Source organism: Rhizobium sp. P1_E6 (assembly GCF_056405875.1).
On sequence record NZ_JBFUBG010000031.1, the window covers coordinates 1 to 57,671 of the forward strand.

The 57,671-nt window shown below is 61.0% G+C and carries 44 protein-coding genes (1 of these 44 running past the window's edge); 24 read left to right on the top strand and 20 right to left on the bottom strand.

Features of this window, described 5'->3' with window-relative positions; translation table 11 throughout:
• Window positions 1–47 precede the first annotated feature (47 nt).
• Genes AC1D35_RS16940 through AC1D35_RS16950 form a run of 3 tightly spaced genes read left to right on the top strand, consistent with a single transcriptional unit; the run spans window position 48 to window position 3,032 of the window.
• Complete coding sequence (locus AC1D35_RS16940; RefSeq protein WP_477939151.1) at window positions 48–1,571, top strand: sugar ABC transporter ATP-binding protein; 1,524 nt, start codon at window positions 48–50, stop codon at window positions 1,569–1,571.
• Window positions 1,572–1,579: 8 nt separating this feature from the next.
• Entirely contained in the window at window positions 1,580–2,698 is a 1,119-nt protein-coding gene (locus AC1D35_RS16945; RefSeq protein WP_477939152.1) for a mandelate racemase/muconate lactonizing enzyme family protein, read from the top strand.
• Window positions 2,699–2,702: 4 nt separating this feature from the next.
• Window positions 2,703–3,032, top strand: coding sequence for an L-rhamnose mutarotase (locus AC1D35_RS16950; protein ID WP_477939154.1), 330 nt, complete (start codon window positions 2,703–2,705; stop codon window positions 3,030–3,032).
• A 104-nt stretch (window positions 3,033–3,136) separates the two neighbouring features.
• On the opposite strand, the gene AC1D35_RS16955 is transcribed toward AC1D35_RS16950, so the two are convergent.
• Entirely contained in the window at window positions 3,137–3,577 is a 441-nt protein-coding gene (locus AC1D35_RS16955) for a hypothetical protein (protein ID WP_477939156.1), read from the bottom strand.
• A gap of 8 nt (window positions 3,578–3,585) precedes the next feature.
• Window positions 3,586–10,992, bottom strand: a complete 7,407-nt coding sequence (locus AC1D35_RS16960) for a hemagglutinin repeat-containing protein (protein WP_477939157.1) — start codon at window positions 10,990–10,992, stop codon at window positions 3,586–3,588.
• 478 nt (window positions 10,993–11,470) lie between these two features.
• Between AC1D35_RS16960 and AC1D35_RS16965 the strand changes: the two genes are divergently transcribed.
• The gene (locus AC1D35_RS16965; RefSeq protein ID WP_477939159.1) at window positions 11,471–13,207 is read left to right on the top strand and encodes a ShlB/FhaC/HecB family hemolysin secretion/activation protein; all 1,737 of its coding nucleotides are present in this window, start codon (window positions 11,471–11,473) and stop codon (window positions 13,205–13,207) included.
• Between the two features lie 64 nt (window positions 13,208–13,271).
• Here the strand turns inward: AC1D35_RS16965 and AC1D35_RS16970 are convergent, their stop codons facing one another.
• From AC1D35_RS16970 to AC1D35_RS16990, 5 genes are all read right to left on the bottom strand, one after another.
• Window positions 13,272–14,135 (bottom strand): efflux RND transporter periplasmic adaptor subunit, encoded by an 864-nt coding sequence (locus AC1D35_RS16970; RefSeq protein ID WP_477939161.1) that lies wholly within the window; start codon window positions 14,133–14,135, stop codon window positions 13,272–13,274.
• Window positions 14,132–14,341: a DUF1656 domain-containing protein gene (locus tag AC1D35_RS16975; protein WP_113297344.1), complete on the bottom strand. Its 210-nt coding sequence runs from the start codon at window positions 14,339–14,341 to the stop codon at window positions 14,132–14,134. Before AC1D35_RS16975 ends, AC1D35_RS16970 begins: the two co-directional genes overlap by 4 nt.
• Before the next feature lie 5 nt (window positions 14,342–14,346).
• Window positions 14,347–16,416 (bottom strand): FUSC family protein, encoded by a 2,070-nt coding sequence (locus AC1D35_RS16980; RefSeq protein WP_477939162.1) that lies wholly within the window; start codon window positions 16,414–16,416, stop codon window positions 14,347–14,349.
• Entirely contained in the window at window positions 16,413–16,889 is a 477-nt protein-coding gene (locus AC1D35_RS16985) for a MarR family transcriptional regulator (RefSeq protein WP_113508762.1), read from the bottom strand. Before AC1D35_RS16985 ends, AC1D35_RS16980 begins: the two co-directional genes overlap by 4 nt.
• A 119-nt stretch (window positions 16,890–17,008) precedes the next feature.
• Window positions 17,009–17,929, bottom strand: a complete 921-nt coding sequence (locus tag AC1D35_RS16990; RefSeq protein ID WP_477939164.1) for a LysR substrate-binding domain-containing protein — start codon at window positions 17,927–17,929, stop codon at window positions 17,009–17,011.
• 122 nt (window positions 17,930–18,051) lie between these two features.
• On the opposite strand from AC1D35_RS16990, the gene AC1D35_RS16995 reads away from it, so the two are divergent.
• The 3 genes from AC1D35_RS16995 (at window position 18,052) to AC1D35_RS17005 (ending at window position 20,338) form a co-directional block, all read left to right on the top strand.
• Window positions 18,052–18,597 carry a carboxymuconolactone decarboxylase family protein gene (locus tag AC1D35_RS16995; protein ID WP_477939165.1) on the top strand — a complete coding sequence of 182 codons (546 nt, stop codon included), beginning with the start codon at window positions 18,052–18,054 and terminating at the stop codon, window positions 18,595–18,597.
• Between the two features lie 53 nt (window positions 18,598–18,650).
• The gene (locus AC1D35_RS17000; protein ID WP_477939167.1) at window positions 18,651–19,283 is read left to right on the top strand and encodes a pyridoxamine 5'-phosphate oxidase family protein; all 633 of its coding nucleotides are present in this window, start codon (window positions 18,651–18,653) and stop codon (window positions 19,281–19,283) included.
• 311 nt (window positions 19,284–19,594) lie between these two features.
• On the top strand, window positions 19,595–20,338 hold the full coding sequence (locus tag AC1D35_RS17005; protein WP_477939169.1) for an SDR family NAD(P)-dependent oxidoreductase: 744 nt from the start codon (window positions 19,595–19,597) through the stop codon (window positions 20,336–20,338).
• 54 nt (window positions 20,339–20,392) lie between these two features.
• Here the strand turns inward: AC1D35_RS17005 and AC1D35_RS17010 are convergent, their stop codons facing one another.
• Window positions 20,393–21,097, bottom strand: a complete 705-nt coding sequence (locus tag AC1D35_RS17010) for a transcriptional regulator NanR (RefSeq protein ID WP_477939171.1) — start codon at window positions 21,095–21,097, stop codon at window positions 20,393–20,395.
• Window positions 21,098–21,279: 182 nt separating this feature from the next.
• Between AC1D35_RS17010 and oiaX the strand changes: the two genes are divergently transcribed.
• The 14 genes from oiaX (at window position 21,280) to AC1D35_RS17080 (ending at window position 38,072) form a co-directional block, all read left to right on the top strand.
• A complete protein-coding gene (gene oiaX / locus AC1D35_RS17015) occupies window positions 21,280–22,536 on the top strand; it encodes a 3-oxo-isoapionate-4-phosphate decarboxylase OiaX (protein ID WP_477939173.1) in 1,257 nt (418 codons plus the stop codon).
• Between the two features lie 5 nt (window positions 22,537–22,541).
• Entirely contained in the window at window positions 22,542–23,876 is a 1,335-nt protein-coding gene (locus tag AC1D35_RS17020; RefSeq protein ID WP_477939174.1) for a four-carbon acid sugar kinase family protein, read from the top strand.
• 100 nt (window positions 23,877–23,976) lie between these two features.
• Window positions 23,977–24,804, top strand: coding sequence for a phosphogluconate dehydrogenase C-terminal domain-containing protein (locus tag AC1D35_RS17025; RefSeq protein WP_477939176.1), 828 nt, complete (start codon window positions 23,977–23,979; stop codon window positions 24,802–24,804).
• 138 nt (window positions 24,805–24,942) lie between these two features.
• Complete coding sequence (locus AC1D35_RS17030; RefSeq protein WP_113297337.1) at window positions 24,943–25,884, top strand: D-ribose ABC transporter substrate-binding protein; 942 nt, start codon at window positions 24,943–24,945, stop codon at window positions 25,882–25,884.
• Window positions 25,885–25,961: 77 nt separating this feature from the next.
• Window positions 25,962–26,606, top strand: coding sequence for a DUF2291 domain-containing protein (locus tag AC1D35_RS17035; RefSeq protein WP_113297336.1), 645 nt, complete (start codon window positions 25,962–25,964; stop codon window positions 26,604–26,606).
• Window positions 26,603–28,153: a sugar ABC transporter ATP-binding protein gene (locus tag AC1D35_RS17040; RefSeq protein ID WP_113297335.1), complete on the top strand. Its 1,551-nt coding sequence runs from the start codon at window positions 26,603–26,605 to the stop codon at window positions 28,151–28,153. Before AC1D35_RS17035 ends, AC1D35_RS17040 begins: the two co-directional genes overlap by 4 nt.
• Window positions 28,150–29,214: an ABC transporter permease gene (locus tag AC1D35_RS17045; protein ID WP_113297334.1), complete on the top strand. Its 1,065-nt coding sequence runs from the start codon at window positions 28,150–28,152 to the stop codon at window positions 29,212–29,214. Before AC1D35_RS17040 ends, AC1D35_RS17045 begins: the two co-directional genes overlap by 4 nt.
• 1 nt (window position 29,215) lies before the next feature.
• Complete coding sequence (locus AC1D35_RS17050; protein ID WP_477939180.1) at window positions 29,216–30,250, top strand: Gfo/Idh/MocA family protein; 1,035 nt, start codon at window positions 29,216–29,218, stop codon at window positions 30,248–30,250.
• Window positions 30,247–32,106 (top strand): D-apionate lactonase, encoded by a 1,860-nt coding sequence (gene apnL, locus AC1D35_RS17055; protein ID WP_477939184.1) that lies wholly within the window; start codon window positions 30,247–30,249, stop codon window positions 32,104–32,106. The genes AC1D35_RS17050 and apnL overlap by 4 nt, the downstream gene beginning before the upstream one ends.
• Window positions 32,107–32,303: 197 nt before the next feature.
• Window positions 32,304–33,557, top strand: coding sequence for an extracellular solute-binding protein (locus AC1D35_RS17060; protein ID WP_477939186.1), 1,254 nt, complete (start codon window positions 32,304–32,306; stop codon window positions 33,555–33,557).
• A 94-nt stretch (window positions 33,558–33,651) separates the two neighbouring features.
• On the top strand, window positions 33,652–34,551 hold the full coding sequence (locus AC1D35_RS17065; protein WP_477939187.1) for a carbohydrate ABC transporter permease: 900 nt from the start codon (window positions 33,652–33,654) through the stop codon (window positions 34,549–34,551).
• Between the two features lie 38 nt (window positions 34,552–34,589).
• Window positions 34,590–35,432 (top strand): carbohydrate ABC transporter permease, encoded by an 843-nt coding sequence (locus AC1D35_RS17070; protein WP_477939208.1) that lies wholly within the window; start codon window positions 34,590–34,592, stop codon window positions 35,430–35,432.
• Window positions 35,433–35,463: 31 nt separating this feature from the next.
• Window positions 35,464–36,984: a DUF5060 domain-containing protein gene (locus AC1D35_RS17075; RefSeq protein WP_477939189.1), complete on the top strand. Its 1,521-nt coding sequence runs from the start codon at window positions 35,464–35,466 to the stop codon at window positions 36,982–36,984.
• Window positions 36,985–37,001: 17 nt separating this feature from the next.
• Window positions 37,002–38,072: an ABC transporter ATP-binding protein gene (locus AC1D35_RS17080; RefSeq protein ID WP_477939191.1), complete on the top strand. Its 1,071-nt coding sequence runs from the start codon at window positions 37,002–37,004 to the stop codon at window positions 38,070–38,072.
• A gap of 143 nt (window positions 38,073–38,215) precedes the next feature.
• Here the strand turns inward: AC1D35_RS17080 and glpK are convergent, their stop codons facing one another.
• The 9 genes from glpK to AC1D35_RS17125 form a co-directional block, all read right to left on the bottom strand.
• Window positions 38,216–39,712, bottom strand: a complete 1,497-nt coding sequence (gene glpK, locus AC1D35_RS17085; protein WP_477939192.1) for a glycerol kinase GlpK — start codon at window positions 39,710–39,712, stop codon at window positions 38,216–38,218.
• A gap of 152 nt (window positions 39,713–39,864) precedes the next feature.
• Entirely contained in the window at window positions 39,865–41,595 is a 1,731-nt protein-coding gene (locus tag AC1D35_RS17090) for an ABC transporter substrate-binding protein (RefSeq protein ID WP_477939194.1), read from the bottom strand.
• 79 nt (window positions 41,596–41,674) lie between these two features.
• Window positions 41,675–41,956 (bottom strand): DUF2160 family membrane protein, encoded by a 282-nt coding sequence (locus tag AC1D35_RS17095; protein ID WP_113298011.1) that lies wholly within the window; start codon window positions 41,954–41,956, stop codon window positions 41,675–41,677.
• A 12-nt stretch (window positions 41,957–41,968) separates the two neighbouring features.
• Window positions 41,969–42,790: a carbohydrate ABC transporter permease gene (locus tag AC1D35_RS17100; protein ID WP_113298012.1), complete on the bottom strand. Its 822-nt coding sequence runs from the start codon at window positions 42,788–42,790 to the stop codon at window positions 41,969–41,971.
• 15 nt (window positions 42,791–42,805) lie between these two features.
• Window positions 42,806–43,672: a carbohydrate ABC transporter permease gene (locus AC1D35_RS17105; RefSeq protein ID WP_113298013.1), complete on the bottom strand. Its 867-nt coding sequence runs from the start codon at window positions 43,670–43,672 to the stop codon at window positions 42,806–42,808.
• A 3-nt stretch (window positions 43,673–43,675) separates the two neighbouring features.
• Complete coding sequence (locus AC1D35_RS17110; RefSeq protein WP_113298014.1) at window positions 43,676–44,746, bottom strand: ABC transporter ATP-binding protein; 1,071 nt, start codon at window positions 44,744–44,746, stop codon at window positions 43,676–43,678.
• A 9-nt stretch (window positions 44,747–44,755) separates the two neighbouring features.
• Window positions 44,756–45,832, bottom strand: a complete 1,077-nt coding sequence (locus AC1D35_RS17115) for an ABC transporter ATP-binding protein (RefSeq protein ID WP_477939197.1) — start codon at window positions 45,830–45,832, stop codon at window positions 44,756–44,758.
• A 42-nt stretch (window positions 45,833–45,874) separates the two neighbouring features.
• Window positions 45,875–47,404 carry a glycerol-3-phosphate dehydrogenase gene (glpD, locus tag AC1D35_RS17120; RefSeq protein ID WP_477854326.1) on the bottom strand — a complete coding sequence of 510 codons (1,530 nt, stop codon included), beginning with the start codon at window positions 47,402–47,404 and terminating at the stop codon, window positions 45,875–45,877.
• Window positions 47,405–47,516: 112 nt separating this feature from the next.
• Window positions 47,517–48,290: a DeoR/GlpR family DNA-binding transcription regulator gene (locus AC1D35_RS17125; protein WP_477854325.1), complete on the bottom strand. Its 774-nt coding sequence runs from the start codon at window positions 48,288–48,290 to the stop codon at window positions 47,517–47,519.
• A gap of 210 nt (window positions 48,291–48,500) precedes the next feature.
• On the opposite strand from AC1D35_RS17125, the gene ftsZ reads away from it, so the two are divergent.
• Complete coding sequence (gene ftsZ / locus AC1D35_RS17130; RefSeq protein ID WP_477854324.1) at window positions 48,501–49,523, top strand: cell division protein FtsZ; 1,023 nt, start codon at window positions 48,501–48,503, stop codon at window positions 49,521–49,523.
• A 352-nt stretch (window positions 49,524–49,875) separates the two neighbouring features.
• On the opposite strand, the gene AC1D35_RS17135 is transcribed toward ftsZ, so the two are convergent.
• Entirely contained in the window at window positions 49,876–51,099 is a 1,224-nt protein-coding gene (locus AC1D35_RS17135) for a flavin monoamine oxidase family protein (protein ID WP_477939199.1), read from the bottom strand.
• 104 nt (window positions 51,100–51,203) lie between these two features.
• On the opposite strand from AC1D35_RS17135, the gene AC1D35_RS17140 reads away from it, so the two are divergent.
• Entirely contained in the window at window positions 51,204–52,745 is a 1,542-nt protein-coding gene (locus tag AC1D35_RS17140; RefSeq protein ID WP_477939210.1) for a cation:proton antiporter, read from the top strand.
• A gap of 30 nt (window positions 52,746–52,775) precedes the next feature.
• On the opposite strand, the gene AC1D35_RS17145 is transcribed toward AC1D35_RS17140, so the two are convergent.
• Window positions 52,776–53,582: a transporter substrate-binding domain-containing protein gene (locus tag AC1D35_RS17145; RefSeq protein WP_477939201.1), complete on the bottom strand. Its 807-nt coding sequence runs from the start codon at window positions 53,580–53,582 to the stop codon at window positions 52,776–52,778.
• A gap of 180 nt (window positions 53,583–53,762) precedes the next feature.
• On the opposite strand from AC1D35_RS17145, the gene AC1D35_RS17150 reads away from it, so the two are divergent.
• Complete coding sequence (locus AC1D35_RS17150) at window positions 53,763–56,090, top strand: putative bifunctional diguanylate cyclase/phosphodiesterase (protein ID WP_477939203.1); 2,328 nt, start codon at window positions 53,763–53,765, stop codon at window positions 56,088–56,090.
• Window positions 56,091–56,110: 20 nt separating this feature from the next.
• Here the strand turns inward: AC1D35_RS17150 and fhuB are convergent, their stop codons facing one another.
• Window positions 56,111–57,671 carry the 3' portion of a Fe(3+)-hydroxamate ABC transporter permease FhuB gene (fhuB, locus tag AC1D35_RS17155; protein WP_477939212.1) on the bottom strand. 404 nt of this gene lie beyond the right edge of the window, so 1,561 of the gene's 1,965 nt are visible here — the last part of the coding sequence; the start codon falls outside the window, past its right edge; it ends in the stop codon at window positions 56,111–56,113.

Below are 57,671 nucleotides of genomic sequence, written 5' to 3' on the forward strand. Positions count from 1 at the left end.
CGTCTGGATCAACCGCTACCGCGCAGTCCGGGTCGGGGAGGATTGAGATGGCACTCATTCTGGACCGGATCGGCAAGTCGTTCCCCGGTGTCCGGGCGCTCAACAATGCGTCGCTGAGCCTCAATGGCGGCGAGATCCACGCGCTGATGGGCGAAAACGGCGCCGGCAAATCAACGCTGATCAAGATCATCACCGGCGTCCATCGGCCAGACAGCGGGACAGTGACGCTGGACGGCGCGCCTCTATCCCTTTCCTCGCCCCGCGATGCAATCGCCCTCGGCATTTCGGCGGTACATCAGGAGCGTAACCTGATCCCTCGCTTCTCGGTGGCCGAAAACATTCTCCTGGAAGGGTTGCCGGTTCGAAACGGCCTCGTCGATTTTCGCCGCGCTAACGATAAGGCGCGCCAACACCTTCGCAAGGTCGGGCTCGATGTCGATCCGGCAACCGAAGTGCGGCGCCTTAGCGTCGCCCAGATGCAGATGGTGGAAATTGCCAAGGCGCTGAGCCACCAGGCCAAGCTTCTGCTGCTCGACGAGCCGACCGCCTCGATCACCGATGCTGAGACCGAAATCCTCTTCAGGCTCGTGCGGCAGTTGCGCGATCAGGGAACGGCGATCCTCTTCGTCAGCCACAAGCTTGAAGAGGTCTTGAGCCTTTGCGACCGGGTCACGGTTCTGCGCGACGGCGAAACGACGCTGCGTGGCGCGCCGATGGCCGGCATGACAAGGCAGACGCTGATCGAGGCGATGATTGGCCGCGCGGAGCGGCCGATGATTGCCCGCTCCGGCAAGCCGCAGGAGGGCGCGCCGAAGATCGAGCTTCGCGATGTCGCGACAGCTGCCGGCCACGGCGACATCTCGTTTTCGCTTCGCCGCGGTGAAATCCTCGGCCTCTACGGCCTCGTCGGTGCCGGCCGCACCGAGCTGATCCGCGCTATTATCGGCAAGGACAAACTTAAGTCAGGCACAGTCCTGATCGACGGCAAGCCGGTGCGCATCCGCTCGGTCGAAGAGGCGATCAAGCGCTTCCGTATGGGCTATGTCAGCGAGGACCGGAAACACGAAGGCGTCATCCTCGCCCATCCCATCCGTTCGAATATCGCGATGACGGTCTGGGGCAGGATCGCTTCGACCTTCGGCCTGATCGGCGCCGGCCAGGAGCGCAAGACCGCCGCACCGCTTGCCCGGCAGCTGGAAATCCGCACGCCCAATCTGGAACAGCTCGTCGGCAATCTCTCAGGCGGCAACCAGCAGAAGGTGTCGCTCGCCAAGTGGCTCGCCGCCGATGTCGATATCCTCTTCATCGACGAGCCGACCGTCGGCATCGATATCAAGGCGAAGGCCTATATCCACGAGCTGATCAACGGGCTTGCCGACAAGGGCATGGCGATCCTGCTGATCTCGAGCGACATGCCGGAAATGGTGGCGCTCGCCGATCGCATCCTCGTCATGCACGATTTCAGGATCGTCCACGAATATGAAAACGACCGCAAATATGAGACGGCAAGCCGCGCCATCATGTCGGCAATCCACGCGGCCGAACCCGCTCAAACCCGCACGGCACGCTAGGAGGAACCATGGCCCGCATTGAAAAGATCGAATTGCGCATGGTGGACCTGCCGCCGAAGGTGAAGCGCACCGATGCGATCCAGAGCTTCGTCAGCCAGGAAACGCCAATCGTCACCATCACCGATTCCGACGGTGCCTCCGGCACCGGCTATTCCTATACGATCGGTACCGGCGGCTCCTCCGTCATGCGGCTTCTGTCGGACCATCTGGCGCCGCTCTTAATCGGCGAGGATGCCGATTGCATCGAGGCGATCTGGCACAAGATGGAATTTGCCACGCATGCAACGACGATCGGCGCGATCACGGCGCTGGCGCTCGCGGCCGTCGATACCGCACTCTGGGATCTGAGAACCAAGAAGCAGGGCCTGCCGCTCTGGAAGCTTGCCGGCGGTGCCAAGGAAAGCTGCCCGCTCTACACGACCGAAGGCGGCTGGCTGCATATCGAGAAGGAGGCGCTCGTCGAAGACGCCCTGCAGGCGAAGGCCAAGGGTTTTTCCGGCTCGAAGGTGAAGATCGGCAAGCCGCATGGCGCCGAGGACTACGACCGGCTGTCTGCGATGCGCGCCGCCCTCGGCGACGGTTTCGAGATCATGACCGACTGCAACCAAGGCTTTACCGTCGATGAAGTCATCCGCAGGGCAGCACGGCTGAAGGAGCTCGATCTCGCCTGGATCGAGGAGCCGCTGCCGGCCGACGACCTCGACGGACATATCCGGCTTTCGCGCTCCTCGCCGACGCCGATCGCCGTCGGCGAATCCATCTACTCGATCCGGCATTTCCGCGAATATATGCAGAAGGGCGCCTGCTCGATCGTGCAGGTCGATGTTGCCCGCATCGGCGGCATCACACCCTGGCTGAAGGTTGCGCATGCGGCCGAAGCCTTCGATATCCCCGTCTGCCCCCATTTTCTGATGGAGCTGCATGTCAGCCTGGTCTGCGCCATCCAAAACGGCAAATATGTCGAATACATTCCGCAGCTCGACGATCTGACCATCAAGGGCATGGAAACCCGCAACGGCCGCGCCATCGCCCCATCCGAACCCGGCATCGGCATCGAATGGGACTGGGATGCCGTCAAGAAACGCAGCATCGCCGAATTCACGACAGAAATTACCCAAGGGCGGTAGCAACATGCAGCGCATGGGCATGGTGATCGGCCTGGAGCCGGACAAGGTCGCAGACTACAAGGCGCTACATGGCGCCGTCTGGCCGGAGATCCTGTCACTGATCTCGGCCTGCAACATCACCAACTATTCGATCTTCCTCAAGGAGCCGGAAAACCTGCTCTTCGGCTACTGGGAATATGTCGGCGAGGATTTCGAGGCCGATATGGCGAAGATGGCGGCCGACCCGCGCAACCAGGCGTGGTGGGCCGCCTGCATGCCCTGCCAGAAGCCGTTTGCGACGCGCAAGGAGGGTGAGTGGTGGGCGATGATGCCGGAGGTGTTTCACCTTAATTGAGACTCGATGGCGCCGGGCGGCCGGATATCGGCCCCTTCATGGCAACAACCGTTTCTGATTCAGCGATAGGCCCCATGGAACCCATCCGCCCAGAGCACGTCAGATCAGGGAAGAGATAATTTATATTCCACGAGAACCGGATTCTTAGACGGCATTTCAACGAAGCCGTCCGCTATGTAAGAAAAATCGTCCATATTGTAATAGCTGAATCCAAAACCTTCATAGGAAATGTATAGCCCTAAAATCCCATCATCGATTTCGGGGATTCTGTAGGCAGAAACCAAATTCACCTTTAATCCGACGTATTTCTTCAATATTTCTACATTTGAAATCGGATACGAGAAGTCTTTATCAAACTCTTCTGTTGAAGTCGGCTCGATATCTTCTCGTTTCAGTTTTACAACACCATCTACAATCGTAACAGAATACCACACCCCCTCGACATCAAGGAACAGCACCAAGTGTTCCGAAACAAGCGAGCCGTCCATATAGAACGACTTGCTGCGAAACTTGTTAATTGATTTTCCTCTTAAGTCCCCACTCATTGAAGCCCTCAGAACTTTGACGATTTTCCAGGAATAAGAGTATCAAATTCCATTTTTCCACCAGGCAGCACCCTCAAGCTAACTGTACTATTAGTCTGACTGCTGTAGACATGAATTATATCATAATCTCCTCGAACGTTTTTTTTGGATATGGTTCCTGTTATCTCTGTTGGATTTTCAAGTGTTTTAGCTATGTCAGCTTTTGCCTGTGCGAGCCCCTCTCGCGAAGGCGAATAGGGAAGTTGCCCTCTTCCTAATTTGTCTCCCAACTTCGCATTCAGTCTCGTATTTTGAGAGGACATAAAATCTGAAACATCAGCAACCGGCGGCTTTACGTTGAGTGTGCCAGCTCCTGCCCCGCCACCTGTTGCGCCGGACAATATCGCTTCGGAATACAGTCGAGTTAGATTTCCGACTCCTTCAAAACCAGATAGAACAGCGAGCACGTTATAATTCGAGACGGTCGAAATATAGTCATTCAGAGCATCCGCAATGCCATCGTCGTCTCCAACTTGCTTCGCCTCCTGAAGTTTATTCCAGCTCTGTTCCACGTCTGCAAAGGGATAAGCTGGTCTTTTTATATTTCCTTTCAATATGTCCGTAGCAACCAAGATGTAGTCCAAGTCAGCATTGTTGCCGGCCGGTATTGCTGACAGTCCGTAAACGTCGTTGTAGGCACTAAACGCATCCGGCCCCAATCCTGCGCTTACGCTTGCAAGCAGATTTTGGGTGTCTCCATCTAGCAGTTGGCTATTGAGATCCATCTCTTTTTGTGCCGCTTCTAAGCATGCGAGATTGCCACACTTTCGAAGCGCAATAGAATTTGCCAACGACTGCTGTCGCGCAGTTCCCGCGGCCTCTCGTTGGCACTCTTTGTTGCTTCCACAATCCTTGAGCGTTTTAATCAGCTTTTCTAACTCGCTATGCTTAAGATAATTGTTCTGGTAATTGGCCGCGCCATAGCCAGCTCCTTCAGCGCCCCCCACAGCTCCACCCACGCCAGCCGCAAGGGTTGCGCCGATCAGTTTGGCGAGGGCGTCACCTTCCGGCGTTCCTTCGTATCTCGTGCCCTTGAGCATCCCCTTGACGAGCTTTTCTATGGCCGGCGCCATCAAGGTCGTTGCGGCACCGCCCAGAGCGGCCTTGAGAGCGCCCTCCCACCCATTGACGCCACCGAGAATGCCACCACCAATGGCGTGCAGCAGCGCGCGGCCGGCACCGCCTTCTTTCCAGAGATCCCGTTCTGCTTGGGTTGTGGCCTTTGCATATAGATCAGTTGCGATATCTCCGACCAATGTTGCCATGGTCTTCTGCGCTTCCTGCAGATCTGCCTGCGTCTTGTATTGATCACGCAAGATGTTCTGCAGGTCCGGAAGTCCAGGCAGCGAGGTGTTGGTGTTTTCGGTGTCGCGGCGGATCGTGCCGATGTTCTGGGTCTGGCGCTCCGGATCAGTGATGGTGATGCCTATGTTGCCGCCGATGGCCGAATAGGCCTTACCGGTGGCGCTCTCCCCGTCATTGACCTTTGCCAAGGTCAGGCCGCCAGAGCCGATCGACGCGCCGTAAGTATCGGCCTTCCAGCGCGAATGGGTGTCGATGTCGGTGGCATCGAGCGTGCCGGTCTCGAGACGGTTCAGTTGCGCTGGCGCCTGGCTGGTAAGCAACCCGCCGACGAGCGTCGTCTTCTTGTCAACGGTCAGATCGAGACCGCCAGTGCCGGCATGAATGCCGGATTGCTCGGAAACGATAACTGCATTTCCGTTGGCCTTCTGCGTTGCGCCGGAAGCGCTGAAGCCGCCGCCGATCGAGCCCGAGAGGTTGAGCTGGCGGGCGTCGGCCTTAGCGGTGTCCGCCAGGCTTTCGATGGTCAGATTGCGGACGTCGGCGGTCACGGAATTGCCGGTGACGGTGGCGCCCTTCAGGGCGAGATCGTTGGTGAGTAGGGTAATATCGCCGCTGCCGCCGACATGGGTGTTGACGTACGTTAGCCCCTTCGTGCCGGCATTACCCTTGCCGTAAGAGCCGCTGACCTTGACGCCGAGCGCGTCGCCGCAGCCGCCCTTTGTGCCGCACTCCCAGCCGACCCCAACGCCGAAGCTATAGGATGAGTTCTGGCTTGATGTTTCCGTCGTGCCGGTCGCCGCATTGAGGTTGATGTTGCCATTCTGCGCCGACAGGAAGATATCGCCGGCCAATGGGTCGCCGGAGAGGTTCGGCAGGCCAAACTCGTCATAACCGGCGGAGATCTGCGCACCCTCACTGGTAATCGAGCCGTTCTCAGCCTCCAAGGTTATAGCGCGTCCGGCCCGGATGCCGGTGACGACGGGCGTCGAGGACGACGAGGACGAACTGCTTTCCTGATGATTGACGCCAGCCGACAGTGAAACCGAAAAACTGAGGCCCTTTGCGTCGGGAGACGTGTCCTTTAGCTGCTCATAGGCGCTCTTCAGGCCCTGATAGCCCTGATAGAAACCGAGGCCGGCGATAGCCGTGTTCGTCAGCGCGTTGACGCGGCTGTCTCCGGTCAGCCGCTCGGCGGAGTTCATGATGCTCTGGGCAGCGCTTCCCAACTGGCTGGAGACACTGAGTGTCACACCGGCGAATGTCTTCTCGTGGATCTCCTCATAGTTGGTGACGTCGTTGGCCGACAGAAGATTGATATCCTTCGCGGCGAACAGATTGACGTCGCGCTCGGCAGAGGCTTCAACCGCCTGCAGATTGACGTTGTTGCCTGCGGAGATGTTGAGGTCGCGGCCGGCGGTCAGGAGCGAGGCGGCGTTTGTATTGGACCCTTGTGCCGTCTTGTCAGTGCTCTTCTGTGCACCGATGCCGACCGAGAAACCACCATTGCCAACAGAAAAGGAGATGCCGAAGCCCGACTTCTTTTCCTTTTCCGATTGGGCGAAGCTTTCCGCACCAGGCGTCACGTTGACGTCGCGGGCCGCCGACAGATTGATGTCGCGATCGGCGGTGACGGAAGAGCCAATGATGTTGAGATCGGTCTGCCGGGCGGTTACGGTTACGTCCGTCCCAGCCGACAACACCGAAGCGACGTTGAATTCGGAGGCCTTGCTCTTGTCTTTCTGCTCCTTGCCCCAGAGCGAGATGAAGCCACCGCCGGAACCGGCAAACAGGCCGGACTTCTTGCTGCTGCTTTCGAGCTGGTGCTGTTCCTCGGCGCCGATGACGGAGACGCTGTCACCGGCAAGGCTGATCGCATCGCCAGCCGTGACCTTCGAGCCGGCGATGACGGCGTTGCCGCCGGCGTTCAGATTGATGTTGCCGGAGGCGGAGAGCTCGGAGGCGACCGTTGCTTCATCATAACTGTGAAGCGTCGAGCTCTTCTTGGACAGGAAGCCCTTGCTCGAGGAAGCCTGTTCGAATTCCGTCGTTTCCCTGCCGGAGGCGATCAGCAAATCGCCGCCGGTCGTCACATCGATATTGGCCTTGTTGACATCGTCGCCGGCCGTCAGCTTCGAGGCGGAAACGACGGTGTCGCCGCCGGAGGTGATCGCGACCCCCTTGCCGCCGCTGACGGACGATCCGACCACCGTCTGCGTCTCGGCATGGCTGGTCGTCTTCTTGCCGCCGCCGAACAGGCCGCCCTTCTTCTTGTAGCTGTAGTCGGTCGTGGTGGTCTCGACGGCTTCGGCGATCGTCACCTCGCCGGCAGCCTTCAGGCCGAGCGTTCCGTCGGCTGCAAGCGTACTGCCGATGACATTGAGGTTGCCGCCAGCCTCGGCGGCGATCGAACCGCCGGCGGTGACCTCCGAGCCGGTCACCGTCGTCTCGACCCTGGTTGTCGTGCTGCGCCGGTCGCGCTTCGTCCTGGTCGTCGCCTCGCCCGTCACGGAGATGTTGATATCGCCGTTCGAGTTCAGGGCGAGATTGCCGCCGGCCGCCACTTTCGAGCCGGCGACGAGAATGGCGTCATCGCCCTTGATCGAGAGGTTGCCGCCTGTCGAGACCGAGCCGTTGACGATCGAAACATTGTCCGCGGTCAGGCTGGCGTTGCCGCCCGCTTTGAGGCTGCCGCCGGTTGCCGCGATCGACGTGCCGGAGACCGAGAGATCGCCGCTCGAGGCAATCATTCCGGATGTGGCGAGAACGCCGGCGTCGATGGTGACGTCCTTGCCTGCAATCAACGCGCCGGCCGAGGCAAGCCGTTCCTTGTCGCCAGGTGCTAAATGCAGCACCGGGGCGAGCACGCTCTTGCCATCCACCACCTGCCATTCATAGACGACGACGGATTGGGTGAGGCCGGCAATCTCTTCTGCCGTCAGCGGCTCGCCGAGCGCATGCTGATGCGCTCCGAGATAATCGGCTCCGTTGTCAAGCAGCTGCTTTATCTGGCCGACCGCATCATCGCCGGCAAAGCCCGCGCCGGTCACCTGTCTCAGCTGCTGCTCGACATACTGGTTCTCGAAATAGGCGTCGCCGAGGAACAGGATCTCATGATCCGGCTCGTAGCCGATGCGATCAAGGAAATAGCTGGAGCCGTAGAATTTCGACACATCGAGGAAGGCGGCGCGGGTTTCGAACAGGAAAGCCTGGCCAGGGATGGTGCCGCCAAAGCCGCCGGACTGCGGGGCTGCAACGCCGCCAAGCGTGAACAGAGCCCCGCTCGCCGTCATGCCGGCCAGCAACGTGGTCGGATCGCTCGAGGGTGCGGGTGCTGCAACCGCGACATGGTCGGCGATCGTTCCAGCAAGGGCGGTATTGTTGACGGCGGCAAAGCCGGTGATGCCGAGCGCTCCACCTGAGCGGATCGTTGCGGGAACACCGCCGATCGCCGTGACACTCTCCACCGTTTCGCCAGGGAAGAGATCCTTCGACGAATCGCGCCTGCCGAACGGGTTCGCTTCGTAGGTCGTGACCAGATAGCCATCGCCGTTGCCACCGGTATCGCCGGTCATCCTCTCCTTCCACTCCTGCGTGACGAAGGCGGAATAGTATTGGCATCCCGCTGTCTCATCGCAGGTCAACGAAACAGTGCGCTGCAACTGCAGGCCAAGATTGGTCAGCGTGCCGGTACCGGTGAGCGTCATGCCCGTGCCGGCTTCGATGGCGCTATAGGCGTTGGTGAGATCGACGGTATTGATCGAAAGTGTCCCGCCGGCCTTGATCAGTGCGGTCGGGCTTCCGTACGAGAGAACCCGGTCCTCGGCAACATTCCGGTAAACGTGGTGATCGGCATCTTCCGTAATGTAGACCGTGCCGTTGTATTCGACACCGTCGCTGGGAGAGCAGGTTGCGCAGAGCCTTCCCTTGAGACTGTCATAGGCGGTGACGGGCGCGCTGGAAATCAGCTGGCTTGTGACAGTGGGAGCGACAGTCTTTTCGTTGCGCAGATTTGCGGTGGTGATCGCCATGTTTCGGCCTGCTGTGATCATGCCGGACCGGTTGACGATGGCAGCGTTGCGCGCTCCGCTGGCGTTGCCGGCAATCGCAAGATCACGACCGGCGACAACAGCGCCCTGGTCGTTGGTCAGCACGCCGCCGACGAACAATGCCGCGTCATTGCCGGCATAGACCAGCCCGGTGGCGGTGTTGGTCAGGTTGCCGAAGACATTGACGGTGAGATCGTTGCCGGCAGCAAGCTGGCCTGCATTGGTCAATTGCGCGAGGGAGAGCGTCAGGTCGTGGGCGGCCAGCAGATTGGTCGCGTTCGTGGTGGCAAGGCTGCCTGCGGCGATGGTGATGTCGCCGGAGCCGCTGATACCGCTGGCGGCAGTGCTGCCAGAGGTCACCGCATTGAGCCGCGCTCCCGTCAGATCGGCTGCACCGGAGGCCGCAAGATCAATGCCGCCGAAGGTCAGCTGGCTGCCGGAGAGATTGGCGCTCCCGGTATCGATATGCAGCGTGCCCGATGTGGCAAGGCCGCTCCGGTTGCCGGAAAGATCGACATGTCGCGCATTGATCGTGATGTCGCCGCCGGCGGCGGTGCGTTTGTCGAGGCTGATGACACCTGCCAGCGACGACAGCGATACGGCCTCGTTTGCCTCCAGGCTGGCATAGCGGATATCGCCACCGGCCGACGCCTGCAGATTGCCGCCGGCAAGGACGCCGCCCGAGAGGCCGAGATCAAGACCGGCAAGCAGAGCGATATCGCCCTGCGAAAGCAACGTACCGGCGGCGATCGCGCCGGAAGCGGCTGTAAGTGACAGAGTTGCGTCGGACTGTGCGGTGCCGGTAATGGCAATGCTTCCAGCGCCTGACGACAGCGACATCGGCCCCTTTGTTGCGGCTTCCGTCAGGGTCAGGTTGCCGTCGGCCAGGACACGGAGGACGCCCTTGCCGGCGAGCATGCCGCTGACATCGATAAGACCCGTCCCGCCATCGATGAAGATATCCTCTTCGGCTCCGACCGACGCCAGACTGACGTCCTTGCCCGCCTTGACCGACACCGCCTTCTTCGACGTCAGCCGGCCCGCCGTTACACTCTGCCTGGAGGCGAGGCTGACGCCCTGGTTGCCGGAGGCATTGCCGATCGAGATCTTGCCGTCCGATGACAGCGACAGTTCCCCAACATTGGCGGCCATGTCGCCGCGCATGCGCACGCCTGCGCCCTTTTCCGTGACGACCATCTTGATGCGGCCGGCCTGCATGGCGCCGAGTGCCGCGCCGTCGATTGCGTATTCGGATGTTCCCGTTGTCGCCTCGATAGCGGTTGACTGGCCGGTGGCGTAGTCGAATTTGCTTTGGCCCCCTGTCAGGCGCAGATCCTTGCCATAGACAGGGCCGTCGATCTTAATGGTGCGGGACACGACGTCGAAAATATCGACCGTGCCGTCGCCGGATGCGAAATTCGCCCCCTTGGAGCCGAAGGTGATCTCGCCGTTTCTGATGGTGAAGCCGTTCAGCCGTCCATCGGCACCGATATCGGGAGCGCCCGTCGTCAGCGTCGCATGGGGCGTATTGATAAAGCCGCAGCCGTCGCAGGTGATGCCGTTCGGATTGGCGATGATCACATCGGCCCGGCCACCGAATATTTCGAGCGGCCCTTCCAGCGCGCTTCGATTGCCGCTGGTGACTTCATTCAGGATGACCGAAGCCGGGCCGCTGTTGCGCAGGTTCGCATTGCCCGGCGTGACGCCACCAAGCTTGGAGGTGCCGACCTCGCCATTGTAATTGTTCAATATCAGGCCAGGCGTTCCGACATTGAAGTCGCCATATTTGTTGTGGGAGAGGCCGGCGCTGTTGGGTGTGGCGATATCGACTAACGGAATGCCGTTTGGCGCCGTTCCGATGTCGGGGCGGTTTGCCGCCGGTGCGCCCGCATCCGGGGTTACCTGCTGGGCCTGCAGCAAGGCCGGCTGAAACAGGAGAAGGGCGCTGAGCAAGGTCGCAATTGCCTTGCGCGCCAGACCGGAAAGAACACGCCGCGCTTTGCGCCCCGCGTATCCGGCAGACATTCCGCCCCAAACGGAAAAAAGCGACCCGGACTTGCCCATGCTGCCACAACCTCTGTTACCGATCGACCCGGCCGCAACCTGGCAGGCGGGAAATCTGGCAATGCGACAACCTAATGGCGAGAGTCAACGCTATCTGAGTTCTATTCAATCTTAAGGTGATAATTTCCTTAATACGATGCCAACGATTTCAGGCAATCCGGATCTCAGTCTTTTTAGATTTTGGTAAATTTCTTTTTATATCAATTAGATAAATTGCGCTTCGTATCGGCCTCGCCGCTGAGCCTGAAAACATCAATCGAAAGCAACCTTTTGTTGCGACGACGTTAAGGTTGGCGAAAGATTCAATCCCTACGAGATTTACCATAGGGCGGAAATTGCTCGCCCAACGGGCATATCAGACATCTGCGAAATAAGACGGTGAAGCATGAGTTTTGAGACCACGTGAACTTAAAAAACCGACCAGGACATAGAGCATATTATGCGAAGCATTCCCCTGAAGTCGTGGCTTTCGGTTTTTGCGATGGCAAGCCTTGCGGCAACCAAGGCTTTTGCGCAACCAGGCGAACCAGCACGATCGCCCGCAGACGAGTTCATGCGCCGGCAAAGCGATCTGAAACGAACACAACGGCTCGATGCGCTTGAGGCTGTCACGCCCGAGGCCCCCAAGGCAGAGGTCCGGCCGCAGGCCGAAGCTGAGAAGGGACCGTGCTTCGCCATTACCCATATCGAGGTGGAAGGGGTGACGCTGCTGCCGCAGGCAGCGCTCGCACCAGTTCTAGATCGCTATAACAACAGCTGCATCGGCCTTGCCGATATCAACGCCCTGCTGAAGGGCTTGACCTCTCTCTATGTTGACAAGGGCTACGTCGCCTCACGCTTCTATGTTCCCGCGCAGGACATCGCCGCAGCGAAGACATTGCGTCTCGTCGCGGCGGAAGGATCGCTTTCCGACATCTACCTGAATGGCAAGGCAGTTGCCTCTGGCGGCACTCTTGCAACTGCCTTTCCAGGTATGCGCGGCAAGCCGGTCAATATTCGCGATATCGAGCAGGGCCTCGACCAGATCAACCGGCTGCCTTCCAACAAGGCAAAGACGGCGATGATGCCGGGCGCACAGCCAGGCGAATCGATCCTCAACGTCGAGAACAAGCCGGATAAGCCATGGCATTTTTCGGTCGCAAACAACAATCTCGGCCAGGCTTCGACTGGTTATTCCCAAAGTTCGCTGTCGCTCGGCATCGACAACCTGTTCGACCTGAACGACCTCATCTCGCTTTCCTATCAGCACACAGGGCCGGATTATCCCTGGCCGAACGACGGGGTGGACCGAAGCAACAGCATTTCCGGCTCATTCAGCGTGCCCTACGGCTATTGGACGCTGGGCCTTTCCGGATCCTGGTATCGCTATAACAGCACGATCCCTGGCAATTTCAGCGATATCGAGACGTCGGGCGATTCCGGCCAGTTCGGCATCAGCCTCGATCGGGTGTTGCTGCGCGACAAGGAGTCCATCACGACGCTGAATGCGGCGCTCAATTACAAGCAGAGCAACAATTTCCTTATGGGAAGCCGCATCGAAGTGGGCAGCCGGCAATATACCGTCGGCAGTATCGGCATCTCGCATTCGCGCCGCATGCTCGGCGGGGTCTGGGTTCTCGATCTCGGCTACAGCCAGGGCATTGATATCTTCGATGCAGTCAAGCGCGGTGACCTCGCAGCAGCCGATGCCGAACCGGAATTTTCAAAGTTTTCCGCAACGCTCAATGTCACGACGCCGTTCGAGATTTCCGGCCAGCAGCTGCAGTTCGCCACTCTCGTCAACGGGCAATATTCGCCAGACAATCTGTTCGGAGCCGAACAGATGTCTCTCGGCGGCTACAGCAATGTCCGCGGCACCCGCGACAGCATACTCTTCGGCAATAACGGCGTCTTCGCACGCAATGAGCTTGTCTGGCGCACGCAGCCATGGGCAGACAATGCGCTGCTTGCCGAGAGATTGGGGGAGCTGCGCCCCTATGCCGGGATCGACTACGGCCACGTCTTCGGGCAAGAGCGCTTCAACATCCAAAGCGGTGACATCGCCAGCTGGACAGTCGGAAGCCGGCTTTCGGGCGGGACGATCAATACCGATCTCGGCTATTCGCACATCTTCAAGAGCACGGCGGATACGAACATGAGGGATCTATTCTTCATGGGCGCTTCGCTGCAGTTTTAGCAGTTCCAGGCGCCTTGGAGCCCCGATAGGCGGAACACCATTGTGTGGTGACACCGGATCCTTCTCAGCTCTTGCCCACTTCGACGGTCGCCGTCAGGCCGGCGATCAGCCTGACACCATCAGGCACGGCGTCGATGCTGATGCGCACCGGAACGCGCTGGGCAAGGCGCACCCAGCTGAAAGTGGGGTTGATATTGGCGAGCAGGCCGGTCCCTGACGTGCGTTCACGGTCCTCGATGCCAGTCGCGATGCTCTCGACATGACCCTGAAGGCTCTGCGACTGGCCCATCAGGTGGATCAAAACCCGGTCGCCGGGGTGGATGCTCGGCAGCTTGGTTTCTTCGAAATAGCCTTCGACGCGCAGCGAGTCCGTGTCGATCAGGGCGATCTTGGCGGTTCCGGCGCTGACATAGTCTCCCGGGCGCAGGCTGAGATTGGAGACCGTACCGTTGACCGTCGCCTTGATCTCCGAGCGTTCGAGATTGAGCGCGGCAAGATCGCGGTTGGCGGTCGCCTGGCGGAAGGCGGCATCGGCCTGTTCCTCGGCCGTCTGCGCCTGTTCCTTCTGCTGCAGGGACGCGGCTTCGCCCAGGCGTTCCTGGCGCTCGCGTTCGCGATGCGCCTGGTCGAATGCTGCCTTGCTGCCTTCGAGCGCTGCTTCCGATTGGACAAGCGCGATCGAGAAACGCTGGCGGTCGACGCGGAAGAGGATATCGCCCTTCTTCACTACCTGGTTATCGGTGACGAGCACCTCGCTGACGAGGCCGGAAACATCGGGCGCTAAGCCGACGACATCGGCGCGCAGGCGCGCATCGCGCGTCCAGGGTTCGTCCATATAGTGGCCCCAAAGCCCGCGGCCGACGAAGACTGCGGCGATGACGATGGCGAGAGTGGCGATGAGGCGGCCAATGAATTTCAGGGATTTCATACGAAGTACCAACGTGTGAAGGAGGAAACGGCTCCGAGGACGAGCACATAGAGGGCAAGGTCGAAAAGACCGCGGTGCCAGACGAGGGAATAGGCGCCGAGCCAGGCAAGGATGCGTCTGATGACGATGATGAAGAGCAGGCTCAGCACCATGAGAACGAGGAGGCGTGGGACATAGACGCCGTAAACATCAAATTCTGCGGGCATGATTGTTACTCAGCGGCAAGCGGGAGGAGTTGCGGCGCAGCCTCGGCCGCGTGCCAGCTTGCTGGCGGGGCTGCATCAGGGAAAAGGGCGCGTCTGAGGCCGACGAGGGCATCGATACTGTCGGCGCCGCGCCTGTTGTCTTCGAACGCGATGATTTTGAGGCTGTCGTCGATCGATCGACGCAGGCCATCCTGCGGATTAAGCGCACGGCCGGCCGCGATGCGGCCATGATAGAAATCGGCGATGCCGGAGAGAACTGCGCCGAGCGATGCGGCGCTCGCGCCACGCAGTTTCTTGCGCTCGCCTTGCAGCATCAGCACGTTGAAGCCGATGCGCACTTCGGCAAAGCCATCCACCTTCTTCAATTCGCGATCCTCGACGACGGCCAGACGCGGAACGAGCTGACCGAGGCGATCGAGAATGCGGCCGGAAAGCCGCTGGTGATCAGCGCGGCGTTCGCCGGCTGCCGTCTCGGCAAGATCGCTCCAGCCGGCACGCACGAGGCGCCAGGCGGCGAGTTCGGCACCGAAGGGGCGGGCAATCAGCGTCCAGACCAGGGCGAAGCCGATACCGGCAAGGGCTGCAATCGCTTCATTGGTGAAAGTAGTGAAATCGGACGTATAGCGATCCTGCAGCGCGATGAAGGAGGCGCTGTTGACGGTCATCAACATGGCCAGCATGTTGAACTGTGGCTTGGGGATCATCAGCCCGAGCAGCAGAAAGGGCGGAGCGAAGACCAGAACCAGGAGCTCGTAGCTGTTGACCATCGGCAGGATGGCAAAAATGTAGACGAAGGAAATGACGAGGCTGACGCCGCACCAGATGAACATCGAGGTGATGAAAGGAGCCGGCCGGTCAAGCGCAGCAAAGAAGGAACAGGCAACGGCTGCCATAGTGACGAAGCCGGCGCCATTCTGCCAGCCGCTGAAGATCCAGAATAGGCAGGCGACGAGAATGCCCACGACGACGGCACTCGCTTGGAAAGCGAGCAGCGCATAGTCATAATGGCGGTTGCCGCCGACGACCTGGCGATGGCGGAAGGCCGGCCGCCAGGGGCCGGAATGTCGGCCGCTGACGATTTCGTCGCGCAGTGTCAGGCAATCCTGCCAGAGATCGACGATTTCCTTCAGCCGCGCCAGCGCACTCGAGAGCAACAGATCGCCCCAGCGCAAATCCGGATCGGCCTCGCGAAGGCGCTCGATCCGCTGCGTTAGTTTTTCTGCCGTATCGCCGGCTTGAGACCTTGCGCCGAGGCTCAGCCAGTCGGCGACCTCGTTCAGCAGGCAGACCAGCTCCTTGGGCAGGCTCTCGCGCTCGCTCTTCAGAGCGTGAAGCCGGTCGGCGAGCGAGGAGAAGAGCGGCAGCAGCATCAGGAGACGGCCGCGCAATTCGCGCGAATGGCGCACTATATCGCGGCTGCCCGCATCGTAACCGAGCTGGCTGATGATGAGGTCGAGGCCGGTCACGTCGGCGGCAAGCTTCTGCCGCTTTAAGGGGGTTGCCGGGGTGGCGCCCTCGCCGCGCAGAATATCGTTTGCCCAGCTGCCGGCATCGTCGAGCCAGGTGGAGATGCGCTGACCGAGCACGCTGCGCACACTGGTCGGGAAGACGACGGCGCTGAACAGGCTGGCGCAGACTATGCCGATGATGATCTCTTCCGAGCGGGCGAGGGCCGTATCGAAGATGGTGTCCGGCGAACCGACTGACGGCAGCGCGATCAACGGCAGGGAATAACCGGCTAGCATGAAGACATAGCTGCGCGAGGAGCGGTCCAACATCGAAATGAAGAGCAGCGTGCCGGTCCAGAGCGCAATGGCGATGCTTAAAAGCTCCGGTGCGTTGACGAAGAGCGGCACGAAAAAGACGGCCGCACTCGCGCCGAGAAGCGTTCCGAGTGCGCGGTAAAGGCCCTTCGAACTGGTTGCCCCCGCAAGCGGATTGGCAACGACATAGACCGCCGCCATTGCCCAATAAGGCCGCGGCAGGTCGAGAGACAGAGCAATGAAAAGCGCAAGCATGGAGGCGAGGAAGGCCTTGGCCGAGAAGAGCCAATCCCGCCAGGAGGGAAGAGTCACGATGTTTCCTCGAATTGCTGTAATGTCGCCGCAACCTGTGACGGGCTGATCTCTTCGAAGGCCTGCAGAACGCGGACCGCCGCTTCGAGGTCGGCTTCACTGACCTTCTCGAGGATCCTGCCACGCAGGTCATCGAGAATGGCCTCCATGCGGGTTGCCAGGATATGGCCCTCCTCCGTCAGCCAAAGACCCTTTGCTCGCCTGTCGATCGGATCATCCTTGCGCACCACAAGCTCGAGCGCCTCCAGCTGATCGAGCAGCCTGACCAGTGACGGGCCTTCGATACCGACTTGATTGGCCAATGCGACCTGCCGAACTCCGCCGCCCAAGCGGCCGATCCACAGCAACGGCGCTGCGCAGGCTTCCGAGATGCCGTGGGAACTCAGCGCAAGATCGACCGCCCGTCGCCATTGGCGACCGGTCGACAAGAGGTTCGCGGTAAAAACGCGCTGCAGGGACGTGATGGATTGCATGCCAATCTGATAGCATCAAAATAGTTAGGATTCAAATGATTTTCTGAAACGAAGAGAAAATTGCTCCTGACTGATGTTCGAAACAACTGGCAGCAGGATCGACATCAGCCGGGTTTTCCTTACCTGGAAGAGGATTGCAGGGCAGCGATGCTCGCCCGCATCCGGGGTGCGGCGAAATCCAGAAAGTGGCGCGTCTTGAGCGGCATCTGGCCACGGGCGAGATGGACCAGGTGGATGGGAGCGGGCTCCGGTTCGAAGTCCTCGAGCACGAGCCTGAGCGTGCCGGCCGCAACCTCTGCTGCGACCTGGTAATAAAGCAGCCGGGTGACGCCAGCGCCGCGGATGGCGGCCGCGGCTGCGGCTTCGGTCGTGGTGACGGAAAGCCGCGGGGTTATCGTCACCTCGATGGCTTTTGCCAGACCTGCCTCCTGGAACTGCCAGCCGGCGGTCGGCGTCAGGATCTCGACGCTGATGCAGGGAAGGCCCAGGAGATCGGCCGGCTCCTTCGGCACGCCGCGGCCGGCAAAGAGAGCAGGACTGCCGCAGACCACCCTGCGCACCGCGCCGATACGGGTGGCAACCATGGCGCTATCAGGCAGATTGCCGATGCGCACGGCCATATCGACATGTTCGTCGACGAGATCGATATTGCGGTCCGTCAGCATCAGGCGCACGTTGATCGCCGGAAAGACAGCCAGAAAATCGGTCACGACAGGCAGCACGTGAAGGCGGCCGAACTGCACCGGTGCTGTGATCACCAGCTCGCCCTTCGGCATGGCGAATTCGCCGGATGCCTGACGTTCGGCCTCCTCCACCTGCTCGAGGATGCGCCTGGCAGCATCGACATAGATAGCGCCTGCATCGGTCAAGGCGATCTTGCGGGTGGTGCGGGTAAGCAGCTTGGTTCCGAGCAGCGTTTCCAGATCGGTGATCTTGCGGCTCAGCGTCGGCAGGGGAATTTTCAGCGACCGGCTGGCCGCCGACAGGTTTCCCCGGTCCACCACCTCCAGCAACATCGACATGGCTTCGAACCGGTCCACGACATTCTTCCAGATTCTGGTAAAATCAGTTTCACTTAGAGCATATTCTCTTCGTTGGTGGAAATAGACACATTCATCTCACCATGCCAATCACGGCTTGCCCGTCCGCCAAGGAGATCTCCATGTCCCGTATTTCCATCCCCACGAAAGACGACGCCCCGGAAGCAACCAGACCGATACTCGATGGCATCCAGAAGGCGCTGGGCTTCGTTCCGAATATCTTCCGCCTGGTCGCCAACAGCCCGGCCGCCCTGACGGCGTTCACCGGCCTTCAGGGCGGGCTCTCGAAGACGCTCGATGTCAAGACGCGCGAGCGGATCGCGCTTGCCGTCGCCGAGGTCAACGGCTGTGACTATTGCCTCTCCGCCCACACCTATCTCGGCCTCAACCTCGCGAAAATGAGCCCGGAAGAAATCGCGCTGAACCGCAAGGGTGCGTCCGCTGATGCCAAGGCGAATGCCGCCGTCCGCTTTGCGGCAAAGATCGCCGAGGCGCGTGGCCATGTCGACGACGACGATATCGCTGCCGTGCGCTCTGCTGGCTTTTCGGATGCGCAGATCGTCGAAATCGTCGCTCTGGTCGCTGAAAATACCTTTACCAACTATCTGAACGAGGTTGCCAAGACTGACATCGACTTTCCGTCCGTCCCGGCAGCCGATGCGGCCTGACGGAGAGCAGCGGGGCCAGTGCCCCGCTCCTGCCAACCTTGAGGAGATAGATCATGTCCTATGGATTTCTCGACATAGCCTCGACGCCCAGCGTGCGCGCTGCCCAGGCCGAAATGGGCGTGCAGGACTTCTGGACCAGCCTGCCGACCGACAGGAGCTTCGACCGCTTCACGGAGAACGAGAGCGCCTTCATCGCCTCCCGTGACAGTTTCTACATGGCCACCGTTTCGGAAACGGGCTGGCCTTATGTTCAGCACAGGGGCGGCCCGCAGGGTTTCCTGAAGGTACTCGACGATCGCACGCTTGCATTTGCGGACTACCGCGGCAACCGGCAGTACATCAGCACGGGCAACCTGGCTGCCAATGACAGGGTCTGCCTCTTTCTCATGGACTATCCCCGCCGGGCGCGGCTGAAGATCTATGCCCATGCTGAAAAACTGCCACTCGATGCCGATCCTGATCTGACGGAAATGCTCGCCACGCCATCCTATCGTGCCAAGCCGGAACGCCTTTTCCGCCTGCGTCTCGAAGCCTTCGACTGGAATTGCCCGCAGCATATCGCGCCGCGATATACAGAGGCGGAGATCGCCGTCGCCGTCCAGCCGCTTCGCCAGCGCCTCGCGGAGTTGGAAGCAGAGAATGCCGCCTTGCGGGCACAGGTCGTGCGCGCTGGAGATATCGAGTAGCGGTTAGCTACTGAGCCGAAACCATGCCCCGATCAGTGAGCGTCATACTGGCGAGATCAACGCCATCGCGCCCCGGGCTGCTGCCCGGCCGATGGCCTGGAGCTGGTCGGGATTGCTCCGAGACTGCTCGACGGCGCTTTCGACCAGCAGCGCCTGCAACAACAGGGCTTCGGGGCAACCAGCACTTCCTCCTTTCAGAACTCCAGAAATCCCGCCAGACTTGTTACTCCCGCTCATTGGCGGCCGGGCCTAGGCTCCTTGGCGATCATCAGGGAACCCCCTGATGGCATGGTCAATCATAGGAGCATGTCTTGAACATCGAAAACAAAACGGTGCTGATTACCGGCGCCAATCGTGGCATCGGCCGGGCTCTCCTGGACGAAGCGCTGCGGCGCGGTGCAAAGCGCGTTTATGCGGGATCGCGCAGCGAGCAGCAGCATGGGGATGAGCGCGTCACCTTCCTCAAACTCGATATCACCGACGAGCATGATGTCCGGCAGGCGGCAGCCGCTGTTGAGAACCTCGATATACTCATCAACAATGCCGGAATCTTCATGCCCGACGATCTCGATGATACGGACATCATCAATCGCCATCTGGCGGTCAATTTTTTCGGGCCGCTGAGGGTGACCAAGGCTTTTGTGCCGGCGTTGACGCGGTCGAAAGGCGCCATCATCAACAACCTCTCCCTGTCGGCACTTGTGCCGGTCGCTTCCACGCCGGCCTATTCGATTTCGAAGGCGGCGGCCCATAACCTCATGCAGGCCTTCAGGGCGCTCCTCTCCGCTCGCGGTGTCGCCGTACACAGCTGCTTCACCGGACCTGTCGATACCGACATGACGCGCGGCTTCGAGGTGCCGAAGTCACCACCCGGCCTGGTGGCAGCGGGAATATTCGACGGCTTCGAAAGAGGCGAGGACGATATCTTTCCCGACCCTTACTCCGAACGCATTGCCGATGTCTGGCGCACCGGCGTCATAAAGGCTCTCGAACAGGAATTCGCCGCCTACGTTCCGCCCGCCGCTGAAGTGGCTCAGGACTGCTGCCACCACTGACATTCCGCTTTGCGAGCGAACGGCATGCGCACCGTTCGCCGCAAGCAGCTGCCTTTACTTCATATAGAGCGCACGCGAGCGTTCCAGATGCTTGAGCACTGCGGCCTCTGCACCATCAGCATCATTGGCAGCAAGCTGCTCCAGGATCTCTTCGTGTTCGGCGAGCGTAAACTTTTCCTTGCCGGTCCAGATCAGCATTTCCGTGTGATACTCCTTCAGCCATGCCAGCATGGCTTCGCTGACGGCCACATAGATCGGGTTGCCGGAAATCTGGGCGATACGCGTATGAAAGCGCATATCGGCGGAGATGAACTCTTCGGCATGGCCGAGCGAGGCCCGCTGATGGTCGATAATGTCGCGAAGCGCCTTGACATCGGATTGCTTGGCGCGTTGGGCAGCCTCGCGCGCCATTCCACGCTCGAAGAAGATACGGGCGGTTTTCAGGTGCTCGAGCGAATCGGCAGATTGCGACAGCATGATCTTCGCCGTCAGGTCGACCTGTCGGAAGATCGACTGGGCAGTCAGTTGCAGGACTTTTGCCCGCTCTCCATGCGAAATGCTGACGAGGCCCTTGTTGGCAAGAGACTGCATGGCCTCGCGGATCGCCGGGCGGCCGACGCCGAAGCGCTCCATCAGAACGCGTTCGGACGGCATTTCGTCGCCCGGTTGCAACTCTCCTGAGGTGATCAGCCGTTCCAGCCTGTCAAAAACCTCGTCAGACAGTTTTCGACGGACAATTGGCTCGATGGCTGAGGTCATGGGGTCTCGCTGGCTCAAATCTTCTCTCCCCTTAGCATTTTCACCGACCGACGACAAAGCGCACGACGCGAAATTCACACTTGCTGAAAATTTCCGTTGCAGAAAATGGAATACTCATTATACCAGATCACGAGTTGACGCCATGACTTCTTGCCGTGGCGAGAGGAGCAACCGGCAATTTCATGATGATAACCCTCACCTACCGCATCGAGACACCCGGCAGCGTCGAAGCGATCGCGAACAAGATCGCCTCCGATCAATCGACCGGCACCTTCGTCCCGGTTCCTGGCGAAACGGAAGAGCTGAAGTCGCGCGTGGCCGCCCGCGTCCTCGCGATCCGCCCGCTTGAAGAGGCAAATCATCCGTCGTGGCCCGAAGCGCCTGAAGGTTCCAGGCTACAGCGCGCCGATGTCGATATCGCTTTCCCGCTCGATGCCATCGGCACGGATCTTTCCGCGCTGATGACGATCGCAATCGGCGGGACCTTCTCCATCAAGGGCATGACCGGCCTGCGTGTCATCGACATGAAACTGCCGGAGGCCTTCAGGGATGCCCATCCCGGCCCGCAATTCGGCATTGCGGGCAGCCGGCGCCTGACCGGCGTCGAGGGCCGGCCGATCATCGGCACGATCGTCAAGCCGGCGCTCGGCCTGCGGCCGCATGAAACCGCCGAGCTCGTCGGCGAGCTGATCGAATCCGGCGTCGACTTCATCAAGGACGACGAGAAACTGATGAGCCCGGTCTATTCGCCGCTGAAAGAGCGTGTGGCGGCGATCATGCCCCGCATTCTCGATCGCGAGCAGAAGACCGGCAAGAAGGTGATGTATGCCTTCGGCATCTCGCATGCCGATCCCGACGAGATGATGCGCAACCACGACCTTGTTCTCGAAGCGGGCGGCAATTGTGCCGTCGTCAACATCAATTCGATCGGCTTCGGCGGTATGAGCTTCCTGCGCAAGCGCTCCGGGCTCGTGTTGCATGCGCATCGCAACGGCTGGGACGTGCTGACACGCCATCCCGGCATCGGCATCGATTTCAAGGTGTATCAGCAGCTCTGGCGGTTGCTCGGCGTCGACCAATTCCAGATCAACGGCATCCGCGTCAAATACTGGGAGCCGGACGAAAGCTTCGTTGCCTCTTTCAAGGCGATCAGCACGCCGCTCTTTAATCCTTCCGACTGCCCGCTGCCGGTGGCCGGTTCCGGCCAGTGGGGCGGCCAGGCGCCCGAAACCTATCAGCGCACCGGCCGCACCACCGATCTGCTCTACCTTTGCGGCGGCGGCATCGTCAGCCATCCGCAGGGACCCGCAGCCGGTGTGCGTGCCGTTCAACAGGCATGGCAGGCGGCCGTCGCCGACATTCCGCTCGATGATTATGCCAAAGATCATCCGGAGCTTGCCGCCTCGATTGTCAAATTCGGCGACGGCAAGGCGGGGTGAATAAGATGCGTGACCTGCTCGTCAGCTATTACGGCGACGATTTCACCGGCTCCACAGATGTAATGGAGGCGCTCGCCAGCAACGGTATTCCGACCGTGCTGTTCCTCGGCATCCCCGATCAGGCGATGCTCGATCGCTTCCAGGATTGCCGTGCGGTCGGCGTTGCCGGAACGAGCCGCAGCGAAAGCCCGGCCTGGATGAAGGAGCATCTTGCCCCGACCTTCCAATGGCTGAAGGGCTTGCAGGCAAAGATCTGCCATTACAAGGTCTGCTCGACATTCGATTCCGCGCCTGATGTCGGCAACATCGGCACGGCGATCGAGATCGGCAAGGCAGCCTTCGGCCAGTCGCTCGTTCCCGTCATCGTCGGCGCGCCACAGCTGAAGCGCTACACGGCTTTCGGCAATCTCTTTGCTGCCTATCAAGGGCGTGTTTTCCGAATCGACCGCCATCCGGTCATGAGCCGCCATCCCGTCACCCCGATGCATGAGGCGGATCTTGCCCTGCATCTCGGCAGACAGACCGATCTTCCCGTGTCTTTGGCCGATCTGACGCTGCTTTCAGCATCGGATGCCGATACCAGGATCGACGAGCTGGTTGCCAACCTATCCGGTATCCTGCTTCTCGATGTCGATTCTGACGAGAGCCAGGTTTTCGCCGGCCGGCAGTTGCAGCGGATCACGAATGCCAAGGGCGGCTTCGTCGCCGGCTCCTCCGGTGTCGAATATGCGCTCATCAATGCCTGGCGCACGGCCGGAATGATCGGCCCCGGCATCGCGTTCCAGTCTCCCGGCAAGGTCGACCGGCTTGCCGTGGTCTCCGGCAGCGTATCGCCGACGACCGAGCGGCAGATCCGCGCGGCCGTCGCCGATGGCTTCGAGGATATCCCGCTTGATCCGCTGGCACTCGTCGGCGCCGATGCCGGGGCCGCGCTGGATGCGGCAGTGGCCGCGGGGCTTGTCGCCCTGAAAACAGGTCGCAGCGTCATCCTGCATACCGCGCTTGGGCCTTCGGCCGATCGTGGCGCCGATATCGATCAGCTGCCCGGCGCCCGTCATCGCGTCGGCCGCGCGCTCGGCACGATCCTGCGCCGCCTCGTCGAAACCGAAAAGCTTTCGCGCGCCGTCATTGCCGGTGGCGACACCTCGAGCCATGCCCTGAGAGAATTGCGTGTCGATGCACTGACGACCCTGCTGCCGTTGCCGCAGACTCCCGGTTCGCCGCTCTGCACCGCCCATGGCGGCCATGCGCCGACGGATGGGCTGCAGATTGCGCTGAAGGGCGGGCAGGTCGGCGCGGACGGCTATTTCGCTCAGATCCGGGACGGAAGACCGTTCTGACGGCCAATCAGGCGGTGTCCGCCTGCTGGACAACAATGGAATGGTGATTGACTCATCATACCAGTTACGATACCAATCTCGCATACAAAGGTGAGGAAACATGACTGCAATTGCCCTCTTCGGCGCCGGTGGAAAAATGGGATACCGGCTGGCCAAGAATCTCAAAGGTTCCCGTTTTGACGTTCGCCATGTCGAGGTCAGCGATGTCGGCAAGGCACGTCTGAAGAGCGATCTCGGCATCGATTGCACGCCGGCCGATGCCGCGCTCGACGGTGCCGACGTCGTGATCCTGGCCGTGCCGGATACCGCGATCGGCAAGGTAGCCGCCGGCATCGTCGACAAGCTGAAGCCAGGCACAATGGTCGTCGCGCTCGATGCGGCCGCCCCCTTTGCCGGCCACCTGCCGCAGCGCAACGATCTTACCTACTTCGTCACCCATCCCTGCCATCCGCCGATCTTCAACGACGAGACGGACATGCAGGCCAAGAAGGACCATTTCGGCGGCCTTTTTGCCAAGCAGCACATCGTCTCGGCACTGATGCAGGGTCCAGACAGCGCTTACGGCCTCGGCGAAGAGATCGCCAAGGTGATCTGGGCGCCGGTCATGCGCTCGCACCGCGTCACCGTCGAGCAGATGGCGATGTTGGAGCCCGGCCTTTCGGAAACCGTTTGCGCCTCGCTGCTCGTCATCATGCGTCAGGCCATGGACGAATGCGTCTCGCGCGGCGTTCCGGCGGAAGCTGCCCGCGACTTCCTGCTCGGCCACATGAATGTGCTCGGTGCCGTCATCTTCAAGGAAGTCGATGGCGTGTTCTCGGATGCCTGCAATAAGGCGATCGAGTTCGGCATTCCGGCGCTTATGCGCGACGACTGGAAGAAGGTCTTCGAACCTCAGGAGATCGCCGACAGCATCCGGCGCATCACCTGACACTACCGCGGCAGGGCTCGGGCCTTGCCGCCTTGCCGGCCCGGGGGGACTTTGAAGACGGGCCGGTTTTCGATTTCGCATGAATTTCAGCCGAGCCGGGGTTGGTTCGGCCATGCGTCAAACCTGGGAGGAGAAACCATGAAGCTTACACGTAGACTGACCCTTGCCGCCTTCGCCGGCGCCCTATCGCTCGGCGTTGCGATGCCGGCCTTTTCGGCTGACCTGATTGCCATCATCACGCCGGCCCACGACAACCCCTTCTTCAAGGCCGAAGCTGTCGGCGCCGAGGCCAAGGCCAAGGAACTCGGCTATGAGGCGCTCGTCATGACACATGACGACGATGCCAACAAGCAGTCGGAAATGATCGACACCGCCATCGGCCGCGGTGCCAAGGCAATCATCCTCGACAATGCCGGCGCTGACGCTTCGGTTGCCGCCGTCAAGAAGGCCAAGGATGCCGGCATCCCCTCCTTCCTGATCGACCGCGAAATCAATGCGACCGGCGTTGCCGTCGCCCAGATCGTTTCCAACAACTATCAGGGCGCCCAGCTCGGCGCGCAGGAATTCGTCAAGCTCATGGGCGAGAAGGGCAATTATGTCGAGCTCGTCGGCAAGGAATCGGACACCAATGCCGGCATCCGCTCACAGGGCTATCATGACGTCATCGACGACTATCCGGACCTGAAGTCGGTCGCCAAGCAGTCGGCCAACTGGAGCCAGACGGAAGCCTATTCGAAGATGGAAACCATTCTGCAGGCCAACCCTGATATCAAGGGCGTGATCTCCGGCAACGACACGATGGCCATGGGTGCGATTGCCGCCCTCCAGGCTGCCGGCCGCAAGGATGTCATCGTCGTCGGCTTCGACGGCTCCAACGACGTTCGCGACTCCATCAAGTCGGGCGGCATCAAGGCGACCGTGCTGCAGCCGGCCTATGCGCAGGCGCAGCTGGCTGTCGAACAGGCCGACGCCTTCATCAAGAACAAGACGGCGCCGAAGGAAGAAAAGCAGCTGATGGACTGCGTCCTCATCAATGCCGACAATGCCGGCAAGCTCGAGACCTTCGCCATCGCAAAGTAAGGCGGACCGATTAATGCAGGGAGCGCGGGAGACTGCGCTCCCTGCAGCCTATTTCCATTGATTTCGAGGTTTATCGCATGTTGAGGATCAGGGGCGCCCTGATCGCCGCTTTCGTGGCGGCGGCTTTGCCCGGCTGCAAGATCATCAAGACTCCGACTGCGGAAGAAAAAGCCGCAGCGGCGGCAAAGAGCGCTTTCGATCCGAATGCCAAGGTCGAGGCGATTTGGCAGCCACAGGTCGTTCCCTATTATGAAAAGCGCGCCGGCGAGCTGAAAGATGTGGCGGCGCTGGCCGCTTCGAACCCAGATCAAGCCGGTGAGAAATACGGCAATCCGCGCAAGCAGGCGAGCTCGCCTTGGACCTATGCGGTGAAATTCACAGGCAAGGTCGTCGCCGCCGATACGGCATCACGGGCAGCAGCGCTCGATGTCGATGCCGATGGCGACGGCAAGGCGGATGCCAAGGTGCAGATCGGACCGGCCATCCGCGGCACGGCGCTGCGCGACACGCTGGATTTCGTCAATTTCAACGAGTTCAAGAACCAGATCGAATGGGCGCAGTTCGGCAAGTCCTTCAATGAGAAGGCGAACGCCGCATTTCTCTCGGCGGTCCCGCGCGACGGACTGGTCGGCAAGACGGTTACTGTCACGGGCGCCTTCCCGCTGCCGTCGGGCAACGATCTGCCGCTCGTCACCCCTTCAGCGCTGACGGTAGCACCATGACCATGGCCGAGGCTCCAACCGACGATATCATTCTGCGCCTCGACGACGTGTCGAAGGTCTATTCCGGCATCGTCGCCGTCAAGCGCGCCAATCTCGAGCTGCGTCGCGGCGCCGTCAACGTGCTGGTCGGTGAAAACGGTGCGGGCAAATCGACGCTGATGAAGATCATCGCCGGTGTCGAGCGGCCGACGCTTGGGCGCATCATTCTGGACGGCGAAACCGTTTCCTTCGACAGCCCGGCCGATGCGCAGGCGCACGGCATCGGCATGATCTTCCAGGAGCTCAATCTCTTCGCCAATATGTCGGTCGCCGAAAACATCTTTGCGACGCGTGAATTGACCCGCGGCGTGCTCGGCATCGACCATAAGGAACAGGTCCGCAAGGCCAACGAATTCCTTGACCGGCTCGATGCCGGCATCGATGCTCAGACCATGGTCGAGGATCTGCCGATCGGCCAGCAACAGCTTGTCGAAATCGCCAAGGCGATGTCGCTGAACGCCCGCATCCTGATCATGGACGAGCCGACGTCGGCACTGTCGGCCGCCGAAGTCGAGATCCTCTTCAAGGTGATCGGCGAGTTGAAGGCGCAGGGCGTGGCGATCGTCTATATCTCCCACCGGCTGGAAGAGCTGATGCGGATCGGCGACTACATCACCGTGCTGCGCGATGGGCAGATCACCGGGCACGCCATGGTCAGGGATATCGACACGCGCTGGATCGTGCGTTCGATGATCGGCTCCGACGCCAAGGATTTTGCCAAATCCGAGGATCATGCGCTCGGTAAGGAAATGTTCCGCGCCGAAAACATCAGCCTGCCGCGGCCGACCGGCGGGCTTGCCGTCGATAATGTCTCTCTGTCCGTCAAGGCAGGCGAGATCCTCGGCATCTACGGCCTGATGGGTGCAGGGCGTAGCGAATTCTTCGAATGCGTCATCGGCCGCCACGCGCACTCGACCGGCAAGATCTTCATCGACGGGCAGGAAGTGCGGGCGCGCGATACGACACGGCGCATCCGCCGCGGTCTCGCCCTCATTCCCGAGGACCGGCAGCGCGAGGGGCTGGTGCAGGTTCTCTCCATCGCCTCCAACCTGACGCTTGCCAGCCTCGGTCGCTTCACACGCCTCTTCCATATCGACGCCAAGGCCGAGAAAAACGCCATCGTCGAGGCGATCCGCGATCTCTCCATCAAGGCGCCGAACCCGGATTTCGAGGTCACCTCCATGTCCGGCGGCAACCAACAGAAGGTGGTCATCGGCAAGGCATTGATGACCAATCCGAAGGTTCTTTTGATGGACGAGCCGAGCCGCGGCATCGATGTCGGCGCCAAGGCGGATGTTTTCCGCACCATGCGCCGGCTTGCCGCCAATGGCCTCGCCATCCTGTTTTCAACCTCCGACCTCGAGGAGGTCATGGCGCTTTCCGATCGCATCGCGGTGCTCAGCAACGGCCATCTCATCGCCGTTTTCGACCGCAATCAGGCGACGGAAGAGGCGATCATCGCTGCCTCCGCCAAGGGCCACGAACACCAAGGGAAACTCGCGTCATGACGGCGGCTACCACATCTACTTCCGCGCCGAAGAGCGCGAACGGCTCCTTCCTGCTGACGTTGATGAAGCTTCGAACCTTCATCGCGCTCTTTGCCGTCATCATCTTCTTCTCGATATTCGCGCCGAACTTCACTTCGACTGCGAACATGATCCTGATGTCGAAGCATGTGGCGCTGAACGCCTTCCTGGCGATGGGCATGACCTTCGTCATCATCACCGGCGGCATCGACCTGTCGGTCGGCTCGATCGTCGGCCTCTGCGGCATGGTCGCCGGTGGCCTCATCCTCTACGGCATCGAACTGCCGATCGGCTATACTGTTTATTTCAACCTCGCGGAGATCGTGTTGATCACGCTCGCAATCGGCCTCATCATCGGGCTGATCAACGGGTTGCTGATCACCAAGCTCAATGTCGCGCCCTTCATCGCCACACTCGGCACGCTCTATGTCGCGCGCGGCCTCGCACTACTGTCGTCCGACGGCCAGACCTTTCCGAACCTCGTCGGCCGGCCGGAATATGCGACGACCGGTTTCGATTTCTTCGGCGCCGGCCGCATTCTCGGCCTGCCTGTGTCGATCTGGATCCTGATTTTTCTGGCGCTCGTCGCTGCCTATGTAGCGCGCTCGACACCGATCGGCCGCCATATCTTTGCCGTGGGCGGCAACGAACGCGCCGCCCGCATGTCGGGCATCCGCGTGGATCTGGTCAAGATCTTCGTCTACATGTTCTCCGGCCTGTGCGCGGCAATCGTCGGCATTGTCATCTCCTCGGAACTGATGGCCGCACATCCGGCAACCGGCGAAAGCTTCGAACTCAACGCGATTGCCGCAGCCGTTCTCGGCGGCACCTCGATGTCGGGCGGTCGCGGCACGATCGGCGGCACGATCATCGGCGCCTTCGTCATCGGCATTCTCTCCGATGGTCTCGTCATGATGGGGGTTTCCTCCTTCTGGCAGATGGTGATCAAGGGGCTGGTGATTATCATCGCCGTCGTCGTCGACCAGGCGCAGCGTCGGCTGCAGCAGCGCGTCACCCTTATGCAGATGGCAAAGGCAGGTTGAAATGGCTGACTTGAAAGGTGCTTTGATCGGTTGCGGCTTCTTTGCGATCAATCAGATGCATGCGTGGAAGGACGTTGACGGTGCTTCGATCGTGGCCATCTGCGACCGGGACCCGGAGCGGCTGAAGATTGTCGGCGACCAGTTCGGCATTAACAGGCGCTACACGGATGCCGCAGCCATGTTTGCCGATGGCGGCTTCGATTTCGTCGATATCGCCACCACGGTCCAGAGCCACCGGGCGCTGGTGGAGATCGCCGCCAGCCACAAGATCCCGGCCATCTGCCAGAAGCCTTTTGCGAAGACGCTTGCCGATGCCAAGGCGATGGTCGAGGCCTGCCGGAGTGCCGGCATTCCGCTGATGGTGCATGAGAATTTTCGTTGGCAGACGCCGATCCAAGCCGTTCGCCGGCTCTTGGACAACAAGGCGATCGGCACGCCCTTCTGGGGCCGCTTCTCCTTCCGCTCCGGCTACGACGTGTTTTCGGGCCAGCCCTATCTCGCCGAAGGCGAACGCTTCATCATCGAGGACCTTGGCATCCATACGCTCGATATCGCCCGCTTCATCCTCGGCGACGTGAAAACGCTGACAGCCCGCACCAAACGCGTCAATCCAAAGATCAAGGGCGAGGATGTCGCGACGATCCTGCTCGACCACGAGAGCGGCGCGACATCCGTCGTCGACGTCAGCTACGCGACCAAGCTTGGCACAGAGCCTTTCCCGGAAACGCTGATCGAGCTCGACGGCACCGATGGCACGATCCGTCTTTCTGTCGGCTACCGGCTCGAAGTGACCAATGCGGCAGGTACTGTCGTTTCCGATGCCTCGCCGGAGTTGCTCGCCTGGGCATCGCGGCCCTGGCATAATATTCAGGAAAGCGTCTATGCGATCCAGAAACACTGGGTCGACCGGTTGAAAAATGGCGGCGAGCCCGCAACCTCGGGTGCCGACAATCTCAAGACCTTTGCCCTTGTCGAAGCGGCCTATGACAGTGCCGCGTCCGGCAAGACGATCGATGTAGAGGCGATGCTGAAATGACCACGGACGCCTTCGCCCTCTACGGCACGCATGAGGCCGAAGAACATCCGGTCCGCCTGACCGCCGGGCGCCTCTCGGCCGATCTTGCCAACGGCAATCTGCGGACAATCCGCTATGACGGCATCGAGGTGCTGCGCGCCGTCTCCTATCTGGTGCGCGACCGCGACTGGGGTACCTACAGCCCTCATATCGAGGGCCTGTCGGTCGAGCAGGACAAAGGAAGCTTTTCCGTCCGCTATGTCGCGCGCTGCAACGGACCCGATGACAGCACGCTCGCAATTTCGGTACGGATCGCGGCGACTGAAAGTGAACTGATTTTCGCGGCCGAAGCGCTCTCGCCTGATGGTTTCGAAACCAATCGCTGCGGCTTCTGTATCCTGCATCCGATCGTCGGCATTGCCGGAAGTCCGGCAAAGGTCGAGCATGTCGATGGCAGCATCGACGAGACGCATTTTCCCGATAAGATTGAACCCTGGCAACCCTTCAAGGACATGCGGGCAATCACCCATCAGGTGCTGCCAGGGGTTTCGGCCGAATGCCGCATGGAAGGCGATACGTTCGAGATGGAAGACCAGCGCAACTGGTCGGACGCATCCTACAAGACCTATGTGCGCCCGCTCGCCCTGCCCTGGCCCTATCAGATCGCCGCCAACGAACCGGTGAAGCAGAGGATCGTCCTTTCGATCCGCGATACCAGGAGTGATCAGACGACGGCCCCCGGCTCAACTGCCGGCGCCATTCGGCTCGAACCGGCTGGGCGGAGCGGCACCATGCCGGCCATTGGCCTGATCGTCACCCCTGAGGAAGCCAAGGCAACACTTGCGGCCCGTGATCTGCTTAACGAGATCGCGCCACAGGAACTGCTCTTCCACTTCGACCCGAATGCGGGTCACGGCGCGCAAGCATTCAGGGATTTCGCCGCCGTCGCCGCCGTTCATCGCGGCCGCTCGACGCTGGAAATCGCCCTTCCCTGCAGGCAGACGCCGGCAACTGAAACGGCAGAAATTGCCGGGCAGATGCAGGATGCAGGCTTTCGTCCGGCCGCCATCCTGATTTCGCCCTCCGTCGATCGGCAGTCGACGCCTCCCGGTAGCAAATGGCCGGAATGCCCACCGCTCGAAGAGGTGTATGCCGCAGCCCACGCGGCCTTTGCCGGTATCCGCATCGGCGGCGGCATGTTGAGTTACTTCACCGAACTCAACCGCAAGCGCGTGCCGGCCGAACGCCTCGCGTTCATAAGCCATTGCACCAATCCGATCGTCCATGCCGCCGATGATCTGAGCGTCATGCAGACCCTGGAAGCGCTGCCCTTCATCACGGGCTCGGCGCGCGCCATCTATGGCGACAAGTCCTACCGGATCGGCCCCTCGACCATTCCCATGCGGCAGAACCCCTATGGCAGCCGCACGATGGACAATCCCTCCAACGGACGCATTCCGATGGCCAACCGCGATCCGCGCCACAACGGCCGCTTCGCGGAGGCCTTCGCGCTCGGTTATGCCATACGGGTACTTGATGCCGACATCGAATGCATGACGCTTTCGGCACTCACTGGCCCCTTCGGCCTGGTTGCCGGTAAGGCAGAGCCAACGGAGGAAGGCGGCAATCGGCCGCTTTTCAACGTGGTGAAGCTTCTCTCCAGCCTTGCCGGCTCGTCGTGGAAAAGCTGTGCTTCCTCACGCCCATCAGAGCTGTTGGCTTTCATTTCGCGGCAATCATTCAATGCGACACTGCACATCGTCAACCTGACGGCGGAAGAGCGAAGCGTCGATATCGCGGCCTTCGGGTCCGCTTCGCGCGGTGGAAGCGTGACGCTCGATGCCTTCGGCGCGATAGCCGTTCGCCTCACCGATTGACCGGTTGCTTATCCGTCCTCTCGCCGACCGAAACGCCAGCGAGCGCCGGTGGCGCTGTCAAACTTAGGTGCTCGTTCAGCTAGACAGCACCATTGAAGGAAATGTGAACGCCCTCGTCATGGTTACCTCATCATACCAGTTGACATGTCAATGAGCATCCTGCAAGAAAGGCTCCAGCTTTACAAGAGGAGGACGTAATGCTGACGCTTTCTGCAAAATTGAAGTCTTCATGCATGGCCGCTATCGCTGTCGCGGCTGTTGCCGTGACGCCCGTCAAGGCTGAGGACATCACGCTCTGGACGCTGAACTTCGACAACAACGCTGCCAATGTGGCACTGAAGAAGGTTGCGAGCGACTTCGAAGCGGCAAATCCGGGAACCCATATCGAGATCGTCCAGCGCGCTGTCGACGAGCACAAGACGGCGCTGCGCGTGGCTGCCGGCTCCAACCGCGGCCCTGATATCTATTTCAGCTGGGCAGGCCTTGGCCTTGGCGGCGAATATGTGAAGGCCGGCCTGTCGCTGCCGCTCGACAAGTACTACACCGAATACAAGTGGAACGACGAGCTGCTTCCCGCAGCAGCTGCCTTTGCCGATCTCTATCCGGGCGGCAAGCAAGGCACGCCTTTCACCTTCAAGGGTGAGGCTGTCTATTATAACAAGAAGCTTTTCCAGCAGGCCGGCATCACCGAAGAGCCGAAGACCTATGACGAGCTTCTGGCAGCAGCCGAGAAGCTGAAGGCAGCCGGCATTCCGGGCTTCACCTTCGGCGGCACCGTCAACTGGCACGTCATGCGCCTGATGGACGTCATCCTCGAAACCAAGTGCGGTGCCGAAAAGCACGACCAGCTGAAGCTGATGAAGCTCGACTGGTCGACGGAGCCCTGCGCCACCGACGCATTTGCCGAATTCGCCAAGTGGACGAAGGATTATACGCTCCAGCCTTTCATGGGCATCGACAACAAGCAGTCCTATAGCCTGTTTACCGCAGGCCGTGCGGCGATGATGCTGGAAGGCGACTGGCTGGTCGGTCAGCTCTCCGGCAGCGGCGTCAACCTCGATGATTACGGGATCTTCCCCTTCCCGACCAACACCAACCGCCTCTACGGTTTTGCCGAGTATAATTACATCAGCACCAAGACCAAGAACCCGGATATGGCTGCGAAGTTCGTCGACTATTTCCTGTCGACGAAGGTGCAGCAGGATCTCGTCGGCCAGATCAGCTCGATCTCGGTCAACAAGAATGTCCAGTACACCAACCAGAAGCCTCTGGAAGCCGAGTGGCTGGATATCTTCAAGACCTACAGCAAGATCTACATGAACGGCGACCAGGCCTTCCCGCTTGACGTGACGACGGAATATTTCCGCGTCATCAACGATGTTGCCTCCGGCAGCATCGAGCCGGCCGCGGCTGCAAAGCAGATGCAGGCCTTCATCGCCGGCAGAACCTGACCCCTCCCGAGACGCCGGCTGGCCGACACAACGTCGGTCGGCTGGCGCCGCATACGCAAGACCGGCAGGGCGATGCCCTGCCCCGGAGGTGACAATGTCCTTGCGCCAAACAACGTATGATCCACGCGTGCAGGCCTTCATCCTGCTCGTGCCGGCTCTGGCCATCTACGCGATCTTCGCGCTCTACCCGATGCTGAACGTGGTTATCATCAGCTTCCAGAAGTGGAACGGGCTCGATCCGCAACGGCCCTTCGTCGGCCTCGCGAATTACGCGGCGATCTTCACGCGCGATCCGGTTTTCTGGGTCGCTTTCAAGAATACCGTGATCTGGACGCTGATGAGCCTGGTTTTCCCGCCGCTGGTCGGGCTGCTGCTGGCGCTCAGCCTTAACCAGAAGATTTTTGGCCGCAACAGCCTGCGCGCCATCTTCTACCTGCCCGTCATCATCGCGCCGATCGCCGTCGCCACCATGTGGAAGTGGATGTACGATCCCTTCTTCGGTCTGTTCAGCCAGATGCTGACCTCATGGGGGATGCAGACCTCGATCAAGGACTGGCTCGGCAACAAGGATATTGCGCTCTACTCCGTCTTCATCGCCTATCTTTGGCAGACCGTCGGTTTCTCGATGGTGCTGTTCCTCGCAGGCCTTCAGAACGTCTCGCAGACGCTCGTCGAAGCCGCCCGCATCGATGGCGCCGGCCGCTGGGCCGTGTTCAAGCATGTCACCCTGCCGGCGCTGCGACCCACAATTACGATCGTGCTCGTCCTCTCCATCATCTCGTCGCTGAAGGCCTTCGACATCGTCTACGGCCTGACCGGCGGCGGTCCTGCCCAGTCGACGCAGATGCTGGCGCTCTGGGCCTTCACCCAGGCGATGCAGATCTTCGATTTCGGCCGCGGTGCGGCGATCTCGGTGGTGCTGCTTTTGATCACCATGGCGATCGTCATCCCCTACCTGCGCTGGACACAAAAGCACGAGGAGGTCGACGCGTGACAGTTCTCGGAGCCGAAGTTGACGATATCGACATCGATATGAAGCCGATCCGGCTGAAGCGCGATCCTGTGCTGATCGGGTTGTGGATCGCGCTTGTCCTTGTCGCGCTGGTCTGGGTTGCACCCTTCATCTTCATCGTCTTCACCTCGTTGAAGACACCGGCGGCCGTCACCAGCACCGGCGCCTTCATGCCGCCCACCGAACTCGCCTTCCAAAACTACGCCGACGCCTGGAGCCGCGGCAATTTCGCCAGCTCCTTCTTCAACAGCGTCATCATCACCGTCATCAAGGTGCCTCTCGGCCTCGCGCTGTCGGCAATGGCCGCCTACGCGCTTGCCAAGATCAAGCTCAGGATCAGCAAGGCCCTCTTGCTGCTCGTCGTCTTCGGCACGATGATCCCCTTCCAGGTGATGCTGGCTCCGCTCTTCACGCTGGTGAATTCCTTCGGCCTGATAGACACTTATCCGGGCGTCATCCTGCCTTACATCGCCTTCGGCGTTCCCTATCAGGTCTTCATCCTGCACGGCTTCTTCAAAGGCATTCCGAAGGAGCTGTCGGAGGCAGCCCTCATCGATGGCGCCACACATTTCACCATCTTCCGGCGGATCTTCCTGCCGGTCTGCCTGCCGGTTCTCGCCGCCTTGCTGATACTCGACTTCGTCTCCACCTGGAACGAATTCGCCATGGCGCTCGTCCTTTTACAGGACCAGCACATGTGGACCCTGCCGCTCGGCCTCATGTCGTTTCAGGGTCAGTTTTCCAGCAATTACGGCCAGCTCAACGCCGCGATCGTCATGACCGTGCTACCGGCGACGATCGTCTATCTCATGTTCCAGCGCTACTTCGTGTCCGGGCTGACCTCCGGGGCCGTCAAGGGCTGACACCGAAATCTTGTTCTACGAGGAGAGACATATGTCTGATGCAGCAGTCGAAAAATGGGGCGTGTTCGAAGCGGCCTTCGCCGGCCCGTCCGAGGGCAATCCCTATCTCGACGTGGCATTCGATGCCGTGTTCATGCACAAGAGCCGGGAAGTCCGTGTGCCGGGATTTTATGACGGCAACGGCACCTACCGCATCCGCTTTATGCCCGACAGCGAAGGCGAATGGTCCTTCAAGACACGGTCGAAGACGGCTGCACTCGACGGCAAGACGGGTTCGTTTGTCGCAAGCGCACCATCAGCAGCCAATCACGGCCCCGTCCGGGTGCGCAACAAGTTTCATTTCGGTTATGCAGACGGCACGCCGTTCTTCTCCTTCGGCACGACCTGCTATGCCTGGACGCACCAGCCGCTGGAGATGCAGCAGCAGACGCTCGAGACGCTGAAGAAGACGCGCTTCAACAAGATCCGCATGGGCGTGTTCCCCAAGGATTATCCTTACAACGTCAACGAACCGCTGCATGCCGGCTTCGAAAAAGGCGCTGACGGCAAGGAGGACTTCGACYGGCCGAACCCGGCCTTCTTTCAGCATTTCGACCGGCAGGTGGCAGCCCTGTGTGCGCTCGGCATCGAGGCCGACATCATCATCTTCCATCCCTATGACCGCTGGGGTTATGCCGACATGTCGGCCGAGCAGGATTTCCGCTATGTCGCCTATCTGGCAGCGCGGCTTTCGGCCTACCGGAATGTCTGGTGGTCGCTTGCTAATGAATATGATTTCCTGATCGATACCAAGCCGATGGAGCAATGGGATCGCTATTTCCATATCCTGGAGGAAAACGACCCATACCAGCACCTGCGCTCCATCCATAATGGCGACGTGACGGCCAATTTCGACCATCGCAAACCATGGGTCACCCATACCTGCATCCAGAACCCCGACGTCAAGCGCACGCAGGAATGGCGCAATGCCTATGGCAAGCCCGTCGTCAACGACGAGCCAGAATATGAAGGCGATATCTTGCAGTCCTGGGGCAATCTCTCCGCCCAGGAGCTGGTCCACCGCTACTGGATCACTATGGCGCGCGGCGGTTATGCCGGCCATGGCGAGACCTATTCGCATCCCGAGGACCTGATCTGGTGGGCCAAGGGCGGCGAGCTGCACGGCGAGGCCTGGAAGCGCATCGGCTTCCTGCGGGACCTGCTCGAGGCCGACGTCAAGCACGGGCTGGAACCGCTCGGCATCATCGGAGAATGGCCCTGGTCTCGGGTCTCGGGCGCGCGGGACGGCGACGGCGACTTCCGGCTGATCTATCTCGGCGAGCATCAGCCCGTCATCTGGTCATCGGGCCTGCCGCTCGACGGCACCGATTACGACGTCGATATCATCGACACCTGGGAGATGACGATCACACCGGCCGAAAAGGTCGCCGCACCCGTGCCGCATCCCACCCGTCATGGCGCGATCGTGCGCGGCGGCAAGCCGGATGCAGCTTTCGGCGTCAAGCTGCCTCGCAAGCCGCATCAGGCACTGCGCGTGCGCAGGAAGCGCTAAAGATAGAAGGAGACGTCATGTCCGGGTTGAGTATCAACAAAGTCAAGAAATCCTTCGGTTCGGTCGACATCATCCACGGCATCGACGTGGAGATTGCCGACGGCGAGTTCGTCATCCTCGTCGGCCCGTCCGGCTGCGGCAAGTCAACGCTCTTGCGCATGATTGCCGGACTCGAGGAGATCAGCGCCGGCAAGATCAGCATCGACGGGCGCGTCGTCAACAATCTGCAGCCGAAGGACCGTGATATCGCCATGGTCTTTCAGAACTACGCCCTCTATCCGCAGATGACGGTCGCCCAGAACATGGGATTTGCTTTGGAGCTTGCCGGCGCCAAGCGGCCGGAGATCGACAGGAAGGTGGCGGAAGCCGCGGCGATCCTCGGCCTGCAGCCGCTTCTGGAGCGCAAACCGGCACAGCTTTCGGGCGGCCAGCGCCAGCGCGTTGCCATGGGCCGCGCCATCGTCCGCGATCCCAAGGTGTTTCTCTTCGATGAGCCGCTGTCAAACCTCGATGCCAAACTGCGCGTCAAGATGCGGGCCGAGATCAAAGCGCTGCATCAGCGCCTGAAGACGACGATCGTTTATGTCACGCATGACCAGATCGAAGCCATGACCATGGCCGACAAGATCGTCGTGCTGCAGGGCGGCCATGTTGAACAGATCGGCAGCCCGCTCGAACTCTATGACCGGCCGCGCAACATCTTCGTCGCCGGTTTCCTCGGTTCGCCGGCGATGAATTTCCTCGAGGGCACGCTTGAGGATACCGGCGGGCCTGGTCTCGCTCTTCCCGGCGGCGCGCGGGTCAAACTCTCTCAGGCGCCGGCCAATTCCGGGGGCAAGACACTCACGCTCGGCATCCGTCCCGAGGATATTTCGCTCGGTGGCGATGAGGGCGTCGAGGCGGTCGTGAAGGTTATCGAGCCGACCGGCTCGGAAACCCATGTCGCCGTCGAGGTCGAGGGCAAGGAGCTGACCTGGGTCGTGCGCGAACGCGTAAACCTTGCTCCGGAGCAGCGCGTCAAGCTGTCGTTTGCGACCCCCAAAGTACACTTCTTCGACCGGCAGACGCAGAACAGGCTCGACGCTTAAAGCTCGTTGTGTTCCCGCCATTCCGGACACAGAACAGCTGCGCTCCTTTGCTGGAATTGCGCTGAGATCAGCACCCTCAGATACAAATGAGCCGGGCGGCCTGACACCGCCCGGCTCTTTCCACGGTGTTGGTCCGCCCCAGGTCAGGTCACCGTGCTGAGTGTTCGTGCAATCGCATTGCGCCAGCCGACGATCCGGGCCTGCCTGTCCATGTCAGTCATATCCGGCTCAAAGGTGCGGTCGCTCGCCCAGGCCTGGGCGAAGTCATCGCGATCCGGCCAGACTGCAGCCCTGGATCCGGCAAGCCAGGCAGCGCCAAGCGCTGTCGTCTCCAGCGTCGCGGCCCTGTCCACAGGACTTGAGAGAATATTGGCGAGATGCTGCATGGTCCATTCGGAGGCCGACATGCCGCCATCGACGCGCAGGACGGTTTCGATCGGGTGGTCGCCCCAATCGCTGCGCATCGCCACCAGAAGATCGAGCGTCTGGTAGGCAACCGACTCCAAGACAGCGCGCGCGAGCTCGGCCGGGCCGCTATTGCGCGTCAGGCCGAAGATCGCTCCCCGCGCTTCCGGATCCCAATAGGGAGCGCCAAGCCCGGTGAAGGCCGGCACGACATAAACCCTTTGCTGCGGATCGGCCCTGTCAGCCAGAGCACCGGTTTCCGATGCCTTCCCGATAATGCCGAGACCGTCACGCAGCCACTGCACGGCAGCACCCGCAATGAAGATCGATCCCTCCAGCGCGTAGGTCGTCTTGCCGTTCAGACGGTAGGCGATGGTGGTGAGCAGCCGGTTCTTCGAGTGCACGCGGTCGTCACCGGTATTCAGGAGTGCAAAACAGCCGGTGCCGTAGGTCGATTTCACCATGCCCGGTTCGAAACAGGCATTGCCGATCGTCGCCGCCTGCTGGTCGCCCGCGACCCCGAGGATCGGGATCCCCGTGCCGAAGACGTCAGGATCGACCATGCCGAAATCGTCGGCACTGTCCTTGACCTCGGGCAGCAGCGCGCGCGGGATGCGCAGTATCTCGAGAAGCTCGTCGTCCCAGCAGTTCTCGGCGATGTTGTAGAGCAGGGTGCGCGAGGCATTGGTCGCATCGGTGACATGCATCCGGCCACCGGTCAGCTTGTAGATGATCCAGCTGTCGATGGTCCCGAAACAGACCTCTCCGGCTTCGGCGCGGACACGCAGCCCCTCGACGTTGTCGAGCAGCCAGCGCAGCTTCGTGCCGGAAAAATAGGGGTCGAGAAGCAGGCCGGTCTTGGCAGTAAAGAGCTTTTCATAGCCATCGACCTTCAGCCGGTCGCACATTTCCGTCGTGCGCCGGTCCTGCCAGACGATCGCCCTGTGGAGCGGCCGACCGGTGGCTTTTTCCCAGACGACAGTCGTTTCCCGCTGGTTGGTGATGCCGATGGCAGCAATCGCGCCCGGCGCTATGCCGCTCTTTGCTACCGCATCGCGCGCCGTCGCAAGCACCGTGTCCCAGATTTCACCCGCATCGTGCTCCACCCAGCCGGTCTGCGGGAAATGCTGGGTAATCTCCGTCTGGGCCGATGATGCGATCCGCATCTGAGGGTCGAAAAGGATTGCCCGGGACGATGTCGTGCCCTGGTCGATGGCAAGGATATGGCCGTTCATGACATGTCTTTCCTGCGCAGCAGCCATCGCTCCGTCGAAACGACGGCCCTGTGCTCGTTTTATGTTTTGGAAGCGCTGTCGACCTTCCCGGCACTGTCGCCGGGAAGGCCTGACGGTTGCCGGACGCTCAGAGCGCCCGGCCAATCCGACGCCTACTTCTTGGCGTCAGCCCAGCTCTTGACGAGATCGTCATAGTTGATGGTGACAGGCTTTTCCTTCTCGTTCTCGATCTTCAGCTGCGGCGCAAGGTTGCCCTTCTTCACCGCGTCTGCGTTCCAATAGGCGAGATCATGCTCCTCGGCGAGTTTCGGGCCGATATCACCCTGTACCTTGGCGCGTTCCAGGCGCTGCAGCACCTTTTCCTGTTCGCCGCACAGCGAGTCCATGGCTTCCTGCGCCGTCTTTGCGCCGGAAGCGGCATCACCAATTGCCTGCCACCACAGCTGCGCGAGCTTCGGATAGTCAGGAACGTTGGTACCGGTCGGCGACCATTGCACGCGGGCGGGCGAACGGTAGAACTCGATCAGGCCGCCGAGCTTTGGAGCACGCTCCGTGAAGCTCTTGTCGCGGATGGTGGATTCGCGGATGAAGGTCAGGCCGACGTGGCTCTTTTTCACGTCGATGGTCTTCGAGGTGACGAACTGCGCATAGAGCCATGCGGCCTTGGCGCRGTCGTCAGGCGTCGATTTCATCAGCGTCCAGGAACCGACGTCCTGATAGCCGAGCTTCATGCCGTCCTTCCAGTAGACGCCGTGCGGGCTCGGAGCCATGCGCCATTTCGGCGTGCCGTCCTCATTCATGACCGGCAGGCCGGGCTTGACCATGTCAGCGGTGAAGGCCGTGTACCAGAAGATCTGCTGGGCAACCGCACCCTGCGCCGGCACCGGACCGGATTCGGAGAAGGTCATGCCGCCGGCTTCCGGCGGAGCGTAGGCCTTGATCCAATCGAGATACTTCTCGATCGAATAGACGGAGGCCGGGCCGTTGGTATCGCCGCCGCGTGCGACACACGAGCCGACCGGACGCGAATTCTCGTCGACCTTGATGCCCCATTCATCGACCGGAAGCCCGTTCGGCAGACCCTTGTCGCCATTGCCGGCCATGGATAGCCAGGCATCGGTGAAGCGCCAGCCGAGCGACGGGTCCTTCTTGCCATAGTCCATATGGCCGAAGACCTTCTTGCCGTTTACGTCACGGCCGGTAAAGAATTCAGCAATGTCCTCATAGGCCGACCAGTTGACGGGCACGCCGAGGTCGTAGCCGTATTTCGCCTTGAAATCGGCCTTGTTCTTCTCGTCGTTGAACCAGTCGTAGCGGAACCAGTAGAGGTTCGCGAACTGCTGGTCGGGAAGCTGATAGAGCTTCTTGTCCGGCGCGGTCGTGAACTTGGTTCCGATGAAGTCGTCGATGTCGAGGCCCGGATTGGTGACATCCTTGCCTTCATTGGCCATCCAGTCGGTCAGGCTGCGGGCCTGCTGGTAGCGCCAATGGGTGCCGATCAGGTCCGAGTCGTTGACATAGGCATCATAGATATTTTCGCCTGACTGCATCTGCGTCTGCAGCTTTTCGACGACGTCGCCTTCACCGATGAGGTCATGGGTGATCTTGATGCCGGTGATCGCGGTGAAGGCAGGCGCCAGCACCTTCGATTCATATTCATGCGTCGTCAGCGTTTCGGAAACAACCTTGATGTCCAAGCCGGCGAAGGGTTTGCCGGCATCGACGAACCACTGCATTTCCTTTTCCTGGTCGGCGCGCGAAAGCGTCGATAGATCGCCGACTTCCTTGTCGAGGAATGTCTTGGCCTCGTCCATGCCGGCATAAGCCGACGCGGTCATTGCCAGCAGCAAGCCTGCTGTCGTCGTCAGTAAGTGCTTTCGCATAATATCCTCCCGGGGTTTGCGATTGCAGGTCTCACGTCTCAGGCGGCCAGTACCCCCGGCCATCTGTATCACCCTGGCATCACACGTAACGGAACACGCCGATCGCGTAGATCACGGAGATGCCAAGAGCCCACCACAGGTTGGGTCCTCCCAGACCCAGCCATGCAAGATGAATGAATGCTGCGCCAAGCAGCGAAATGAACAGCCGGTCGCCGCGCGTGGTCTCGAAKCGCAGCAGGCCGACGCGGGGCGAACCGCCCGGCGAGAAATATTCCCAGACGCTCATGCCGATCAGCAGCAGAAGGATCGTCAGGAAGAAGAGCGCCGTYGGCAGCGTCCAGGCCATCCAGGAAAAGCTCATGTCCGGTCCTCCTCAGACGCGGCCCAGGGCAAAGCCCTTGGCGATGTAATTTCGAACGAAATAGATGACGAGCGCGCCGGGAATGATGGTCAGTACGCCGGCTGCCGCCAGTACGCCCCAGTCCATGCCGGAGGCCGAGACCGTGCGTGTCATGATCGCCGAGATCGGCTTTGCGGCCGTCGTCGTCAGCGTGCGGGCAAGCAAGAGTTCGACCCACGAAAACATGAAGCAGAAGAAGCCTGCCACGCCGACACCGCTCGCAATCAGCGGAATGAAGATCTTCACGAAGAAGCGCGGGAAGGAATAACCGTCGATATAGGCCGTCTCGTCGATCTCCTTCGGTACGCCGGACATGAAACCTTCGAGGATCCAGACCGCCAGTGGCACGTTGAACAGGCAGTGGGCGAGTGCGACGGCAATATGCGTGTCGATCAGGCCGAAGGCCGAATAGAGCTGGAAGAAGGGCAGCGCGAAGACCGCCGGTGGCGCCATGCGATTGGTCAACAGCCAGAAGAACAGGTGCTTGTCGCCGAGGAAGCGGTAGCGCGAGAAGGCGTAGGCGGCCGGAAGTGCTGCGGCCACCGAGATCACCGTGTTCATCACCACATAGATGATCGAGTTGATATAGCCGTTGTACCAGGACGGATCGGTGAAGATGACCGCATAGTTGCGCAGCGTCGGGTTCGTCGGCCACAGCGAGAAGGCGCCGGTGATCTCGGCATTCTCCTTGAAGCTCATATTGACGAGCCAGTAGATCGGCAGGATCAGGAAGACGATGTAGATTGTCGGGACGAGCCAGGAAAGGCTGCCTGCAGGTTTGTATTTGCTGGTCATGTCTTACCCTCCCCCTTAGCCGTTCGCGTCGCCGCTGGTCATCACGGTGTAGAACACCCAGGAGAGCAGCAGGATGATGAGGAAGTAGATGATGGACATTGCCGCCGCCGGGCCGAGATCGAACTGGCCGACCGCCATCTTCACCAGATCGATGGAGAGGAAGGTCGTCGAGTTGCCGGGGCCGCCGCCGGTGACGACGAAGGGTTCGGTATAGATCATGAAACTGTCCATGAAGCGCAACAGCACGGCGATCAAAAGCACGCGCTTCATCTTCGGCAGCTGGATGTAGCGGAAGACGGACCAGCGCGAGGCGCCGTCGATCTTGGCCGCCTGATAATAGGCATCCGGGATCGAAACGAGGCCGGCATAGCACAGCAGCACGACGAGGCTCGTCCAGTGCCAGACGTCCATGATGATGACGGTCACCCAGGCATCGACCGGATCGCGTACATAATTGTAGTCGAGGCCGATCGCTTCCAGCGTATGGCCGAGCAGGCCGATATCGACACGGCCGAAAACCTGCCAGATCGTGCCGACGACGTTCCATGGAATGAGCAGCGGCAGCGCCATCAAGACGAGGCAGACGGGAACGCCCGGCCCCGATTTCGGCATGTTGAGCGCGATGAAGATACCGAGCGGAATCTGCAGCGCCAGAATGATGAAGGAGAAGAGCAGGTTGCGTTGCAGTGCGTCCCAGAAACGGGCGGAGTGCAGAGTCTGGACGAACCAGTCGGTACCGGCCCAGAAGAACTCGTTATTGCCGAACGTATCCTGCACCGAATAGTTGACGACAGTCATCAGCGGGATGACGGCCGAAAACGCAACGAGCAGCAGCACCGGCAGGACCAGAAACCAAGCTTTGTTGTTCCACGTCTTCTGCATGGTTCAGGCCTCCCTGCCGACGCGCCAGCTGTCGGCGTAAATGCTGATGGCCGACGGATCGAAGCTGACGCGGGCCTCTGCCGGGATTTCGGCATCCTCGGATACGACGATTGCGATCGGCTGGCCGGCGAAGCGGGCGCGAACGATCTTCTGGCGGCCGATATCCTCGACCTTGCTCACCGATACCGGCATACCCTCCCGGCCGAGCCGGATGAATTCCGGGCGAATGCCGAGCTCGGTCTTGGTCGCTCCCTCGGTCTTCGGCGCATAGTCGAGCGTCAGCGTCTCGTCTCCGACCGTGACAGAGCTGCCATTGATCCGCGCCGGCATGACGTTCATGCCGGGCGAGCCGATGAAATAACCGACGAAGGTGTGGCTCGGTCGCTCGAAGAGTTCGGCTGGCGTGCCGATCTGGACGATCTGACCGTCATACATGACCACCACCTTCTCGGCGAAGGTCAGCGCCTCGGTCTGATCATGGGTGACATAGACCATGGTGAAGCCGAACTGCTTGTGCAGCCGCTTCAGCTGCGAACGCAGCACCCATTTCATATGCGGGTCGATGACGGTGAGCGGCTCGTCGAAGAGGATGGCGTTGACGTCGTTGCGCACGAGCCCTCGCCCGAGCGAGATCTTCTGTTTCTGGTCGGCGGTCAGGCCCTGCGCCTTGCGCTTCGCCCAGCCGGCAAGGTCGATCATCTCGAGAATGTCGCGCACGCGCCGGTCGACATCCGCTTCAGCGACACCGCGGTTGCGCAGCGGAAAGGCAAGATTGTCGTAGACCGTCATCGTGTCGTAGATGACCGGAAACTGGAAGACCTGCGCGATATTGCGGCTCTGGGTCGAAAGGTCCGTGACATCCTTACCGTCGAACAGGATGCGCCCGTGCGACGGCTGCAGGAGGCCGGAGATGATGTTGAGCAGCGTGGTCTTGCCGCAGCCGGAGGGGCCGAGAAGCGCATAGGCGCCGCCATCGTTCCACTCGTGGTCGACTTCCTTCAGCGAATAATCCTTGTCGCTCTTGGGATTGGCGCCGTAAGCGTGGCGGATATGGTCGAGCGTGATGCGTGCCATTGTGCTCTCCTAAACCTTTCCAACCGTGGCGATGGCCTGTCCGTCGCCGCCGAAGGCCATCATGTGGCGCGTGTCGAGAAAGGCTTCGATTTCCATGTCCGGATCGATGTCGTGAATGCCGTGTGCCAGCATCACCCAGCGCACGCCGTCATAGTCCAGGTGAACAAAGCTCTCCGAACCGGTGATTTCGGACACCAGCGTGCGCGCCTGCAGGCGGGCTGCATCGCCGGTCTGCGGCGCAAGGCCGAGGTGGTGCGGATGAAAGGCAATGGTGACAGGCCCGTCCGGCACGGTGGAAAGATGGGCCGGAACCGGAAGCGTGCCCCCGCCTGGGCGCACGAAGAGATGGCCCGATTTGGTGACCTCGATGGCGTTCAGCGGCGGATCTGCGAAGATGCCGGCGGTGGCGAGATCGACCGGGCGGCGATAGACCTCGATCGTCGGTCCGAACTGGGTGATGCGGCCGGCGTTCAGCGTCGCTGTATTGCCACCGAGCAGCAATGCCTCCGATGGCTCGGTGGTGGCGTAGACGAAGATCGCACCCGACTGGGCGAAGATCTTCGGCAATTCCTCGCGCAATTCCTCGCGCAGTTTGTAATCGAGATTGGCGAGCGGCTCATCCATCAGCACCAGGCTGGCATTCTTGACGAGGGCGCGCGCGAGCGCTGTGCGCTGCTGCTGGCCGCCGGAGAGATTGAGCGGCGTGCGATCGAGATAGGGCGTGAGCTTCAGGAGTTCGGCTGCCTTGCGCACGTCGCGATCGATCGCAGCCGCATCCTTGCCGGAAATGCGCATCGGGGAGGCGATGTTCTCGTAGACGGTCAATGCCGGATAGTTGATGAACTGCTGGTAGACCATGGCGACTTTGCGCTTCTGCACCGGCATGCCGGTGACATTGGCGCCGTCGAAATGCACCGAGCCTTCGGTCGGCCGATCAAGCCCCGCCATCAGACGCATCAGCGATGTCTTGCCCGACAAGGTTGGCCCCAGCAGGACATTCAGCGTGCCCCGCTCGAGAACCAGATCGGTCGGATAGATATGATAGTCCGCGCCCACCATCTTGGCGGCGTTTCGCAGCTCCAGCATTCCGATTCCCGTGCCTCCTCGCAACGGGGACCACACGCCACCTTATCCGGCCATCTGTGCCGGCTTGGTAGCCATGTACTCCTCCAGTGATCTGACCTGCTCCTTGGAAAGACGCAGACCATCCTTTGTTCTTCGCCAGAGCACGTCTTCGGCGTGCCTGGCCCATTCATGTTGGACGAGATATTCGACCTCGGCCTCATAGAGGTCGGATCCGAACCGCCTGCCGAGATCCTCGATCTTCTGGGCGCCGCCGAGAAGCGTGGTTGCCCTGGTGCCATAGCGGCGTACGAGCCGGCGGGCATGGGCATCGGTCAGGAACGGATAGCGGCTCTTCAGCTTGCTGACTTCGCCCTCATAACCCTGCACCGGAAAGTCGCCGCCCGGCAGATGGCTGCCCGCCGTCCACGGCCTCCCCTTGAGACCGATCGCTTCGCCGATCTTTTCCAGCGCATGTTCCGACAGCCGCCGGTAGGTGGTGAGCTTGCCGCCGAAGACATTGAGAAGCGGCGCCTCGCCGGCCTTTCCCTCGATCTTCAGCACATAGTCGCGCGTCGCTTCCTGTGCCTTCGAGGCGCCGTCGTCGAAGAGCGGCCGCACCGCCGAATAGGTCCAGACGATATCCTCCGGCCTCACCGGCTCCTTGAAATATTCCGATGCCGCATTGCAGAGATAGAGTGTCTCCTCCTCGGAAATCTTCACATCCTTCGGATCGGCGGTGTAATCGCGGTCGGTCGTGCCGATCAGCGTGAAATCGGTCTCGTAGGGGATGGCAAAGATGATGCGGTTGTCGGGGTTCTGGAAGAAATAGGCGCGTGGCCCATCGAACTTCTTCCTGACGATGATGTGGCTGCCCTGGACGAGGCGCACATGGCGGGCCTCGTTCTGGCCGAAGGCTGCGCGGATGACATGATCGACCCAGGGGCCGGCGGCATTGATGAGCATGCGGGCCTGATGGCGCTCGCTCTTGCCGCTCACCGTGTTGACCGTCTCGATCGTCCAGACGCTCTTCTCGTCGGCACCCTTCTCCTGTCTCGCCGACACGACCTTGGTGCGTGGCATGATCAGCGCGCCCTTGTCGGCGGCATCGCGCGCATTCAGCACCACCATGCGGGCATCGTCGACCCAGCCGTCGGAATATTCGAAGGCCTTGGTGAAGAGCCCCTTCAGCGGCTTGCCGGCCGGATCAGAACGCATGTCGAGCACCGATGTCGGCGGCAACAGCTTGCGGCCGCCGAGATGGTCGTAGAGGAAGAGGCCGAGGCGGATCATCCAGGCCGGCCGGATGCCGCCCTTGTGATAGGGCAGCACGAAGCGCAGGGGCCAGATGATGTGGGGGGCCATGGCCCACAGGATCTCGCGTTCCATCAACGATTCCCGCACCAGGCGGAACTCGTAATGTTCGAGATAGCGCAAGCCCCCATGGATGAGCTTTGTGGCGCCCGAGGAGGTGCCTGAGGCAAAATCGTTCATCTCGGCAAGGGCCACCGTATAACCACGGCCAACCGCATCGCGCGCAATGCCGCAGCCGTTGATCCCACCGCCAATGACGAAAATATCGTGGATTCGGCTCATGCTCCCCCTCTTTGAGCCAGAAAGCGCAATAGTTTCCCCAACCATTGCGAAAGTGAGGACGATTAAACCGAAAATTTTTCGAATGTCAAACGAATGTTACTCGCCGTTAAAATCAGCGATTGGCTTTCGCCGTTTCGACCAAAACGACGCCGCTCTGCTGACAGATATTGCGGATGGAGGGCGAATCGCATTGGTCGGTAATGAAGGTATGGACCTGCGAAATCTGGCCGATACGAACAGGTGCGGTCCGTTCGAATTTGGTCGAATCCGCAACTAGTATGACGTGTCTGGCATTGGCGATGATCGCCTGCGCCACCTTGACCTCGCGGAAATCGTAATCGAGCAGGGCACCGTCAGGATCGATTGCCGAGGCGCCAATCACGGCATAATCGACCTTGAACTGCCTGATGAAATCAACGGCCGCTTCGCCGACAATGCCGCCATCGGACTGGCGCACGACGCCGCCGGCAATCACCACCTCGATATGGTCGATCAGTCGTAATCTATTGGCAACATTGATATTATTGGTGATCACCATTAACTCGTGATGATCGGAGAGGGCTTCGCCCACGGCTTCTGTCGTCGTGCCGATATTGATGAAAAGCGAACTGTTGTTGGGAATGAGATCGGCTGCGGCAATGCCGATTGCCTGTTTCTCAGTCGCGGCGATCTGGCGTCTTGCGTCGTAGCGGACATTTTCCGTTCCGCGCGGGAAGGTTGCGCCGCCGTGTATGCGCGTCAGGAGCTGTGCATCGCAAAGATCGTTCAGATCCTTGCGGATCGTCTGCGGTGTCACGGCAAACTGCGTTGCCAGATCATCGACCAGCACCCGGCCCGACGATCTTGCAAGCGCGATGATCTTCTCCTGACGATCTGACAGAAACATGCGCCCTCCCTTCGTTTCGCTTTCATCTTTAGCGAAACTTCGCTTGAGGGCAATCTCACCGGGCGTTTTGTTTGAATATGATCGAGTGCTGAAATCCCTTTGGATATTGCAAAGCTCGCCCCGCCTCTGCCTTGTTGCGCGCTTAGCGTATTATGCGATTCGCTGTCCGCGACGGGGCGGAGCATGCACGAGGGACAAAAGGAGAGTTCGATGACAGACGCCAAGAGCGGCATTACGGGACTACGGCCGCAGATTACGGTGATTGGCGTCGGCGGTGGCGGCGGTAACGCGATCAACAACATGATCGCCGAGAAACTGGCCGGTGTCGATTTCATCGCCGCAAATACAGATGCGCAGGTGCTGGCGACCTCCAAGGCATCGCGCCGCATCCAGCTTGGCGCCCATGTCACCGAAGGCCTCGGCGCCGGCTCCTTGCCGGAAGTCGGCCGCGCTGCCGCAGAGGAATCGCTCGACGAGATCATGGATCACCTGAGCGGTTCGCACATGTGCTTCGTTACCGCCGGCATGGGCGGCGGCACGGGCACGGGTGCGGCACCCGTCATTGCGCATGCGGCCCGTTCGGCCGGCATCCTGACCGTCGGCGTCGTCACCAAGCCCTTCACCTTCGAAGGCAATCGCCGAATGAAAATGGCGGAAGCCGGCATCGAAGCGCTGCGCCAGGCAGCCGATACCGTCATCGTCATTCCCAACCAGAACCTCTTCCGCATTGCCGACGCCAAGACCACCTTCGCCGATGCCTTCATGACGGCGGACCGGGTGCTCTATTCCGGGGTTGGCTGCATCACCGACCTCATCGTCAAGGAAGGCTTGATCAACCTGGACTTCGCCGATGTGAAATCCGTCATGCGCGGCATGGGCCGGGCGATGATGGGTACTGGCGAAGCCAGCGGCGAGGGCCGGGCGATGAAGGCAGCGGAAGCGGCCATCGCCAATCCGTTGCTCGACGATATCTCCATGAAGGGCGCCAAGGGCGTGCTGATCTCGATCTCCGGCGGCTCGGACATGACGCTTTTTGAGGTCGACGAAGCCGCAAGCCGCATTCGCGACGAGGTGCAGGACGACGCCGAAATCGTCGTCGGCGCGATCTTCGATCGCGGCCTGGACGGCAGGTTCCGCGTTGCTGTCGTTGCGACCGGCCTTGACGGCGCTGGTGCGACTGCTGCCGCACCGGGCTTCACTGCCGAGCAACTCCAGGGCCGCATGCTGCAATAGCCTGACAGGATCGCTTGAGGATCAGGCGGTTCTTTTAGCGGCAACGGACAAGAGCATCTGAGAGAGATGAGACGACTGCAGCCACGGCGCGTCTCGACTCTCTCGGCGGTAAGATGCTGAAGGCCTATGAGGTCGCCCCACCTCTAAGTTAGTGGCAACGTTCGTGATCATGTCCGGCCAGGTTTGCGCAATCGTCGGTTTTGAGCGCCGCGTAAGCCTGGCATTCGTGCTTGGACCGACGCAGGTCGTGATCCTGCGCGTCCTCGGATTGCAATTCGAGAGACGGGAGAATTAACCGCGCCCTTGGTCCGGGCGGCGAAGCGCGCAAAGCCTGGACTGGTCGCACCGGTCTCTAGCCAGTCACCCCGATCACCTCGTCGGCGGCACGCAAGCCACTTTCCCAAGCGCCATGCGCGGTCGAGAAGTCCGATTGATGCGTCGCCTCGCCAGCAAAGAACAGCCGGTCGGCGACCGGTCGCGCAAGGATGGTGCGTGCACCGGCATGGCCGGGTAGCGCATGGCTGTAGGAGCCGCGAACCCAATCCGTATGGCACCAGGACGAGGCTGCCAGAGGCCGCAAGTGGCGGCGAATATTGTTTCCAATGAGCGACGACAGCTGGTCAAGGGCGAAGGTGAAGGCGTCGAGCAGGCCGGACTGTTCGATGACGACGGCGCCCTTTCCGCCGAAGAAGCCTTCGACGACCGGGCGGCCGAGCGGCCGGATATAATAGCTGCCGGTCTCGTCACTCCTGGCGTCGCCGAGCAGATGGGTTTCCGGCTCGAGGCCATGATTGCCGTGAAGCTCCATGAACAGCTTGTCGGCAAGGCCGAGCGGCAATTGCGCTGCAGCATGCAGATGATCATCGGCCTCTGGGTCGAAGGCGATGGTGCCGCGGGCGAGAACATTGGTCGAGACTGTGATAATCGCCGCACCCGCCGTGACCGGGCCGCGGTCGGTTTCCAGCCGCACGCCTTGACCGGTCAGGGCAATACGGCGAACCGGTGTCGACAGGCGCAGGACCACATCAGGAACGGCAGCACCGATCAGACTTCCATAGCCTTCGTGCACCCGCCAGTTGGCGTCGGTCGCGGCATTGTCATAGGCAAGGAAATCAGCGACCGACAGCCGCTCCAGTGGTGCGCCGTTCAGATAGCCGCTGAGCGACTGGCAATAGGCATTCCACTCGCCATCCGGCTCCAGCGCGTCCGACGCCCGGTCGCTTTCGGGCGGATTGGCGCGCAGGCGCTCTTCGAGCGCATCCCAGGCAGCGGCGGCAGCCTGACGTTCCTCCGGCGAGAAACCGAGATCGCGCCACTGGGTCTGCCAGGCCGTCGGCCCGCGCTCGATCGTGAAGCCGGCCGCACGGCCGATGGCGACGAGCGGATTGCGTTCGGCCGAATGCAGCCAGCCGCAACCCATGTCGAGCGGCATGCCTGACAGTTCGATCGTCCAGGCCCGGCCGCCGACGCGGTTGCTGGCTTCGAGAATGACGACCGAGCGCCCGGCATCGGTAAGCTTTCGTGCGGCAGCAATGCCCGCTGCGCCTGCGCCGATAACAGCCACGTCGTAGTCCATCGTCACCGCTCCGCCGCGTGCTTCGTCATCACCTTGATAGGCTTCAGCTTTACATCGGAGCTGCCCCCGCTTCAATGCGCCCGAAAGCCTGCTACTATGCCGACATGACCTTCTTTGAAACCCTTGTTGCCTTGCTGGCTGTCGCCATCCTGCTCCTGCAGATCACCCGGCGCATGCATCTGCCCTATCCCGGCATTCTGGCTGCTGCCGGGGTCTGCGTGGCGATGTTGCCCGGCGCGCCTGTTATCCCGATCGATCCGCCGACGGCGCTTGCCCTGTTCATCGCGCCGGTGCTCGTCGACTCCGCCTATGACTTCCCGATGGGTGCTGCGCGGCGCATGGTGCTGCCGCTGATCTTTTATGCCGTGATTGCCGTTCTGGTCACGACCGGCTTGGTGGTCTCGATCAGCATGCTGACTGTTGGCCTGCCGATTGCGGTGGCCGTCACGCTCGGCGCCATCGTTGCCCCGCCCGATGCTGCTGCGGCGACCGCCGTGCTTTCCAATCTGCCGGTGGATCGGCGTGTGGATGCGTTGCTCAAGGGCGAAAGCCTGTTCAATGACGCAACGGCGCTGTTGCTGTTTGGAGCGGCACTGACAGTCCAGGCACGAGGCGGGCTCGATGGCGCAACCGCGCTGCAGATTGGCTTTGCCGCACCCGGCGGCATTCTCTTCGGCATCGTCTTCGGCTTCTTCGTCTCACGGCTGCGGCCGATCACCGAAAATACGGTCGGCGGCACGCTGCTGCAGTTCGTCTATGCCTTTTCGACCTGGCTGATCGCCGAGCATCTGCACCTTTCGGCGGTGCTGGCGACGGTTGCGAGCGCCATGACGATCGCCACGCTTTCGACGGTCGATGATTCCCCGCGCATGCGGGTACATTCCTTCGCCGTCTGGACAACCGTCGTCTTCCTGCTGAACGTGGTCGCTTTCCTGCTCATGGGCCTGCAGGCCCGCCGTATTCTTGAATCCATGTCCGCCGACGCGCTGGAACGGGCGCTCGGTTTTGCCGCCATCGTCGTCGGCGGCGTCATCCTGGCGCGCCTGGCGATGGCCTTCCTGCTGCATGCGATCGTCGCTTCACGCCACCGGCGCGGCAATGTGCTGGCGCCGTTTACCAACGGCGAGACCTTTCTGGTCGGCTGGTCCGGCATGCGTGGCCTTGTCACGCTCGCGACCGCCTTTGCCCTGCCTGCCGATTTTCCGGAGCGGGACCTCGTCGTGCTGACGGCCTTTGCAGTCGTGCTCGCAACGCTCGTCATCCAGGGAGCGACACTCGCCCCGATGATCCACTTTCTGAAACTCGGGCGGCAGGCGGAAGTCCGCGATGAGTTCGAGGCCGCCCGACGGTCGCTTGCCGAAGCGGCATTTCAGCGGCTGGAGAAGGAAGATGGTGCCGAAGCCGCGGCGCTCCGCGCGGTCAGCAAGGATCATTGGAACGCGCCGGCCAATACGGGTCAAGCCTCGCAGCTTATCCGACGCCGCGATCTGACGATCGCAGCAGTGATCGCCCAGCGCCAACGCCTCGAGGAACTGCGTGACACGGACCAGATCGGCCCGACCCAGTATCTGGAATTGCAGGAGGACCTGGACTGGAAACAGCTCTCGGTCGGCCCCGACGAGGATCGGCGCATGACCGAGAGCTAGGTCATCAAGAACGAGCGAGGCGTCACGACCTCAGCGGATGCTGAACGGGAAATATTTCGCGTTGATCGTATCGTAGGTGTCGCCGGCCTGGATCGTCTCCAACGCAGCATTGAGCTTGTCCAGCAACGCCTTGTCGGAAGGGCGCACGGCGATACCGGCGCCGTCGCCGAAATATTCGGTATTCTTGATATCTTCGCCCTTGAAGGCGCAGCAGCTGCCCGCTTTGGTGTTTGCGAGCCAGTCGTAGACCGCCAGCTTGTCTTCCAGGATGATGTCGACCTTGCCGTCGGCAAGCCCCTTGTAGAGATCCGGAGATGCCTGGAACACGGTCGTCGCGACGCCACTATAGAACTTCTTGGCATAGGCTTCCTGGGAGGTCGCCGCTGTCACACCCAGCCGTATGTTCTTCAGATCGTCGGGTGAAGTGCCGGCAATGCCGGACTTTTTGGGCGCGATGAAGACCGACGGGCTATCATAATATTTCTGGGTGAAGGCAACCTTTTCGCGCCGCTCTGCGCTCATCGACATCGACGAGATGATCGCGTCGTACTTGTTATCCAGCAGATTCGGGATCATCGCCGTCCATTCCTGGATGACGAATTCGCATTTCAACTTTGCCGTCTCGCAAAGGGCCTTGGCGAAATCCACGTCGAAGCCTTGAAGCTGATTGTTGGAATCGAGATAGTTGAACGGCGGAAATGCGCCCTCGACCGCTATACGGACGCTGTCGTTTTCCGCAGCTGAGACAATAGCAGGCTCAAAAATACTTGCCGATATAAAGGCGGCAAAAGACAATGTGAGGAACTTCAGGCGGAAACCAGATATAAATCGCAACATAACATCACCTTACCTTGGAGTTATCTTGCCAACGTTGCATCGGGCAAGCGTCACGCAGCAAGCAGCCAACCACACAACGATTAAAAAGCTGATCACTTTTGCGCCGTTAATTTACGGCTGCTTGAAAAGCTTTTCGTAATCAATCAAGGCCAGTATCGGAAATTCTTGGGAGAAGGTTCCGTGTCTGCTCGTCAACCGTCACGACTATTTGCTCACAGGGCGGCCCGGGCGTCGTCCGGGTCGATATTGCTCCTGCTTGCGATCAGCGGGCTGGCAATTCTTGGGCTTGTATTCCTCGCTGCCATTTGGGCGGGGGAGGAAAGTGATGCGGCAGCCCTTGATCGTCAGCGACAACTCGTCAACAGCCGCCTTCAGGATCAAGTCCAGCGCGTGTCGCAGGACATCCAGCTGATGGGCGCAGGCTATGCCTCGCTGCTGGTGGCGGATTCAGCAACCGCGAGCGGCAAGAGCGACCGCGCTGGCGCGACATCCGCAGCGACATTCGGGAAGATCGCAACAACGGTCTTCGGCTACAACGCGGCATTCCTCGTGACCCCGGCAGGCGAGCTTGCCCTGCAATCCGATCCCGAAACGAAAAGTCGGTTCAAATGGGTGCGGCCGCTGCTTCAGCCAATGATCCGGGATCTCGAAGCAAAGCAGCACGGTGCGCCGCAGGGGCCGAGCTCCGATCCAGAACCGAGCCAGGTGGAGCTGATGCGACTTGAGGGCCGCCCTTCGGTCGCCGGCGTTGTTTCGGTCACGGGTTCTTCGAAAGTGGATACACAGGAGGGGAATGACGGCAACAGGCTCTACCTCGTGACGTTCCGCTTTCTCGACGGTATCGCGCTCGATACACTGAGCCGCGAACAGGGATTGGCCGGCGCCCGCTATGCCCGCACCGCCGATCAGGAGCAAAATGAGGTTGCGTTCCAAATAGAGGCGACGGCTACCGGAGAGCCTATCGGCTTTGTTATCTGGACGCCGGACCTGCCGGGCTCACGCGTCATCGGCCGGCTTGTTCCGGTCCTCTCCATTGCCGGCCTGGTCATTGCCGGGCTCTTCTTCGCCTTGATGGGTCGTTTGCGCCGCAGCCTTAGAGAACTCAGCGCCAGCGAACATCATGCGCGGCATCTATCGCTTCATGACGTTTTGACGGGCCTGCCGAACCGGGCGCTGTTTGCGGCTCGCTTCGAGCAATGCCTTGCGGCCATGAAATCCCCCGGCCGACGCGCCGTCCTTGCCCTCGTCGATCTCGACAAGTTCAAGGAGGTGAACGACATCCATGGACATGCCGCCGGCGACGAGCTTCTGCGCAGCGCCGTCGACAGGATGAACGCCCTGATCAAATCGGGCGATACACTTGCCCGGCTCGGCGGCGATGAGTTCGCCCTGCTTCTTCCCGATGCCAGGGAAGCCGACGACACCCATATTGTCCTCTGCAGCGCCATCATCGAGGCCCTGAGCAAGCCGTTTCAACTTCGCGGAGGTGACGTCGTCGTCCGCATTGGCTGCTCGATCGGCATCGCCACCTTTCGTGATACGACCCAAGCAACCAGCGAATTTTTGCGGCGTGCGGATGTTGCGCTCTATGAAGCCAAGACCAACGGGCGCGGTTGCTTGATCGAGTATGAACCCTCTCTCGATCACAGGGTCGAGGCGCGGGAAAATCTCAAGAACGATCTTCGCGTCGTGCTGGAAGATCAAGCGCAGCTTTCCGGCATTCCGGACAATTCGCGTTCGGGTAATCCGGGCCATCTGGAGGTCTTCTTTCAAGGCGTGCATCGTGCCGACGCGCCTGGGCAGCTATCGGGTGCTGAGGCCCTCGTGCGATGGCGCCATCCCACCCAAGGGCTTCTGTCGCCCGACAAGTTCATCCCCATTGCCGAGGAGGCTGGCATGATCGACCAGCTGGGCGAGTGGGTCCTCAGGAATGCCACGCAGGCAGCTGCTTGCTGGCCAGCCGGCATGTCGGTCGCCGTCAATGTTTCGCCCTCGCAAATCCGGCATCGGGACTTCGACCGCCATGTGCTTTCGATCCTGGCGGAAACGGGCCTGCCGCCATCGCGGCTGGAACTGGAACTGACGGAAGCTGCACTCTTCAATATCGATGAAAATGCGCAGGCAACGCTTGGCCGACTCCGATCCCAGGGGATCCGAATTGCCCTCGACGATTTCGGCACCGGTTTTTCGTCGCTAAGCCATCTCGTTCAATTCAACATCGACCGGATCAAGATCGATCGCTCATTCGTTGGCTTGCTTGGCGCTCAGGCAGAGGGCGCCGCCATCGTTTCCGCGATCCTGGGTTTGAGCCGTACGCTCGGAAAGGCGACGACGGCGGAAGGCGTGGAGACGGAGGGGCAGAGAGACTTTCTCGTCGCAGCCGGCTGCAACGACCTGCAGGGCTTCCTTCTCTCCCGCCCCATGCCTCTGGCCGAATTCCTGAAATCATTCCCTTCGATCGAAGCAATGAGGCCCCAGTCGGTTGCCGCATCCTATTCGCGCGGCTGATCGCTTCCGCGACAGCTCCCTCACGGCCGTTTTCCCATCATCCAGACGAGATAGGGGGCGCCTGCGAAAGCGGCAAACAGGCCGAGTGGCAGATCGTAGGGGAAGGTCACGGTGCGGGCACCGAGATCGGCGATCACCATCAGCACAGCCCCTATGACCGCGGCGGCGAAAAGCCTGCTGCCTGCCTTTTCGAAACCGGCCCGGTGGGCGATATGCGGGGCCATCAGGCCGACGAAGCTCAAGGGGCCGACAAGCAGCGAAGCGGCAGCGGTCGCAATGCCTGCCGTCAGCACCATCATCGTGCGGGCACCGACGAGCGGCAAGCCGAGCGCAAGCGCGACGGGTGCCCCGAGCGGCAGAATGGTCATCCATCGCTTGAAGATCAGGCCGACGGCCAGGATGACGACGGTGAGGCCGGCGAGGAACGTAGCCGTTTGCGGCGTGGCGGCCGCAGCCGAACCGCCGAGCCAGGCAAGGATCTGCCAGGCACGCTGGTCGCCGACAGCAAGAAGTGCGCTCAGGATCGCCGAGGAGAAGGCGCTGACGGAAATGCCGGCAAGCAGCAGGCGTTCGGGCGGCAGATGCCGGCGGGCGGCAAAGAGGGCCACAATGACGAGCACGACGATCGCACCGCCGCCGGCGCCGACGAAAAGACCAGCCGCGTCGGCATTGGCGGAGAAGCTCAAGGCAATGGCATAACCGACGCCGGCCCCACCGCTGACCCCCAGGACCTCGGGGCTTGCCATCGGATTACCGGTGAGGCGCTGCAGCATGGCGCCCGCCATGGCAAGCAGGCCGCCAGCGGCGGCAGATGCGACCAGACGCGGCCAGCGGGCGGGAAACAGTTCCCAGAAGAGCTCACCGCGGAGCAACGTCCACCCGTCCGGCAGGCGGGCGACGAAGAGGGCCGCCCAGACGAGCGGCGGCAGCAGGCAGAGGATCAGGATGAGGCGCGACAGCGGCGCCCGGGAAACGACGACGCTATCGGGCGGCTGCGGCGGCTCGACGGCACGCACCTGCGGCAGCAGCCAGAGCAGCAACGGCCCGCCGATCAGTGCGGTCACCGATCCCGTCGGGAAAGTCTCGCCCGCCGAGGAAGCGAGCAGTTGCACGACGCCATCGCAGAACCAGAGCAGCAGGCCACCGGCGACAGGCGAGAGAAGCAGGATGCTGCGCGTCGTGCGCACACCGAGCAGGCGCACGAGCGCGGGGGCGGCCAGGCCGACGAAGCTGACGAGGCCGACGACGGCGGCAACGCCGGCACTCAACGCCACGGCAAGGCTTGCAACGGCAATGCGTGTGCCGGCGAGCGCCACACCTAGCGAGCGCGCACTGCTATCGCCAAGACCGAGCAGGGTCAGCGGACGCAGAAGAAGCACGGTGATGACAAGACCGAGCAGCAGCTCCAGGCCGAGTGTCACCGTCGCCGACCAGTCCTGCTGGCTGAGCGAACCGCCATTCCAGGTGACGAGCGACATCAGATATTCGCCCTGCGACAGGGTCATCGCCGCCGAGAGCGCGCTGCAGGTGATGCCAACCAGCAGGCCGGAGACCACCATGGTGATAGGCTCGAAGCTGCGC

Bases quoted from the DNA above. Each gene is read 5' to 3' on its own strand.
- AC1D35_RS17070 (WP_477939208.1), top strand. From the start codon at position 34,590: ATGAAGCCGATCCGGCTGAAGCGCGATCCTGTGCTGATCGGGTTGTGG.
- AC1D35_RS17010 (WP_477939171.1), bottom strand. From the start codon at position 21,097: ATGACCTCAGCCATCGAGCCAATTGTCCGTCGAAAACTGTCTGACGAG.
- AC1D35_RS17030 (WP_113297337.1), top strand. From the start codon at position 24,943: ATGAAGCTTACACGTAGACTGACCCTTGCCGCCTTCGCCGGCGCCCTA.
- AC1D35_RS17110 (WP_113298014.1), bottom strand. From the start codon at position 44,746: ATGGCACGCATCACGCTCGACCATATCCGCCACGCTTACGGCGCCAAT.
- AC1D35_RS17145 (WP_477939201.1), bottom strand. From the start codon at position 53,582: ATGTTGCGATTTATATCTGGTTTCCGCCTGAAGTTCCTCACATTGTCT.
- AC1D35_RS17115 (WP_477939197.1), bottom strand. From the start codon at position 45,832: ATGCTGGAGCTGCGAAACGCCGCCAAGATGGTGGGCGCGGACTATCAT.
- oiaX (WP_477939173.1), top strand. From the start codon at position 21,280: ATGATGATAACCCTCACCTACCGCATCGAGACACCCGGCAGCGTCGAA.
- AC1D35_RS17000 (WP_477939167.1), top strand. From the start codon at position 18,651: ATGTCCTATGGATTTCTCGACATAGCCTCGACGCCCAGCGTGCGCGCT.
- AC1D35_RS17065 (WP_477939187.1), top strand. From the start codon at position 33,652: ATGTCCTTGCGCCAAACAACGTATGATCCACGCGTGCAGGCCTTCATC.
- AC1D35_RS17100 (WP_113298012.1), bottom strand. From the start codon at position 42,790: ATGACCAGCAAATACAAACCTGCAGGCAGCCTTTCCTGGCTCGTCCCG.
- AC1D35_RS17060 (WP_477939186.1), top strand. From the start codon at position 32,304: ATGCTGACGCTTTCTGCAAAATTGAAGTCTTCATGCATGGCCGCTATC.
- AC1D35_RS17020 (WP_477939174.1), top strand. From the start codon at position 22,542: ATGCGTGACCTGCTCGTCAGCTATTACGGCGACGATTTCACCGGCTCC.
- AC1D35_RS16950 (WP_477939154.1), top strand. From the start codon at position 2,703: ATGCAGCGCATGGGCATGGTGATCGGCCTGGAGCCGGACAAGGTCGCA.
- ftsZ (WP_477854324.1), top strand. From the start codon at position 48,501: ATGACAGACGCCAAGAGCGGCATTACGGGACTACGGCCGCAGATTACG.
- AC1D35_RS16995 (WP_477939165.1), top strand. From the start codon at position 18,052: ATGTCCCGTATTTCCATCCCCACGAAAGACGACGCCCCGGAAGCAACC.
- AC1D35_RS16965 (WP_477939159.1), top strand. From the start codon at position 11,471: ATGCGAAGCATTCCCCTGAAGTCGTGGCTTTCGGTTTTTGCGATGGCA.
- AC1D35_RS17105 (WP_113298013.1), bottom strand. From the start codon at position 43,672: ATGCAGAAGACGTGGAACAACAAAGCTTGGTTTCTGGTCCTGCCGGTG.
- AC1D35_RS17080 (WP_477939191.1), top strand. From the start codon at position 37,002: ATGTCCGGGTTGAGTATCAACAAAGTCAAGAAATCCTTCGGTTCGGTC.
- glpD (WP_477854326.1), bottom strand. From the start codon at position 47,404: ATGAGCCGAATCCACGATATTTTCGTCATTGGCGGTGGGATCAACGGC.
- AC1D35_RS17025 (WP_477939176.1), top strand. From the start codon at position 23,977: ATGACTGCAATTGCCCTCTTCGGCGCCGGTGGAAAAATGGGATACCGG.
- apnL (WP_477939184.1), top strand. From the start codon at position 30,247: ATGACCACGGACGCCTTCGCCCTCTACGGCACGCATGAGGCCGAAGAA.
- AC1D35_RS17045 (WP_113297334.1), top strand. From the start codon at position 28,150: ATGACGGCGGCTACCACATCTACTTCCGCGCCGAAGAGCGCGAACGGC.
- AC1D35_RS17140 (WP_477939210.1), top strand. From the start codon at position 51,204: ATGACCTTCTTTGAAACCCTTGTTGCCTTGCTGGCTGTCGCCATCCTG.
- AC1D35_RS16955 (WP_477939156.1), bottom strand. From the start codon at position 3,577: ATGAGTGGGGACTTAAGAGGAAAATCAATTAACAAGTTTCGCAGCAAG.
- AC1D35_RS17050 (WP_477939180.1), top strand. From the start codon at position 29,216: ATGGCTGACTTGAAAGGTGCTTTGATCGGTTGCGGCTTCTTTGCGATC.
- AC1D35_RS16940 (WP_477939151.1), top strand. From the start codon at position 48: ATGGCACTCATTCTGGACCGGATCGGCAAGTCGTTCCCCGGTGTCCGG.
- AC1D35_RS17040 (WP_113297335.1), top strand. From the start codon at position 26,603: ATGACCATGGCCGAGGCTCCAACCGACGATATCATTCTGCGCCTCGAC.
- AC1D35_RS17125 (WP_477854325.1), bottom strand. From the start codon at position 48,290: ATGTTTCTGTCAGATCGTCAGGAGAAGATCATCGCGCTTGCAAGATCG.
- AC1D35_RS17135 (WP_477939199.1), bottom strand. From the start codon at position 51,099: ATGGACTACGACGTGGCTGTTATCGGCGCAGGCGCAGCGGGCATTGCT.
- AC1D35_RS16970 (WP_477939161.1), bottom strand. From the start codon at position 14,135: ATGAAATCCCTGAAATTCATTGGCCGCCTCATCGCCACTCTCGCCATC.
- AC1D35_RS16960 (WP_477939157.1), bottom strand. From the start codon at position 10,992: ATGTCTGCCGGATACGCGGGGCGCAAAGCGCGGCGTGTTCTTTCCGGT.
- AC1D35_RS16975 (WP_113297344.1), bottom strand. From the start codon at position 14,341: ATGCCCGCAGAATTTGATGTTTACGGCGTCTATGTCCCACGCCTCCTC.
- AC1D35_RS17035 (WP_113297336.1), top strand. From the start codon at position 25,962: ATGTTGAGGATCAGGGGCGCCCTGATCGCCGCTTTCGTGGCGGCGGCT.
- AC1D35_RS16985 (WP_113508762.1), bottom strand. From the start codon at position 16,889: ATGCAATCCATCACGTCCCTGCAGCGCGTTTTTACCGCGAACCTCTTG.
- glpK (WP_477939192.1), bottom strand. From the start codon at position 39,712: ATGAACGGCCATATCCTTGCCATCGACCAGGGCACGACATCGTCCCGG.
- AC1D35_RS16945 (WP_477939152.1), top strand. From the start codon at position 1,580: ATGGCCCGCATTGAAAAGATCGAATTGCGCATGGTGGACCTGCCGCCG.